This window comes from Erythrobacter sp., from assembly GCA_019739335.1.
Classification (GTDB): Bacteria; Pseudomonadota; Alphaproteobacteria; order Sphingomonadales; family Sphingomonadaceae; genus Alteraurantiacibacter.
The window spans coordinates 912,818-966,898 of the sequence record CP073261.1 but is presented as its reverse complement, the minus strand read 5'-3'; the positions used below and the strand labels follow the sequence as shown (position 1 = coordinate 966,898).

Genomic DNA, 54,081 nt, shown 5'->3' with positions numbered 1-54,081 from the left:
GGCGCAGGGTGCGGATGGTCTTTTCGCCGATCTTCATCGTCGACATGTTGAAGAACTTCAGCTTCTCCAGCGTTTCACCATTGAGCTTTTCGATCACGTCCCACGCGCGCGGGCCCTGAATCTGGAAGCGCCAGCTGATGCGCTGCACCGGCTTGCCCATCGGGCGGCTGGGCGAACGCGGATCGTTGATGACTTCCACGTTATAGCCGCCCTTTTCGGCGTGATACATCAGCCAGTTGGCGGCGGGTGCGCGGCCGACATAGACGAACTGCTCTTCCGCCAGCCGGAAGATGATCCCGTCACCGATCACGTGGCCGTAAGGCGTGGTGGGGACGTACTGCTTGGCCTTGTTCACTTCGAACCCGGCGGGCGAATTGATCATCGTGTCGGACAGCAGCTTGAGCGCGTCCGGGCCGTTGATGTAGAGATCGAACATGTGGTGCGACTGGTCGAACAGCACCGCGCCGTGCTGCCAGGCCCATTGCTCGTCACGCCAGTTGGAAAATTCCGGAGCAACCACGGGGTACACATAGGCCCCGATCTTGTTGTTGCGCAGCTGGCCGACGATGTCGCCGTTCGCTTTTGCCAGCACCTGTTCCAGATTGTCGGCCATTGTCTTTCCTCTCCATGTTTGTGAAAGAATCACATATACGAAATTGTATGTATCGCATACTATATTCGGCTAGAGAGGCAAGAGCCAAGGCGCGGCCTTAGACCGGGCAAGCGGGGCGGCGGGAGGATTTTCCATGCAGGTCGAAGCACTCGATCACGTCAACATCATCACCGACAAGCTGGACGAGAGCGCGCGCTGGTATGCCGACTTGCTCGATCTTGAACGCCGCGACGCCCCGCCGCCGCTGACCCCGCAAACCGCGCAATGGATGTATGATGCGGCGGGCCGGGCGATCATCCATATCAATTCGGTCGATTGCGTGCGGACCTATGACCGCGAGGTGGAACCCGGCGGTTTGACCGGGGCTTTGCACCACGTTGCGCTGCGTTTGCAGGGGTTCGAGGAAATGAAAACCCGGCTCGATGCGCGCGGTGCAGATTACCGTGAGAACCTCGTCGAAGCGATCGGGCTGCGGCAGATTTTCACGGCGGACCCGAACAACGTGCTGCTGGAGCTGAATTTCTTCGGGGAGTAATTGCGGCCTCGCCTCACTCCCCCCGCACCTCGCCCTTCTCGTGCGTCGCCGCCCAGACCATGCTGCCCGCGCTGAAGCCGTGGACGATGGTCGACAGCAGGATCGTGAACACCACGGTCGCCCAGAGCGCGCCTTCGTCCACCAGGTCGAGCATGCCGCCCGCATAGGCGAGGTAGTAGATCGAGCCGATCCCGCGCACGCCGAAGAAGGCGACCACGCCACGCTGGCGCCATGACAGGCTCGTTCCCGCCAGTGCCAGCATTCCGCTGACCGGGCGGATCACGAAAATCAGCGCGATCCCCAGCAGCGCGTGTTGCCAGTCGAGATAGGGAAGCAGGGCCGGAATGGCTCCGCCCAGCATCACCAGCAGGATCGCTGTCACGGCGTGTTCGAGTGCTTCGGAAAAGCTGTGCAGCCGTGCGTGGTATTCGTGCTCGGCTTCCTTGCGGCGCAGGGCCACTCCCATGGCGAAGGCGGCAATAAAGCCATAGCCTTCGATCAATTCGGTGAAGCCATAGGTCAGCAGCACGCCCGCAAAGGCGATCACTCCGGTGCCGGTTTCCGCGAGCGGGTTGCGATGCGGCAGGCTGAACAGGACGCGCCCCAGCAGCCAGCCTGCCCCGATCCCCGCGAGTGCCCCGACGCCGATCTTGTAAACCACATAAAGGCCGAACCATTCGCCCAGCCAAGTCGCGGCTCCGCCGGATGCGGCGGCCACGAAGATGGCGAGATAGACGAAGGGAAAGGCGAGCCCGTCGTTGAGGCCCGCCTCTGCTGTCAGGGCAAAGCGGACGGGATGTTCTCCGCCTTCGAGCGGCGGGCCGACCTGTACGTCGGCGGCCAGCACCGGATCGGTCGGGGCCAGCACAGCGGCCAGCAGGATCGCCCCCGCTATCGTCATCCCCGCAGCCATGCCGAGCACGGCCACCGCAAGGATGCACAGCGGCATGGCAATCGCCAGCAGCCGCACCGTCGGCGACCACAGGCCCTTGCCCCGGATCCGGTCGATCCGGATGCCGGTGCCGAACAGGGCGATGATGACGGCGAATTCGGAAGCGACTTCCCAGAAGCCGGGCCGGTCGATCGGGCTGAAGGCTTCCGGCACGCCGGGAAGCAGCCCGAACACCGCCATCCCGCCGAGGATCAGCAGTCCCGACGCCGCCGGCTCGCGCCCGGAAAAAAAGCGCGGCAGCCAATAGGCCGCCACGATCACCAGTCCGCACCCCGCCAGCAGGATATGGTAGGGAGCAAAACCGAAAAATGCGCTGTCCACGCGCTATAAAGCGCTGGCGGCGATAGCTGTTCCCCCGGGGGTTGTCCGCCAGGGCCCCTCGACTGACGGTGGCATGCCGGCAATTCGGCCTGTTGAAAGGTTATCTGGCCGAACGGACCGGCATACCGCACTTGTGCCACGCGCCGCCGTGCCCCACTTGGGGCGCGAAGTGAGAGATTTCGGAACCAGTACTGATACCAAGTCCGCCGCCAGCGATCGCGGCGATTGGGCAACCATGCGCCGCTTCCTGCCCTATCTGTGGCCCAAGGCGCGGCCCGACCTCAAAAAGCGCATTGTCGGCGCAGCCGTGCTGGTTTTGCTGGCGAAGGCGGTCGTGTTAACGCTGCCCTTCGCCTATGCGCGCGCGGTTGATACGATGGGGGCCGAGGGCGATCCCGCCGTGTGGGTCGCCATGGCACTGGTGATCGCCTATGCTGCCGGGCGGTTCGGCAATGTTCTGTTCGACCAGCTGCGCAATATCGTCTTCAACCGGGTCGGGCAGGATGCCGTTCTGGGTCTGACCGAGGATGTGTTCGCGCGCCTGCACCGCCTCTCTCTGCGCTTCCATCTCTCGCGCCGCACCGGCGAGATCACCCGCGTCATTGATCGCGGCACCAAGTCGATCAGCTCGATGCTTTACTTCCTGCTGTTCAACATCGCCCCCACGGTGATCGAACTGGTGGTGGTGAGCGCGATCTTCTGGGTGATCTTCGGCTGGGAACTGGTCGCCGCCACCTTCATCACCGTCGTCGTCTTCATCTGGACCACGCAGGCGATCACCGAATGGCGGGTGAAGCTGCGCAAGGACATGAACGATCTCGACGGGCAGGCGATGGCCCGCGCGGTGGACAGCCTGCTGAATTACGAGACGGTGAAGTATTTCAACGCGGAGGAGCGCGAGCGGAAGCGCTACTCCGGCTCGGCCACCGCCTATACCGAAGCCGCGATCAAGACCGAGAATTCATTGGGCCTGCTCAACATCGTGCAGGCGCTGATCCTCAACCTGATGATGGCCTTCGCGATGGCCTGGACGGTGTGGGGCTGGTCGCGCGGCACGTTGTCGCCGGGCGATCTGGTGCTGGTGAACACCTACCTGCTGCAACTGTTCCGCCCGCTCGACATGCTCGGCTGGGTCTATCGCACGATCCGGCAGGGGCTGATCGACATGGCGGACATGTTCCGCCTGCTCGATACCAAGGCCGAAGTCGAAGACGCTCCCGGCGCCCCCGCGCTGATCGTTCGCCGCCCGATGGTAACTTTCGAGAACGTCAGCTTCGGATACGACAAGGATCGCCAGATCCTCCACGGCCTCAGCTTCGAAGCCCCGGCAGGAGCGCATGTGGCACTGGTCGGGCCTTCGGGCGCAGGCAAGAGCACGATCGGGCGGCTGCTGTTCCGCTTCTACGATCCGTGGGAAGGGCGCATCTGCATCGACGGGCAGGATATCCGCGAGGTGACGCAGGAATCGCTGCGCCGCGCGATCGGCATCGTGCCGCAGGATACGGTGCTGTTCAACGACACCATCGGCTACAACATTGCCTACGGGCGGGACGATGCTGCGCACGAGCAGATCCGGCAGGCGGCGGCGGATGCGGCGATCCTGCCGTTTATTGTCGGTCTGCCGCAGGGCTTCGACACCGAAGTGGGCGAGCGCGGGCTGAAATTGTCGGGCGGAGAGAAGCAGCGCGTTGCCATCGCCCGCACACTGCTCAAAGACCCGCCGATCCTGCTGCTCGACGAAGCCACCAGCGCGCTCGATTCGCGCACCGAGCAGGAAATCCTCGCCACGCTGCGGCAGGTGACGGCGGAACGCACCACCCTCGCCATCGCTCACCGGCTTTCGACGATTGCCGATGCCGATTTGATCAATGTCATGGATGCGGGCCGGATTGTGGAGCAAGGCAGCCACAATGCGCTGTTGCGGCTGGGCGGGCTCTACGCCGAAATGTGGAACCGCCAGCAGAACGAGGACAGCGAAACGCGCGAAGCGGCGGAATAGGAGAACGGGGATGCGGGCACTGGCGATAGCAGGACTGGCACTGGTGGCAGCCTGCGCGACGGTACCAGCGGCCAACAGCTATTTCGTGCGCGAGGGCATGGTCGAGCACATCAACCCGCCGACCGAAGCGATCTGGAACCTCCAGGTCGAAGTGATGGACGACAACGGCAATTTCGATCCCGCGCTGATGGACGACGCGAAGTGGGCCACGCTGACCGCCAATGCCGCGCGGCTTGACGAGCAGGCCCAGCGCATGGCCGCTGCCGAGATTTTCGTGGCGGCCGATCCGGCGGGCGATCTGACCGATCCGCCCGAGGGCACCGATCTCGCCGCGATCCAGGCGCGGCTCGACGCCGAGCCGCAGGCCTACCGCGCTTTTGCGCAAGCAATGGCCGTGCACACCGGGCAGTTGCACCAAGCCGCGCTCGCCCGCGACGCGGCACGGGTCACAACACTGGTCAACGACCTGCAACCGGTGTGCAAGGCCTGCCACGACGTATTCTGGTATCCCGAGGAATACGCCGACTAGAGCACTTTCCGACCAATCCGGATCACGCGATCACGATGACCCGGATTGGTCGGAAAGTGCTCTAGCTTGCCTTGATCGCTCCTTTGGCATAGGTGGCCGCCCATCCGCTGGACCCGGCATGCCGGGTGGCTCGGCCCGGCGCCTATCCCCGGGATAACTATTCAGCACTTGCAGCGATTGCCAATACATCCACTTCCCCGCGACTGTCGCGGGCGGTGAGCTGGCCGCTGTGCTGCATCGTCCAACAGCCCAAAGGTTCAAAATGCCCAATCTGGAATCGCTCAAGCGCGACTGGCTCACCAATCCGCGCGCCGAAATTCTTGCCGGGATCGTCGTCGCCCTCGCGCTCATTCCCGAAGCCATCGGCTTTTCGATCATTGCCGGGGTCGATCCGCGCGTCGGCCTCTATGCCTCGATCTGTATCGCCATGGTCATCGCCTTCACCGGCGGGAGGCCGGGCATGATTTCCGCTGCTACTGCGGCCGTCGCGGTAGTCGTCATCCCGCTGGTGCGCGATCATGGGGTGGAATACCTGTTCGCCGCGACGATCCTGATGGGGATCTTCCAGCTCATCGCCGCCGCACTGCGGCTGGACCTGCTGATGCAATTCGTCTCGCGCAGCGTCATCACCGGCTTCGTCAATGCGCTGGCAATCCTGATTTTCATGGCACAATTGCCGCAGCTGATCGACGTGCCGTGGATTACCTATCCGCTGGTCGGGGGCGCGCTGGCGATCATTTACCTGCTGCCGCGCCTGACCACCGCCGTCCCCTCGCCGCTGGTCGCGATTATCGTGCTTGGCGCGCTTACCATCGGGCTGGGCATGGAGGTGAACACCGTGTCGGACATGGGCGAGCTGCCCGAAGGCCTGCCCTATTTCGTCTGGCCCGATGTGCCGTTGACCTGGGAAACGCTGGCGATCATCGCGCCCTATTCGGCAACGATGGCGGCGGTCGGACTGCTCGAAAGCCTGCTTACCGCGCAGATCGTGGACGACATGACCCACACCGATTCGAACAAGCAGCGCGAAAGCGGCGGCCAGGGCATTGCCAATGTGGTCGCGGCATTTTTCGGCGGCATGGGCGGCTGCGCGATGATCGGCCAGTCGGTGATCAACGTCACCAGCGGCGGGCGCGGGCGGCTCTCCACTTTCACCTCCGGCCTCACCCTGCTGATCCTGCTCGCCTCACTCGGCCCGGTTGTCGGGCAGATTCCGATGGCGGCGCTCGTGGCGGTGATGATCATGGTCAGCATCGGCACGTTCAGCTGGAACTCGATTCCGAACCTGCGCCATCATCCGTGGCAAAGCAGCGTGGTGATGGTGGCCACGGTGGTCGTCGTGGTCGGCACCCACAACCTGGCGCTTGGCGTTCTGGTGGGCGTGCTGCTGTCGGGCATCTTCTTCACCGGCAAGGTGCGCTCAATGTTCGGCGTAACCCGGCTGCGCGACGAGCAGACTGCCACCTACACCGTGACCGGGCAGATCTTCTTCGCCAGTGTCGATCGCTTCTCGAAAGCCTTCGGTCGAGAAAGCGAGCGGCCCGATCCGGCGGACCACGTGGTGATCGATGTCAGCCGCGCGCATTTCTGGGATATTTCAGGCGTGGACGTGCTCGACAAGGTGGTCGAAAGGATGCGCCGCAATGGCCGCAGCGTGCAGGTGGTTGGCCTCAACGAAGCCAGCGCCGACTTGGTCGATCGCTTCGCGCTGACGGACAAGACCGGGGTGGAAATCGGACTGGCCCCGCATCCCTGAGTTCCCGGATCAGATGCGAATGGATTTGCGTGGCATTTTCAGCTATGGAAAATGCCAAGAGCAAGAAACGGGCCGCGATCAGAAACTCCTTTCGAGAGGATTGTATCGTGACCGAAGGTCTTGTCTGCCCCCAGGAATTCGTCCCCGCGCCATCGATGATGGCCAGCTTTGCCGACTCCAGCCAGTTTCCCTGGATGCAGGTGGCCTTGCAGGAATTCCACACCCGCGAAACGCGCGGAGCGCGCCACACGCCGCGGATTCTCGAATATCATGCCACCTGCGCCGGGGGTACCCGCGATGACGAAACGGCTTGGTGTTCTGCATTCGCCAACTGGGTGATGGCGCAGATCGGCCTCGAAGGCACCGGGCGCGCAAATGCGCGATCTTGGCTGACCTGGGGCAATGCCGTGCCGACCAATTCCTATCACTACGGCGCCGTCACGGTATTGTGGCGCGTCAGCAAGCGCAGCTGGAAGGGCCATGTCGCCTTCCTCGCCGGGGTGGAAGGTGACAATCTGATCCTCCTCGGGGGTAACCAGGGCGATGCAGTGAGCCTGCGCCCCTACCCCAAGTCGCGGCTGCTCAGCTTCCGCTGGCCGGAGGCCTTTCCGCAGCCGAACATGTCGGTTGCGGTGTAGCGGTCGAGCGGGGAGCGATCAGAGGATATATTTGCTCAGATCGCTGTCCCCCGCCAGCGCGCTCAACCTTTCGCGGACATAGGCCGCGTCAACCGTCACGCTCGTTCCCTTGCGGTCCTCGGCTTCGAAGCTCAGTTCCTCGAACAGCTTTTCCATCACCGTCTGTAAGCGCCGCGCGCCGATATTTTCGACGCTTTCGTTCACCTGCGCGGCGATGCGGGCGACTTCCTTTACCGCCTCGTCATCCATTTCCACCGTCAGGTCCTCGGTTCCGAGCAGTGCCTTGTACTGGCTGACCAGATTGGCGCGGGTTTCGGAGAGGATACGGACGAAGTCTTCCTCGGTCAGGCTGCGCAGTTCGACGCGGATTGGCAGGCGGCCCTGCAATTCGGGGAGCATGTCGGAGGGCTTGGCGACGTGGAACGCCCCAGAGGCTATGAACAGCACGTGGTCGGTCTTCATCGGCCCGTACTTGGTCGCCACCGTGGTGCCTTCGATCAGCGGCAGCAGGTCGCGCTGCACGCCTTCGCGACTCACCGAACCGCCGCGCACGTCGGAGACGGCGATCTTGTCGATCTCATCAAGGAAGACGATCCCGTTGGTCTCGGCATTGGCGAGCGCCACGCGGGCGACATCGTCCTGGTCCATGCGCTTTTCGGCTTCTTCGTCCACCAGCCGGTCCCATGCCACCGGCACTTTCAGTTTCTGCTTTTTCTTGGGCGGACCGCCGAAGGCCTTGCCCATCATCTCCGACAGGTTGATCATGGTCGCGCCGCCGGGCATTCCGGGGATGTCCATCTGCATCCCCCCCGCTTCGGCAACTTCGATCTCGACCTCGGTCTCATTCATCGCGTTTTCGACCACCCGCTGACGGAAGCTCTCGCGCGTGGCGGCACTGGCGCTGGTGCCGACCAATGCATCGAGCAGCCGCTGCATCGCCGCCTCGCTCGCCGCTTCGCGCACTGCCTCGCGGCGGCGTTCCTTCTCCAGTCGGATCGCTTCCTCGACCAGATCGCGGGCAATCTGTTCGACATCGCGCCCGACATAGCCAACTTCCGTGAACTTGGTCGCTTCCACTTTCACGAACGGCGCTTCGGCCAGCCTCGCCAGCCGCCGGCTGATCTCGGTCTTGCCGCAGCCGGTCGGGCCGATCATCAGGATATTCTTGGGCGTTACCTCGTCGCGCAATTCGGGGCTGAGCCGCTGCCGCCGCCAGCGATTGCGCAGCGCCACCGCAACCGCGCGCTTGGCATCCTGCTGGCCGACAATGTGCTCGTCGAGCGCGGCGACGATGGCTTTGGGGGTGAGGTTGTCCATTTTTTCCTGTCTCTCCCCTCCTGCGAGCGGGACGGGGCTTTTCAAATTACACGCTTTCCAGCGTCACATTGCCATTGGTGAAGACACAGATATCGGCAGCTACTGCCATCGCCTTGCGCGCGATCACTTCCGCGTCTTCTTCATAATCCGCCAGCGCACGCGCGGCGGCGAGGGCATAGTTGCCTCCCGATCCGATCGCGGTAATCCCCGCGTCCGGCTCCAGTACGTCGCCATTGCCGGTCAGCACCAGCAGCACGTCCTTGTCGGCCACGATCATCAGCGCTTCGAGATTGCGGAGATATTTGTCGGTCCGCCAGTCCTTGGCCAGTTCCACCGCAGCGCGCAGCAATTGGCCGCGATACTGCTCCAGCTTCTTTTCCAGCCGTTCGAACAAGGTGAAGGCATCGGCGGTCGCGCCGGCGAAACCCGCGATCACCTTGCCCTCTTCACCCAGCCGGCGGACCTTGCGCGCGTTGGGCTTCATCACCGTGTTGCCCATCGAGACCTGGCCGTCACCCGCGATCACGGTCTTGCCGCCACGCTGGACACCGATGATGGTGGTTCCGTGCCACTGGATCAGGCCGTGGCTCGCCTTGCTGTCGCTCATTGGGGGAATATGGAGCGCACCCCGTTCGGCTTCAAGCGGTGTGGAAGTTAACCGCCCCCGCCGCCGCCAGCACCGCCGCCCGGCGCACCGCCGGTGCCGACCGTGCCGATGTTGCCGAACAGGTCTTCAAGGAAGCTGCGTTCGACCCCCAGCGTCGGCGTGGTCTCGCTTTCGGGATCGATGCGCGCCACCTGGTCCATCCCGCTCCGCTCTGTCGAGACGACGTTGCCCGCCGCATCGAAATGCACCGCCAGCACCGAATGCTGGTTGATCCGGGGCTGGCGGAACGGGGCCTGCTCGGTCCGGCTGGAAATGTAATACCACACCGGATCGCCGAACTGGCTGACCATCGATGGTTGGCCCAACGTGCCGCGCACCGATTGCTGGTTGTCCAGCCCCGGCTGCACCGAGGAGACCAGCGTTTCATCGACGATGTAGCCCCGGTGATTGGTGATCGAGGAGCATCCCGCCCCAGTGAAGGCAACGGCCAGGCCCAGGCCTGCCAGCGCTGCCATCCGCACGATCGAACCCATAGTCACTATCCTTGCCAAAACCATCAGGCACCAACTTCGGGGCAATTGCCTTGCCCATGGTCGGCCCTATATCAGCGGCAAGCCTTAGGGGAGCCTGCGCGCGGGTGCAACGCACAGCTGTGGGCGAACCATTGAACCACCGCTTAACAAGCCCGAAAGGCGCAAGTGTCCATGTCCTTTATCCAGCGCCTTCTCGGCAAAGACGGCCGCGACGAACTGCGCCCGCTATGGTACGCCGTGGTCGCCACCAGCCGCGAGGAGGAATGGTATGCGCAATGCGGAGTGGCAGACACTGTGGAAGGCCGTTTCGACATGATCTCGCTGGTGCTCAGCCTGGTGCTGCTGCGAATGGAAGACAGCGACACGCTTGGCCCCAAGACCGCGCTGCTCACCGAACTGTTCGTTGCCGACATGGATCGCCAGCTACGCGATTCGGGCGTCGGCGACCTGATGGTGGGCAAGAACATGGGCAAGCTGATGAGCGCGCTAGGGGGGCGGATCGGCAGCTTGCGCGAAAGCATGAGCGAAAGCGATGCGGCGCTGGCGGCGATTCTGCAGCGCAATGTGCGACTGGCGGACGAGGCGAAGAAGCCCTTCGCGCTCGCCGTGCGCACGCGGGCGCTTTCTGTCGACCTCAACAAGGTTGACGATGCAGTGCTGCTGGCGGGGCATTTGCGGCCATGAGCGACACACCCGAATTCTCCCGCCCCTTCGATCTACGCGGGATTACCATCAAGCCGGTGACGGTGACGGCAAACGAGGCTGAGCGGGCGGCGCTGGCCAGGCGTTTCGATATCGTATCGATTTCCAGCCTGTCTGCCGAGCTGTCGCTCGAAGCCAAGGGCGCGGACATCCATGCCAGGGGCACGCTCATCGCCGAAGTGGTGCAGAGTTGTGCGGTATCGGGCGAGGACCTGCCGCTCACCGTGCGCGAGGAAATCGACCTGCGATTCGTTCCCGCCGAGCGGCTGGAAGTGGCGCAGCCCGACACCGAGGTGGAACTGGCCGCCGACGAACTTGACGAAGTGGGCTATGCGGGCACCAGTATCGATCTGGGCGAGGCCGTGGCGCAAACGCTGGCACTGGCGATCGATCCCTACGTTGAAGGGCCCAATGCCGATGCTTTCCGCCGCGAACAGGGGCTGCTGGAGGCGGGCGCGGAAGGGCCGCTTGCGGCGGCGCTGAAGGGGCTGCTCAAGGGCTGAGCGGGTCGCGCCATTTCGGCCCTGATTCCGATTGTAAATTCATTCGATCCGAGTCATTCTTGGCGGGGATGAGATGCAGCAGGCGGGGGGAATGCCATGCTCGATATGCGGGATGCGCAAAGGGCGGTCGATCTGGTCCGTTCGACGTACAAGGGCCAGTATGCCGATGGCCTCGACGCGAACGGGGTGGACGAGATTTTCGAATTTCTCGAGCCCGACCAGTTCGCCATCAAATTCGCGCTGACCTATAACGCCTGCTTCAAGGCGGCGAACAATTTCACGCAGGAATCCGGCGACTTCGTCGGCTACGTCAACGCCTTCGTTGCTTCGGACTATCGCAATTTCAAGCGCAAGATCTACGTCAAGAAAAGCGAAAGCATCCTCTGGGGCACGCTGGTGCACGAATACCTGCACTACCTGACGCACCGGTTCCTCTATCCCACCTGCTATGAGCGCGGCGGGCAATGGCCGGACCTGATCGAAGGGGTGACAGAATATCTCACCCGCTACACCAGCGAGGAAGTGAGCCGCATCCGTACCAGCTACAAGATCCCGTTTGAACAGGTGAACAGCTACGTCGGCGGCGACAGAGGTCGCCACCAGGCGATTCTCGATTGCTGCTTCAAGGGTGAGACGTGGAAGCTGGGGGCCCTGTTCCCGAAGGTTTGATCAGCGCCCAAAAACCCGGATCAAAACGGAATATCGTCGTCCAGGTCGTCGTAGTTCGAACCGCCGCCCGAGCCGCCACCCATGCCACCGCCGGATCCACCCTTGGAGCCGCCGCCCTGGTCCCAGCCGCCCGAGGACTGGCCGCCGCCGCCGCCGCTGTAACCACCGCGCTGGCCTCCACCACCACCGCCGCCGCCTGAACCGCCGCCCGCACCGGGCGCTCCATCCAGCATGGTCATCACCGAGTTGGGGCCGCGCAGCACGACCTCGGTCGAGTAGCGGTCATTGCCCTGCTGGTCCTGCCACTTGCGGGTCTGCAACTGGCCTTCGAGATAGACCTTGCTGCCCTTCTTCAGGAACCGCTCGGCAACGCCGGCCAACCCTTCGTTGAAGATTGCCACGGTGTGCCACTCGGTGCGTTCCTGCCGCTCGCCGGTGTTCTTGTCCTTCCAGTTCTCACTGGTGGCGATGCGCAGGTTGCACACCTTGCCACCGTTCTGGAAGCTGCGGACTTCGGGATCGGCTCCGAGGTTGCCGATGAGCATGACTTTGTTGAGGCTGCCGGCCATTCGATTCGATTCCTCTCTGGTGTGGGCAAAAGGCTTAACGAAGCGTCCGGTGCTGCGCCACCCCTACGGGCCTGTACTGTCCACAATGGAGCAGACTAGCTGGGCTATAATCCCAACGAAACCGCGATCCAGTAGGTCAGCCCGGCAAAAATGTAGGCCAGCGCGAACAGGTAGGCCAGCATGAACAGCGGCCATTTCCAGCCGTTCGTCTCCCGCCGCGCCACCGCGATGGTGGAGAGGCACTGCGGCGCGAACACGAACCACGCAAGGAAGGCGAGGGCGGTCGGCAGGCTCCAGCGCAGGGCGATCTGGTCGCGCAGCGCCAGTTCGGTCTCCGCCTCGTCGCCCTGCTCCACCGCATAGGTCGTCGCCAGCGAGGATACCGCCACCTCGCGCGCTGCCATCGCTGGCACCAGCGCCAAGGTCATCTCGCGCTGGAAGCCGATCGGTGCGAAAGCGGGATGCATGGCATTGGCGATCTGTCCGGCAGCCGAAGCATCGAGCTGGCTTTCGCCCGGTTCGGCCTTGGGGAAGGTCAGCAGCAGCCACAGGATAACGGTGGCGGCAAAGATGATCGTGCCCGCGCGGCGCAGGAACACCCACGCGCGTTGCCACAGCCCGAGCAGCAGGTCGCGCATTGGGGGCCATTGGTACTTGGGCAGTTCCATAATGAAGCCCGAAGCGGTGCCCTTGGTCACCGTGCGCCGCAGCACCAGTGCCGCCGCCATCGCGCCGACAATCCCCGCCAGATAGAGCCCGAACAGAACCAGCCCCTGCAAGCCGATGCTCGGACCGACCGATCTGGCCGGAATCACCGCGCCGATAATCACCGCATAGACCGGCAGCCGCGCCGAACAGGTCATCAGCGGGGCGATCAGGATCGTGGTCAGCCGGTCCTTGGGATCGGCAATCGCACGGGTGGCCATGATGCCGGGAATGGCGCAGGCGAAGCTGGAGAGCAGCGGAATGAAACTGCGGCCCGAAAGGCCGACACCCGCCATCAGGCGGTCCATAATGAAGGCCGCGCGGGCCATGTAGCCCGATTGCTCCATCAGCAGGATGAAGGCGAACAGGATCACGATCTGCGGAAGGAACACCACCACCGAGCCGACCCCCGCGATCACGCCTTCGGTAATCAGGTCGCGCAGGAAACTTTCCGGCATGGCCCCGGTGACGACGCTGCTCGCGCCTTCGGCAAGTCCCTCAAGCGCCCCGATCAGCGGATCGGCCCAGGCGAACACCGCCTGGAACATCACGAACAGCAAGGCGAACAGCACCAGCGGGCCGAGCCAGCGGTGCAGCAGCACCTTGTCGAGATGGGTATGCAATCGGTGCGTCGCGCTTTCGGCCAGTGTCGCACCCTGCGCCATCGTGTGCGCTGCGAAGCGTCGCTCCGGCAGGGTCAGCGCGGCAACGCTGTGGCGGGCGGACAGGTCCTGCCCCTCGGCCCCGGCGATCGCTTCGCCCAGGGCTTCCAGCCCGCGCTTGCGCACCGCCACGGTCGGCACCACCGGCACGCCGAGCGCCATGGCCAGCGCATCGGGATCGAGCACCAGCCCGTCGCGCTCCGCCAGATCGACCATGTTGAGCGCCACCACCGTCGGGCGGCCGAGCGCGATCACTTCCTGCGCGAAGACCAGGTGCTGATCGAGATTGGCGGCATCGATCACCACCACCAGCGTTTCGGGCTGCACTTCACCCGGAAACTCGCCCAGCACCACTTGCCGCGTCACTTCCTCGTCCGGGCTGGCAGCATCGAGCGAATACGAACCCGGCAGGTCGATCAGTTCCACCGGCTCGCCCGATGGCAGCAGCATCCGCCCGCTCACTCGTTCCACGGTTACGCCGGGATAGTTGGCGATCTTCTGGCGCGCTCCGGTGAGCGCGTTGAACAGCGCGCTCTTGCCTGCATTGGGATTGCCGACCAGCGCGGCGGTGCGGAGACGAGTCATGGGCGCGTCACAGCTTGCGCACCGTCATGGCGCGGGCATGGACGCGGCGCACGGCCACCAGCGAACGACCTATCATCAGCGCAATCGGATCCTTGCCAAAGAACATCCCCCGATGGGCCACCGCCACCCGCGCGCCTTCATCAAGGCCGAGCGCGCGCAGCCGCTTGCCTTCGTCGGGCGCGAGCGCGGCCCAATCGACGCTGAGGATTTCTGCCCGCGCAAGCGGTGCAAGGTTATCAAGTGTGAGCTGTGGTTCCACCGGCAAGCCCGTGCCAGAGCCTCAAGCTAATTGCAACTGGTTCGCAATAGTATCGCTGCTAGGATTGCGGATAGCGGAGGCGGCCAAGAAACCGCGCCAGGTCGAAATGCTCGCGTTCCTTGCCCAGCAATTGCGCCTTGGCCTTTTCGAACTTCATCACCCCGTCGATCCGGCGGTCGAGAAAGGCACGGGTTTCGGCCTTGTCCTCGCTCTCATCGCTTTTCCACACCGCCAGCGTGGCGGCGTAGATCGAAGCGAGGATCGCTCGCTTGGTGTAGTGATTGTAATCGGTGGCCACATCGCCGGCCAGCCGCCACATCTTGTCCGCGCTGGACCAGCCCTGCTTCAGTGCGGCAGGGACATTCTGCGGCATTGCCTGCACCGTCATGGCGCGCGAGAGCGATTCCTCCAGCCCTTCGATGGCTTCGATCCGGAACCAGACAAGGCTGCGAATGCGCTCCCGGATGGGCATGTTGCCCAGCCGCCCGTCGGCAAAGTGCGCCTGCATTTTCGCATCGACCGAGGAAACCCATGCATCGATCATGTCCATCGGCCCGCCGGGAAAGGCCAGCCGCGCCACCGCCGGATCGACGCCCTGCCCTTCTGCCGCCGCCACCAGCGCCGCATCGCTCCAGCCGTCGAACATGGCGGCAAGCGCGATTTCAGGAGCGAGCGCAACCCGCAGTTCGTCGAGCGTCAGATCGTCCATCGCGGCCACCATGTCAGAACACCGGCCCATAGCTGCGCCCGCCGCCTTCGCTCTCATCGCGTTCGCTGGCTTCGATGGCGGCGAGGATGCGCGGGGGGACCCCGCGTTCCTGCGCATAGTCGCGGGCACTGCGTCCGGTGTTGTCGGTCCGGTCCGGATCGGCTCCGCCTTCGAGCAGGATCTCCATCAGCTCGACATTGCGCGTCAGCACTGCCGACATCAGCGGCGTGGTGCCGGTAGCGTTGGCGACATCGACTTGCGCCCCGCGCCGCAGCAGCGCCTCCACCCCTTCGAGGAAGCCGATTTCGGTGGCTGCGATCAGCGGCGTGCGGCCGCGATTGTCGGCGATATTGGGATTGGCACCTTCCTGCAGCAGCCAGCGGGTCCAGACGATATCCCGCCGGCTTACCACGATGTGCAGGCCCGTTTCACCGTTGCTGATATCGCGCGAGTTGATCACCGTACTGCCCGGCGTGTTGAGCATTTCGGTGGCTTCGGTCCCTTCGCGGTCCTTCACCGCTTCGAGGAATTCGTAGCCTTCCGAATAGAACTGTGCCGCGGCGGGCGTTGCCAGGGCAAGGCCTGCTCCGGCAGCGACAAGTGCGATGATGTTGCGAAGAGCGACGCTGGCCACCCGTTCCTCCTGTTGATCCGAATTCTGCGCAAAAAGCCCCTCGGGGATCGAATGCGCACCTTGCTTGCACGGCGTTAGCAGAGCATGAACGCTTCGTCATGCCCGCACATAGCCCGTTGTTCGCCAGCCTTGCCGCCCTGCTGCTTTTGAGCGGCTGCGGCGGGGCCGCTCCACCCGCCGCCGATCCGCCGCTCTATGGTTCTGCCGTCGTAGGCGGGTTCGATCTGGTCGACACCAGCGGCGCGCAGGTGACCGATGCGGATTTTGCGGGCAAGTACCAGATGGTCTATTTCGGCTATGCCTATTGCCCGGATGTCTGCCCCTTCGATGTGGCGCGAATGATGCAGGGTTATGAAGCTTTTGCACAAGACAATCCCGAAGTGGCCGCCGACGTGCAGCCGATCTTTATCACCATCGATCCCGAGCGTGATACGCCTGAAGTGGTCGGTGAATTCATCGGCAATTTCCCCGGAGGCCTGATCGGCCTGACGGGATCGCCGGAGCAGGTCGAGGCGGCAGCGGCCAATTACTTCGCCTACTATTCGAAGCTCGAACCCAATGCCGAAGGCGGCTATCTGATGGATCATTCCCGCTCAGGCTATCTGGTTGATCGCGAAGGCCAGCCGATGGCGCTGCTGCCGGTGGAACAATCGGGCGAAGCGGTGGCGGCGGAGCTCGAAAAATGGGTGCGATGAGGGAGCGGTTCTGGGAGCTGGAACTCGATGTCTTGACGCGCGAGGAGTGGGAAGCCCTGTGCGACGGCTGCGGCCGCTGCTGCCTGCACAAGCTGGAGGATGACGACACCGGGGCGATCTCGGAAACCAATGTCGCCTGCAAGCTGCTCGATACCGGCACCGCGCGCTGCATGGACTATCGCCACCGCAAGGCCTTCGTCCCCGACTGTTTGCGGCTGACGCCCCGGCTGGTGAAGGAAATCGCCTGGCTGCCAGGCTCCTGCGCCTATCGCCGACGGGCGGAAGACAAGCCGCTGCCCGACTGGCATTACCTGCTCACCGGCAGCCGCGATGCGATGGTCGAGGCCGGGGCCTGCGTGGCCGGACGCTGCATCAGCGAGACGCAGGCGGGGCCGCTCGAACATCACCTCGTCGATTGGGGCCAGGGATGAAGGCCTCCTGATGCTGGACTGGCTGCGCGGCGATCATCGCGATCCGGCGGTGGAAGTCGCAGGCCGCACCCTGCCCATCGCCATCCGCCGCCACCCCCGCTCGCGCCGCCTGACCATGCGGCTCGCGCCCGATGGCAGCGAATTGCGGGTGACGATGCCTGGCTGGGGACGGACTCTCGATGCACTGACTTTTGCCAGGGCGAGAGTCGACTGGATCGCGGCGCAACTGGAACGGGTGCCCGAATCGCGCGCCATCGGTGATGGATCGATGATTTTATTTCGCGGCGAAGGTCTGACGATTTGCTGGCAGGCCGATGGGCTGCGCAGGGTCCGGCTTGTTGGAAACGAACTGCACCTCGGTGGTCCGGCAGACCGACTGGCCGCGCGACTGCAGCGGTGGCTCGAAAGCGAAGCGTTGAACCTATTGTGCAGTGACCTCGCGTACTATTGCGACCGCGCGGGGCTCAATCCGCCGCAGCTGCGGCTCAGCCGGGCGCAGCGGCGGTGGGGCTCGTGTTCGGGCGAGCGGAGTACCGGGCGCTGCATCCGCATCAACTGGCGGCTGGTGATGGCACCCGATTATGTCCGTCAATCAGTGGTCGCGCACGAAGTCGCGCACCTCGTCCACTTCGATCATTCGCCCAGGTTCTACGCCTTGCTTGCAGGTGTATTCGACGGCGATCTCCCCGCCGCCGACCGCTGGCTTAAGGCGGAGGGCCGCTCGCTCTACACTCCGTTCGGCTAGACGCGCACTCAACCCCGCACTGGCGAATCCCCGCTGCTACGCCTATCTCCACGGGATGAAGCGATTTTTGCGCCTGATTTCCCCGCGCCGCGCGGTGCAGGATTTTGCCGGACAATGGCAGCAGCCTACCCCGCACCGCTGGCAGATTCTCGGCGTCGCCATTGCGGCGACCTTTGCGCTGTTCATGCTGTTCATCCCGGAACCTCAGCGCCAGGTGCCTGAACAACCCGATCTGATCTTCATCACCACGCTCGACGAGACCCGCACCGAAGGCGAGATCATCGCCGACAATTGCGCCAATGAAGTGCTGAAGGACGAACTACAGGCGCTGCTGGACGAGCGGGCAGAGCGGCGTAGGGAAATGTATCGAACGCTGGGGCGAGCGACCTTTGTCGATGTCGATGCGATGGAGGCAGAGGCGGAGGCTGAACGCGCTGCGGCAGGCGAACCCGAAGGGCCGAGCGAAGAAGAACTGGCGCTCTCGGTCGAGGAATATTGCGCGCGTGCCACCAGTTAGCCTGGGCCGGGAAGACGCACGCTGGCTCGCTGCCGCCTCTGCACTCGCAGAGCGAGCCAGACCGCTAAGCAGTCCTAACCCCGGTGTCGGCGCAATTGTTGTCAAAGATGGATTGGTGGTAGGTCGCGGGTGGACCCAACCGGGTGGCCGCCCTCACGCCGAAGCTATTGCCTTGGAGAAAGCTGGAGAATCCGCACATGGGGCAACGCTCTATGTGACGCTGGAACCATGTGCGCACGAATCGGCGCGCGGTCCGGCATGTGCCGATCTCGCCGCCGCCGCGGGGCTGGTGCGAGTGGTCGTCGGAATGGCCGACCCGGATCCGCGCACTGCGGGTTCGGGCGTGGCGCGGATCGCACAAAGCGGAGCCGAAGTGATCACTGCCGGATGGAGCGCAGAAGCATTAAGCCTGTCGGGCCATGTGGCCAGGACGAGGCTCGGCCGCCCGCACCTTACGCTCAAGCTCGCGCTCTCCCTCGATGGCTGCATCGCCACCGCCGAAGGCGAAAGCCGCTGGATCACCGGCGCGGTGGCGAGGGCGCACGCCCACCGGGAACGCGCCCGGGCGGATGCCATCCTTGTCGGCGGGGGAACCCTCCGCGCGGATGCTCCCCAACTCGATGTCCGGCTTCCCGGCTTGGAGCATCGGCATCCCCTGCGCTGCGTCCTGAGCCGCGGCGATGCACCGGTTGGCTGGCAGGCGATCGGGTCGCCCGACGCTATCGATGCGCTGGAGAATGTGCGTTACCTCTTCGTCGAAGGTGGCGCGGGCGCTGCCGCAGCCCTCCTTGCCGCAGACATGGTCGACCGCCTGTTGATTTATCGAGCGCCCATTGTGATAGGCGCTGGCCTTCCCGGCCTCAACGATATCGGCCTGACAGATCTCGCTTCGACCCACCATCGCTGGGCACTGGACGACACCCGCCAACTCGGCCACGACAGGCTCGAGATTTTTACCCGTACCCGCTAGGACCAGAGAATGTTCACCGGCATCGTCACCGCCATCGGAACTGTTTCCCACATCGACCAGCGTGGCGATCTGCGACTGCGCATCGATTGCCCTTACGATCCCGCCGATATCGCCATCGGCGCAAGTATCGCCTGTTCGGGGGTTTGCCTCACCGTTGTCGATCGTGGCGGTGGTGAAGGGGATGCGCATTTCACCGTCGATGTCAGCCGCGAAACCGTTTCGCGCACTGCCAGCGGCATGTGGAAACGGGATGCGCGGCTCAATCTCGAACGATCCTTGCGGGTGGGGGACGAAATCGGCGGCCACATTGTTACCGGTCATGTCGATGGCGTGGGCACGGTGGTGGATTGGCAACCGGTGGGCGATTCGATGCACGTCGTGATTGCAGCTCCGGCAGCGCTGGCGCCTTACATTGCCGAAAAAGGCTCGATCACTGTAGACGGTGTCTCGCTGACGGTGAACGCCATCAAGGACAAGCCCGACGGCAGCGTCCATTTCACGCTCAACATCATCCCGCACACAGAAGATGTCACGACGCTGGGTGAAATGCGGCAGGGTGGTGAAGTCAATCTGGAGATCGACACGCTAGCTCGCTATTTGCACCGAATGCAGAAGCTACGCGAAACGCATTAACCAAACATCCGCGCAAACCAGCCGCGCCCGCGTCGGCTGGGTCTGCTCTGGCCACAGATTTCAAACAAATAGTCCGCCAGTTGAGCCGCCTGATTGCGATCCATCATGTAAATGTGCGAGTGCACCTGTCCTTCACTATGCGGCGGTGGCGATGTTACGCTTTGAAGACGCAGGCTTAATCTGTCGTCGATGGAGGTTGAAACCCAACCGACAAGAGCGCCATGCTTTGGATATGGTGTCTGGCTCATCAAGCGCTCCCGGATTTTTTTCGCGGATTTGGAAATGCCGCGTTCATCTCGCGGCAGGATCGCCTAGCCGAACATCCGTGCCAGCCAACCGCGGTCTTTCTTGTCGGGGGATTGCGTTTCACCGATTTCAAACAGGTAGTTGGCCAACTGCATCGCCTGGTTGCGATCCATCAGGTAGATCTGCGATTCGACATCGTCTGACCGGTGCGGCGGCGGCTTGGTGACGCTTTGCAGATGCAGCGCAACGCGGTCCCCCATCCGGGTGGAGGTCCAGCCGACCAGTGCGCCGTAATCCTTCTTTTCCGAAGCCATGCGGACATCATCCCCTGTGAGCGGGGGACGTTACGCGATTTTACATATCCAGATCAATCGCCCCGCTCGCAACTGTGCCCTTAAGGGGCACCTATTGGGCAACAGCTGCCAGTGCGCCGACAAAGGCATCGATATTGTCGGTGGTCAGTCCGGCCACGTTGATCCGCCCCGATCCGGCCATGTAGATGCCGTGATCGTCCCGCAATCGCTGCACCTGATCCTTCGACACAGGCAGCATGGCAAACATGCCTTTCTGGCGGCCAAGCGGTTCCAGATTGACCCCGCCCGCATTGCTCGATGCGGCGAGTTTCGCGCGCACCCGGCCGATGCGACTGCGCATGTCGGCCAATTCTTCCAGCCATTGCGCAGTCAGGCTTTCGTCCTCCAGCACCAGACGTACAGCCGCGCCGCCGTGATCGGGCGGCATCGACCAGTTGGCGCGCGCGAGCGCTGCAGCGTTGGATACCGCCCGCGTGGTCGCAGCGGCATCGGCACTGATGACGTAGAACGCGCCGACACGGTCGCGATAGAGGCCGAAGTTCTTGTCGCAGCTGTAGGCCACCAGCACTTCGCTGACCGCGCGTACCACTGCGCGCATTCCATAGGCATCTTCGTCCATGCCGTCGCCCAGGCCTTGGTAGGCGAGATCAATGACCGGCAACACCGGGCTATGCGCCAGCAGCTCAGCGATCTCGTCCCAATGCGCGTTGGTGTAATCTACGCCAGTGGGGTTATGACAGCAGCCGTGGAGCAGCACTGCATCACCCTCTCTAGCGGCGCCAAGCGCCTGCCGAAGCGCTCCCATGTCGGCCTCGCCATCAGTGCCAGCGTGATTGAACTCCACCAGTTCCAGCCCGAGGTCGGCAAGGATCTGCGCGTGGTTGGGCCAGCTCGGCACACCCATCAGCACCCGAGTGACGCCAGCCTTCCTCGCGAGCGCCAAAGCCAGCCGTACCGCGCCCGTGCCGCCCGGTGTTTGCATTCCGTCTAGCCGGCCACCCTCCGGCGCGGCACTGCCGAACACGTGGGGCACCAGGGCGTGGACAAAGCCCATGTCGCCCTCTGGCCCGAGATAGGCCTTGGTCGGTTGCTCCGCCACCAGGCGGCGCTCTGCCCCCTTGATCGCGGCGAATACCGGGGTAGCGCCATCCGCAGTGCGGTAAACGCCCACGCCAAGGTCGATCTTGTCGTTACGCGGATCTGCGTTGTAGAGCTTGATGAGCGCCAGCAGCGCATCGGGGGCTTGTTGGTCGAGTCGGTCCAGCATGATGAGCGGCTCCATGCCGCCGCTCTGGCCTTACTGCAAGGTGCGAGCGCCCGGCGACGGTTCAGAAAGGCAGCCAGGTCTGCTCGCGGGTGAAGCGCATGTATCCGGCATTGACCCCAAGCCGCAGCCCGGCACCGACGCGGATCGGGATCATCACAACATCGCCACGGCGGACGTAGCTGGCGGTGAAGCCGCCGACAAAATAGGCTTGCCCCTCGCCCGCCGGGAACCGCTCGTAAAGGTCTTCCGAATCATAGAGGTTGTACACCAGCACGAAGGTATTTCCGGCGTTGGCCCCGGCATCGAAGCCGATCGAAGGCCCGGTCCAGTAAACCGGCATGTTGCCTTCCACCGCGTGAAACAGCGTGCCCGAGCCGTAGCGCACGCCAAGGATGAAGGCTCCGCCTGCCTCGCGACCGACAATGTAGGCGTTGGGCTCGCCTTGATCGGCAAGCACATCCTGGATCAGGCGCGCCAATCCCTCGGCGCCCTGCCCAAACAGACCCTCGGCCGCGCCGATCAAATCGTCCTCGGCATAAGTCGTGTCCGTCTGCTGCCGGGCCATTTGCGGCGGAACGCTATCGACGGTGCCTTGCGGTTCGCTGGCAGAGGCAGCCGGGTAATTCTCAGGCGGCAGATCCAGCACCGGGCGAGCCGCTTCGCTCGGGCTTTCGTAGCGCGGGGTCGCTTCCTCGTAAACGTAACCGTTGTCTAGGCCTCCGCCGCCGGTGTTCGATCCGGAGTTATCGAGCAAGTCGGCATCGATCACCGCGTCCGGATCGACGGTCTGCATCCCCTGCGCCCATGCCGGAGCGGCGAAGAGTGCGAGCGCTGGCGCAAAGAGAGCGAGCGCGGCGCGGCGGCAACTGGGGGCGAAACTGATATTCATGGCCATTTCCCTTGTGGGGCGCGGGCAAAATCCTGCCCGCCTAAAAGAATCCTTCACGCCTGAAGCGGCAATGAATAGGCGGCCAAACGAATCCATTTTACGGTGAACCGAATCCTTCCCGGCGTTGCAATGCGCGCTTGAAGCCTGGCCACCCCATCGTTATAGCGCGCCACTTGCCGCTGGGTCCGGAGACGTGGGTGAGTGGCTGAAACCAGTTCCCTGCTAAGGAACCATACCTCTATCGGGGTATCGAGGGTTCGAATCCCTCCGTCTCCGCCACCAGAAGCTTCCACGATCTGTCCCGCAGAACCTGGAAGCAGGAAAGTTTAGCGGCTCTGACCATCTCCATCGTTCCCATCGCGTGAATGCTAAGCCCGTTGATGGTTGATCCAAGGTGCCGCGCTTCCACCTCGTCAATTCCGCCGGGAACGATCTGCCGACAATCTTCGTAGTTCCTGCCGGAAGGAGTCACGAGATGGCCAATGCAACCGATACCGACGCCACGCATATTCTCAGCAGCGACCACCGGAAGGTCGAAGAGCTGTTCGAAAAGTTCGACGGTGCTTCCGGCACCGGCCGGAAGGCAGAGATTGCCCAGCAAATCTGTAACGAACTGAAAATCCACACCCTGATTGAGGAGGAGATTTTCTATCCGGCGCTCGAAGGCAAGATCGAAGATGATCTTTTGAAAGAGGCCTATGTCGAGCACGACGGTGCCAAGCTGCTGGTGAATGAAATCGCTGCAGGCGGGCCGGACGAGGAGTTCTACGACGCCAAGGTGACCGTGCTCAAGGAGCAGATCGAGCACCATGTGAAGGAAGAGGAAAAGCAGCGGGACAACATGTTCCAGCAGGCGCGTGCGGCCGATGTCGATCTGAACGCGCTCGGTAAGCGTATGCTCGAGCGCAAGGAAGAACTGTTGTCCATTGCCGAAAAGCAGGGCCTGCCGCCCGCGGAAATGCGCACCACCGGCTGAGCCAGACGATGGCGCGCGCCCCCGCAATTGAAGTCGACACGGACCGCGATTTCCAGGAGAGGTTCTGGATCGCAGTCCGTGTAGGGTGGGCCTTGATGCTCTGCCTGCTTATCGCAGCAGTGCTCGGTCTCACCGGAAGCGGCGGGTATTTCTCGTCGCAAAAATTGCAGGCTGGCCCGCACCAGATCGAACTGCCGGCCATCTCCCGCTGGGCGGCTGCCGATTCCATGACAATGACCGTCAACGCCCCGGCTGGCTCCACCGCTGTCCTGGTGCCTGCGCAGTTCGGAGATGTATTCTCCATCGAGTCCATCAGCCCGCAGCCAGCCTCGGTAGTCGGTACTGCGGAGGGAGACGAATTCACCTTCGATCTGCAACCGTCCAACGGCACTGTCACCATCGACTTCGCCCTTCGCGCCACAAACCCTGCTTGGCTTCGCCAGTTGGGAGAATTCCGGGTGAACGGCGCCGAGAGCGGGGCGGCGTCAGTGACGGTTCTACCCTAGCCAGGAGTCAGCCTATGGAAAGCGTATTGCGCGGCGCGGCGATCTATCTCGTTCTCCTGGTGATTGTCCGCCTCTCCGGACGCCGCACGATGGACCAGGCAACCCCGTTTGATTTCGTACTGCTGCTGATCGTCGCGGAAACGACCCAGCAGGCGCTGCTCGGCGATGATTTTTCAGTTACCAACGCAGTCATTCTCATCGTGACGCTGTTTCTAATGGATATCGGCCTATCGTACCTGACGCGCCGTTTTCCCCGCCTCGACAAGGTTATCGACGGCAGGCCCACCTTCCTGATGGTCGATGGAATTCCGGACGAGCGTGCCCTGCGCAAGACGCGCATGACCCCGAAAGACATCATGGTCGCGGCGCGCAAGCAGCACGGGCTCGAAACCATCGCGCAGGTGAAGCACGCGGTCCTGGAAAGCGATTCCGGCATCACCATTATTCCCCAGCCAGAAAGCCGCTGAGAGTGAGGATTTACGAATGACCGGGAACCGGGAACTGGAACTTGTATTGACAGGAAAGATCCGGGATCTGGCAAGCTGTGTGCTCGATCTCGCGGATGCGAAGGGTCTTCGCATCAGTTGCGCCGAAAGCTGCACCGGGGGATTGCTTGCAGCAGTGCTGACCGGCCTGCCGGGGAAAAGCCACAGCTTCGAAAGCGGGTTCATCGTCTATTCGGACGAGGCGAAGGTCAAGCTTCTGGATATCCCGGCAAAGACGATCGAGGTCCACGGTGCCGTGAGCAAGACCATCGCCATTTCAATGGCAGAACAGTGCCTGCGCCACGGGAGCGGGGATATAGCCTTGTCCATTACGGGCTTTGCGGGCCCTGCCGAAGACGACGAAGAAGAGGGGCTGGTGCACCTCGCGGTAGCGAGAAGCGGAATGGATGCTCTTCATCGCGAAGTTCACTTTGGCGCCATCGGACGCGATGCAGTTCGGCGTAAAGCATTGGAGACGGGGCTGGAAATGCTCACCCAGGCCATGGCCGCGTAATTCGCCGTGCGTTCGGCACGGCTCGTAGCAATAGTGGAACCTCCGCCAATTTACGGCGCTGCCAACGCATGGAGCGAGGTGCTCGCTGCAATGCAATAGCAAGGGCTGCCTCCGGACAGTTCCTTCCGCGCAACAGGAGTTATCATGAACCAGCATCGATCCAGCACGGTCGGCATTGCTGTCGGTCTCGGCCTGACAGCGGGCGGCGTCCTGCTTGCCTCACTGGCGCGCAGGCATAAGGGTGGGCGAGACAGCGCACCCGGATATACCGCAAGGCGGATCCCCGGCAAATTCGATGTGACCGGCAAGACCGTCACCATTCGCAAACCGCGTGCGGAGCTGTTCGCCTATTGGCGCGACTTCGCCAATCTCCCCGCAATAATGGAAAATCTGGAACACGTCGAAGTGATGGACAACCAGACCGGCCATTCGGCCTGGAGCATCAAGGCACCTGCCGGGAACACGGTGAGAATCGAAACGAAGATTGCGCGCGAAGTCGCCGACGAGCTCATTGCCTGGCGGTCGGTGGAGGGTTCCGAAATCGCAACAGAAGGTCGGGTGATGTTCAGCGATGCACCGGGGGATCGCGGTACGCAAGTGACGCTTATCATCGCGTACCAGCCCCCGGCGGGCGCGGTGGGCAAGGCGGTCGCCAAGCTCTTCATCCGCGAACCCGCCGTTCAGGCGCGGCACGATCTCAAGCGCTTCAAGATGCTGATGGAGACCGGAGAGATCGCCACCTCGGCAAACCGCAAGGATGAAACGCGCGCAGCGCAGCAGGAGAAGAAATCATGAAGGCGCTGACCTGGCACGGCACCAAGGATGTCCGCGTGGAAACGGTGGACGATCCCGAGATCATCAATCCGCGCGATGCGATCCTGAAAGTGACCTCGACCGCGATCTGCGGCTCCGATTTGCACCTTTACGACGGGGTCATTCCGGGGATGCAGGCAGGCGATATTCTCGGCCATGAATTCATGGGCGAAGCGGTCGAAGTAGGAAAGGATAGCACGCTGGAGAAGGGGCAGCGTGTGGTGGTTCCATTTACTATCAGCTGCGGCGGCTGTTTCCATTGCCAGGTGCAGCAATATTCCGCGTGCGAGAACTCCAATCCTGCTGAAAAGCAGGACATGTCGGCGTCGCTCTACGGGCATCCGATGTCCGGGCTGTTCGGTTACTCCCACCTGACCGGTGGCTATTCGGGCGGGCAGGCAGAATATGTGCGTGTACCGTTTTCCGATGTTGGCCCCATCGTGATCCCCGATCACCTTGAGGACGATAAGGTGCTGTTCCTGTCCGATATCCTTCCGACCGGCTGGATGGCGGCGGAGAATGCCGAGATCCAGCCGGATGACACGGTGGCGGTCTGGGGCTGCGGGCCGGTCGGCCTGTTTGCGATCCAATCCGCGATCGCGATGGGTGCGGCGAAGGTAATCGCCATCGATCACTATCCCCATCGGCTTGAACTCGCTCGGCAGCTTGGCGCTGAAGTGATCGATTTCCGCAAGACCGACGTGCGTGAAGCGCTCATGGAAATGTCCGGCGGAATCGGGGTGGACGCGGTGATCGACGCAGTTGGGATGGAGGCCCACGGCTTTGCAATCGACAACATGGTCGATGTCGTAAAGCAGAAGGTCGGCGTTGGTGCGGACCGCGCAAGCGTACTCAAGCAAGCATTGCTGGCCGTCCGCTTCGGCGGCAAGGTTTCAATCCCCGGCGTTTACGGCGGAATGACCGATAAGTTTCCTACCGGCGCGCTGATGGAGAAAGGTTTGCAAGTCCGCTCCGGCCAGACACATGTGCAGAAGTATACGAAGCCCCTGCTCGACAAGATCGAAGACGGTTCGCTCGATACCACTTTTCTCATCAGCCACCGTTTGCCGCTGGACGAGGCTGCCAAGGGCTATCGCAACTTCAAGGAAAAGCAGGATAGCTGGACCAAGGTGATCCTGAAGCCCGGGATGGCAGCAAAGTAAGAAGGGCGATCTGCCAGACGAAATCGGACCAGCTGGGCGCACCCAAGTTGGCAACCGATTTCTCAGCATCCCTGAAACACCGGCCTGTTCAGCGAGTGACCAAGCTGTCCGGGCAGCTGGATCAGGGTCGGATGCATAGAAGATCGAAACCGAACGGTTCCGGATAACTGCAATCAACCCAGAGCGATCATTTCGGATGTTCAAGCGCTAGGGCGTTGATCGCCATCTCGTGAGGCTCAAGCGCCGATAGCGGCGACGTATCGATCTTGAGATAACCCGGATTGAACTGGCCGCGTCGGGCAAGCTTTCCAGGATCGATAATTTCCACTTTAGAGGAACGGAAGACGCACAGGCCCTCTTCGCGCAATTGCCGCATGACGCGATTGACATGGACGTTGGTCAAACCACTGATTTCTGCAATATCGGTTTGTGTCAAATCCAGTCTGAATTCTTTGCCGTTGCTGAGGCCAATCGCTCCAAGTCGGACATTCGTTTCGCTCAGGAAATGCGCGATCCGGCCCATCGCGTCGAGCCGACCGAGACGAAACAGCCAAGCACGATGGATGGCGGCATCGATCAGGGTCGAAGTCCAGAACTTTCGGGCAAGGCCGGGAAACTCGCTGGTCATCGCACATAGCTCGCTATGCGGAACGCAGGCCACCACTGCCGACGAAATCGCTTCTATGCCATGATCGAGCACCTTGAGCGGGAAGGCATGCAAATCTACGAAATCGCCAGGGAAATGGATTGCGACCAACTGGCGCAGGCCCTTTCTGTCATCGATGTATCGTGACAATATGCCACTTACCAGAATGGTACTGTGATTGAGTTCAACGCCGGGCCGAACGACGGTGGAGCGCGGTGCCAGATCGCGAACTTCACTTATGGCGTCCTCAATCCGTGACCGTTCTGATGCGTCGAGCGTCGCTCCGCGCTTGTTGATCATCAATCGGCTCGTGAGCATGGCAGACAGTCACCCTTCGTGAAATTTGCTTCGGGCTGAACTCGGCAGCTTGCGATTCTCACCCGAAAGTGAAACGTTACCGGAGTAAAATCTTCGGGCGGTACTGAAGTTCCGTGCGGTCTGCTCGCCGGGTTCCGCGTTTGTCGGAGGGTGCCGGCCCAGGATAGCAAAATGCCCCGCCGGCGAGTGCGACGGGGCAAGGTTTTGCGGCCCTTCGGGCTCTGCTGCCAAGGCTCCGGTTCAGTCGCCGGGCTCTTGCGCCATCGCGTCAATGGCCTGCTGGATACGGGCGGCGAGTGCCGGGTCTTGTTGTGCCGAAGTGCCGATGGCCTGATAAGTAGCGGGATCGAGACCGTTTTCCGCCACGATGGCCTCTGCCTGAGCGCGCTTGCCGGCGTCGTCGAGCGTGGCATCGGCGCGAACTTCGCGCATTGCCAGTGCCGCTGCCGCGAAGGCAGCCACCTGTGTATCGGTGAATGCGGTTTGCGGGATGGGCGACGCTTCGGTGGTGCTGTGTGCGGGATCCGCAGGTTGGTCTGGCGGCACATCCTGCGTTTGGATCGGAGTAGAAGGCGGAGTGGCTGCAGGCGGGATGTCCTGTGTCTGGATCGGTTCGGGCACGGGAGGTGCGGCGGTTTCCGGGACATCCTGAGCCAGAGCGGTGCTGCCCGCGAGAAAGAATGCCGTTCCGGCAATAGTGGTCAGGAATTTCATTTTGCGCGTTCCTTCAAGGGTCTAATTGCGCCCCCGAAACGGGATTGTGCTGCATTTGCCAATGGCGCAATCGGTCGAAAGGCGAAACGCGCGAGCGAAACGACCGTCAGAGGAAGATGTTGCGATTGCACGACGAAACGATCGGCTTCGGCTTATAGTACCAAGCAACTTCAGAACCATCGGCGCATCACCGGCTGACGAACAGGACGCCGGGATGGGCCGACACGATCATAACTTGTCGGCGTAAAGTTCGAGTAAGTTTGCCCAGGCGCGCTCGGCTTCTGCTTGGTCGTAGACGGGGCTGTCGAGCACCGTCCAGCCATGATCCCCGGCGTAGACCTCCACCGTAACCTCCGCAGCGGCGGCTTCCCCGGCGGCGGCAAGGATCGCTTTCGCTGCTGCATCCTGTGCATCGTCGTCGCGCGAGATCGCGATCAGGGCACCGGCGTCGGCGGCCATTTCGTCGAGCAGGTTCGCGGGCACAAGGTCGCCGTCTCCGGTCAGCCCGCCACCGTGGAAGCTGGCGGCAGCCTTGATCCGTGCAGGCACGGCGGCGGCGGCAAGGATCGTCCAGCTACCGGTCATGCAGTAGCCCTGGTTGCCAATCCCGCGCGCCGAATCGACCGCGTCCTGTGCATCGAGCCAGGCGACCACGCTACGCGCCGTTGCCTGTACCGCTGCGGGGGTATTGGCGTCCCGCCAGGGCGTGACGCGGTTCCAGCCGTCGTTGTTACGCCAATCGTCGAAATCGGCAAATTGCTGGCCGCTGACCGAGCGATAGTAGGGATTTGCCACCAGCACCGCATAGCCCTGAGCCGCCAGCCGCCGCCCCATCTCGATCTTGGCCGGGCGCAGGCCCGCGATGTCAGGCCATAACACCACCGCCGGGTGCGCTCCGGACGTGGGGTGAATGAACACTCCGTCCATCGTTCCGCCGTCCGCAGCGAAGCTGACATTGGTCTGAGTCAGGCCGCCCGCCGCGCTGCCGGTTTCGATCGGGGCACAGGCGGCAATCGCTCCGGCAGCCCCGAGAACGCCAAACTGGCGGCGGCTGACCCGGCCCATTTCCGAAACGTGTTGCTGGTCACACATGGTCTTGCATCTCCTGCTGTCCCCTCAACAGGAGGGATAGCAGCAGGAAAGCCCGGGGCGCAAACGCTAGGTGCGGGATTTCCGATCCCCCGATCCGCTGCGGATTTTCCCGCGCCGGATGTCGCGCTCACGCCTGCGGTGGCGCTGCCAAAGCGCCAGTGCCGAAGCCAGCGCGATCAGAAGCAAGGCGATAAGGATGTAAGCGACAAGCTCACGCGTTGCCATGAAGTAACCCCTTCAAACCGGTTAGAGAGCGACCTCTTGTGCAGTGCAGCAAGTAGTATCACGGATCGCGACCATGGGAAGAAAAATTTTACAAATGTCATGATTCTGTTTACATTTGTCACAATTTTTCAGGTCAGATCGTCCATTTCTGTCCGAATGCCTGCCTCGGCATCGCGCATCGCCTTGCGGCGCAGATTCTCGATATGGGCGCGTCCCGGCGGGCATTCCTCCACCGGCAGGGCGCGGACCTGCTTCAGGTATTCCTCAGCAAAATCGACGCCGTGTTCGGGGTGGGTAAGAATCAGCCCGTCCTGCGCGGTCATCCCGGCAAGGATCTTGCTGCCGACCACGTAAGGATCCATCCCGAACTGCTCGAAAGCGGTGCCGAACTGCTCCAGCTCGCCTTCCTTCGGCGGCGCGAACCCGGCGTCGGCGAAGTCTTCGGGACGCTTGTGCGCGCTGGCCCAGGCATTGGTGCGGGTGAGCGCGGGGCAGCACAGCGAGCAGCCGATCCCGTGCGGGGCGAGATTGTAGCGCAGCGATTCGGTCAGCCCGCGCACGGCGAACTTGCTGGCGGTGTAGATGCCCGCCTGCGGGCCGGGGAGGAAGGCGGCCATGCTGGCAATATTGGTCACGTGCCGTCGCCCGCTCGCCGCCTTGATTTTCGGCAGGAAGCTGACGATCCCGTTGACGACGCCGCCGAAGTTCACCCCCATGATCCAGTCGAAATCGTCGTAGCTGGCCTCGTCCGTCGGGCCGAAAACGCTGACCCCGGCGTTGTTCACCAGTACGTGGACTTCGCCGAAATGGGCCACCACTTCGTCCGCAACTTCGGCAAAGCGGGCGCGGTCCATCACGTCGAGTTTGCAGAACAGTGGCTGTTCGTAGCCCTTGCTCGCGAACCATTCGGCAGTGGCGGCGCGGTCATCCTCGTTGCGGTAGGACAGCGCGAGTCGCATTCCCGCATCGGCAAAGGCTTGCGCCGTGCCAAGGCCGATCCCCGTGACTGCGCCGGTGATGAAGGCGACCCGGCCCCGCCATTCGTCGCCTGCTCCATTTGCCAGTTCGCTCATCGCCGATTTCCTCTCGCATCAATCGTATCGTTCGTTAGTATTGCATACAAACACAGACTGGGGAGAGTCGAGATGAGTGATGTGGAAACCCGCCTGGCCGCGTTGGAAAAGAGCGTCCACCGGCTGGAAGACGAGGCAGCGATCCAGCGGCTGCAAATGGCCTATGGCTATTACATCGATTACAACCGGCCCGAAGAAGTCGCCGGGCTGTTCGCCAAGGATGGCGCGGTGGTGTTCCTCTCGGGCGAGTATGTCGGCCACGAAGGGGTGATGCGGCTTTACGGGACGTGGTTCCAGAACCTGTTCACACGCGGCCGCCGTGGGCCGGTGCACGGCCTGCTGCTCGATCATTTCCAGTTCCAGCCGGTCATCACCGTGGCCGAGGACCGGATGACTGCCAAGGGCCGTTTTCGCGGGATGCTGGCGGGCGGCTGGCACGATGAAGCGATGAGCTGGAAGCCCGACGGCCCGCCGCAGCAGTTCTGGGAAGCGGGGCTCTACGAGAACGACTATGTGCGCGAACCGGGTCCCGACGGCGAGCTGGTGTGGAAGATCAAGCGGCTGAATTACCTGATGCAGTGGCAGGGCGATTACGAGACCGGATGGGCCAAGACCATTGCCCATCTCCAGCCCGCCGTGGTCGCCTATCCGGAAAACCCGCTCGGCCCCGATCGCATCCTGCCGGAAGAAGAATGGCGCACCACCTGGCCCAACCGCCACCCGGTGGAAATGAGCTTTGCGCACCCGGTGCTGGGGGAGGCCTTCAAGGTCGGTCACTTCACCAAGATGATGACCAAGGAAGAATTCGCGGGCTGATCGGTCAGGCGGCGAGTTCGGCGATGACTACCGGGTGCAACTGGCCGTAGAAGCGGATGGCGGCGCGTTTGCCGTCATGCCATAGCACCCGGCCATTGATGTCGATCCGTTCGGCAATCTTGAGGCGCAGGAAATCGCACTCGGCGCTCCATTCGCAGTCTGCTTCAGCAGAACACCCGTCACAGGAGATTTCCGAAATCGCCACCGGGAAGCGGGCGGGGCCGAGATCGCACAGGGCGCTTAGCCGGTTCGCATTGCTGGCCTCATTCGCGGCAGCATCGTGGCGCTCTGACATCGCAGCTCTCCATATCTCCCACAGGTGAAGCTGGCAGACACTGACTGAACAGAGAGTGGGCAGGCGGTTAAGCTGGGGTTTTGGCGCTTCCAAGCCGGATGGGAATCGCGAGCGTGGTGCGAGTGCCGACGCGCCACAGCCATTCGAGCGGGCCGTAGCGGAAATGGCGGAACCAAGGTGCAGCGAGCGCGATCTGGGCGGCGAAGGCGAGGAGTCCAAGCAGCACCAGTTCGGCATTCGAGAGCTGGTCCCATAGTGCCCAGCCAAAGCCGTAAATGATCGGCACGAACACCAGCGATTGCCCGACATAAAGTGTCAGTGTCATCCGCCCGGCCGGAACCAGCAGCGCCAGCAGACCGCGCACGGGCGTTTGCCAGAGCAGGACGAACAGCGCGACCTGAAACGCGGTTGCCCCGATGGCCCGATACTGCGCCAATGATGTGGTAAGTGATTCACCCGTCATCTGCGCGCCGTCCCACGGCAGGATCAGGCTCTCTGCTATCCTTGCCAAGGCCCAGATACCCAAGCCGCCAAACAGAATCGCCAGCCAGTGGCTGCGCCGTTTCGCCGCATCTGCAAACAACCGCTGGCGGTGGAGCACCATGCCCACGAGGAACAGGCCTGCTATCGCCAGCATCCGTCCGGTTTCCACGTAGAAAGACCACTTCCCGAACATCCCAGGCCCGGCATTCACCGCCAGCACTTCGGCCAGCGAGCCGCTGGCCAAAACGGCAAGCCCGCTATCGCCCCAGAACAACGGGGGAGCAGCGGCCCATGCCACCCCCTGCGCGGCCAGCCATGCACGCAGGAGCAGCGGAAACTGGAAGAACAGCAGGGCGGCGATTACCAACAGTGCCCGGTCCGAGCGCAGCCGCTCGAACGGGATCATCACCATCCCTACCAATGCCAGCACTTGCAGGATATCGCCGCGATAGATCAGAGCATGCACTGTGCCGATGACGAACAGCAGCATCAATCGCCAGCCGAAGCGCCAGGCAAAATCCTCACCCCGCGCCCGCGCATTCGCCATGATCGTGGCAAAGCCGAAGCCGAACAGCAGCGCGAAGATCGAGAACGCCTTGCCGCTGGAAATGGCGAAAACGGCATCGAACCAGGCATCGGGCTGCGGGTTGAGCCAGTAGAGCTCGAACCGCTCCACGCAATGCACGAGGAACAGGCCGAGCAGCGCGTAACCGCGCAGCCCGTCCACCAGTTCGATCCGTTCTTCCACCATCCACCACCCCTCCGGGGTGGTAGCGCTATAATGACCCGAAGTCGATCAGGTATGCATGCCGTGATTGCGCTGTGGAGCCGTGTGGGGAGGCGCGGTGTGCAGCAGGGGCTTTACCGCCCCTGCCAGCGATGCAACGCTGCCACGCGGCTCCACAGCGCAACCCCTCCGGGGCGGGCCGATTTTGCCCGGTGGGAGCGTTGCTCGTCGATCACGGTGCTCCGCATCGCTCACTCCTCACGCCTCCCCACGAACCAAAATCGGCTCCGTCGCGGCGTACATACTTGATCGACTCGGGTTTAACCCCAGACTTCTTCGGCAACTTCCACGCACAGGCGGATCTTGTCGGCCTGCTGGCGGTTGGTGATGTCATTGCCGTGGACGGTGCTGGCAAAGCCGCACTGCGGGCTCAGCGCGAGTTGCTCGATCGGCGCGAACTTGGCCGCTTCGTCGATCCGGCGCTTGATGTCGTCCTTGCTTTCCAGCTCGCCCAGCTTGGTGGTGACGAGGCCGAGCACCACGGTCTTGCCCTTGGGCAGATGCCGCAGCGGCGCGAAATCGCCCGAGCGCGGATCGTCGTATTCGAGGAAGAAGGCATCGATATCGAGCTCGTTGAGCATGATCTCGGCCACCGGTTCATAGCCGCCTTCAGCCGCCCAGCTCGAGCGGAAATTGCCCCGGCAGAGGTGGATCGCCTTGATCATGTCGGCAGGCGCGCTGGCGAAGCTTTCGTTGATCAGGCGGGCATACTGGCGGGTGGTCGCGTCCGGGTCCATCCCGCGCGCCCTGGCCGCTTCGCGCTGCTCGTCGTCGCACAGATAGGCGAGGTTCGTATCGTCCATCTGCACGTATCGGCACCCGGCATCGGCGAGCGAGGACACTTCCTGCCGGTAGGCCGAAGCGACATCGTTGTAGAAATCTTCCATCAGCGGATAGACGCTTTCGGGGATGCCCGAACGCCCGGCGCGGAAGTGCAGCATCGACGGGCTGGGGATCGCCACCTTGGCCGTGGCCCCGCGCGCGTTGACGTGCCTGGCGAGGAATTCGTAATCGGCGCGCTGGATTGGCTCCTTGTGCGTGATCTTGCCGTTCACCACCATCACCGGCGGGGCGAACTGCACGTCCTTGCCCGCGTCGTTCTTGAACGCCTTGGCCATGCCGCCGCGTTCTTCCACGCCCGCCAGTTGCAGCAGGAAATCGGTGTGGAAGAAATAGCGGCGGAATTCACCATCGGTGATCGCCTTGAGGCCGAGGCCCTGTTCCCAGGTGACCAGATCGGCAATCGCTTCGTCCTCGACCTGGCGCAGGCCTGCCTTGTCGAGCGTACCCGCGGCATGGGCGGCGCGCGCCTCGATCACCGATTGCGGGCGCAGGAAGGAGCCGACGTGATCGGCACGCGAAGGGAGCTTGAATGTCATGGTGATTGGTCCTGTCGTGGCGTTTGGCACAAAATGGTCCAGCGTCACGGCGCGGGCTCGCGCTCGACTGATGCCGCGCCCATAGTCTGGCCAAGTGCGCCTGCGCAACAGACATTCTGCGCCGATGTCCCAAAGCCCTCCTTGACCTGCCGCGTGGCCATTCTAACGATAGTTAGGATTGCGGCGAACCGTCCAAAGGCGGAGTCGCGCCGGATACGCTTTGGGAGAGGCGAAACTATGCATCTGTGGAAGCTGGCGGCATCGACTGCCCTGATCGTGGCCCTGCCATCGTGCCAGACGATGGAACCTGCCCCTGAATCGGAAGTGGTGGCTGGGGCGGCCACCGATGTAGGCACGGTAGACTCGTCCGATCTCCTTTCCGCCGCCGGAAACAATGCCAACTGGCTGACCTATGGCCGCGACTATTCGGAACAGCGCTACAGCCCGCTCGGCCAGATCAACCGCGCCAATGTCGGTGAGCTCGGCCTCGCGTGGTATGCCGACATGGACACCGCGCGCGGGCAGGAAGCGACGCCGCTGGTGATCGACGGGATGATCTACGTCTCCACCGCGTGGAGCAAGGTGAAGGCCTACGATGCGCGCACCGGCGCGCTGGCGTGGGAATACGATCCGCAGGTGCCGGGCCAGACCGCGGTCAACGCCTGTTGCGATGTGGTCAACCGCGGGCTCGCCGCCTGGGGAGAGCACCTGTTCCTCGGCACGCTCGACGGGCGGTTGGTCGCCTTGGACCGCGCCACCGGCGAGGAGGTCTGGTCCACCGTCACCGTCGACCAGTCCAAGCCCTACACGATCACCGGCGCGCCGCGCGTGATCGACGGCAAGGTGATCATCGGCAACGGCGGCGCGGAATACGGCGTGCGCGGCTATGTTTCCGCCTATGACGCAGCGGATGGCGAGATGCTGTGGCGGTTCTACACCGTGCCCGGCGATCCGAGCGAAGCGGGCAGCGAACCGCAGCACCTGCAGGACGCGCGCGAGACGTGGAACGGGGAATTCTGGGACCTCGGCGGCGGCGGCACCGTGTGGGACGCAATGGCCTTCGATGCGGAGCTTGACCTGCTCTATATCGGCGTTGGCAACGGCAGCCCGTGGAATCAGGCCTACCGCAGCCCCGGCGGCGGGGACAATCTCTACCTTTCCTCCATCGTTGCGCTGCGCCCATCGACCGGCGAATATGTCTGGCATTACCAGACCACGCCGGGAGAAACGTGGGATTTCACCGCAACCCAGCACATCATGCTCGCCGATATCGAAATCGACGGGCGGGAGCGGCAGGTGCTGATGCAGGCACCCAAGAACGGCTTCTTCTACGTGCTCGATCGCGCCACCGGCGAATTGATCGATGCCGATCCCTATACCACGGTCAACTGGGCTACCGGCGTCGATCCAGCCACCGGCCGCCCGATCGAGGTGCCCGCCGCCCGCTATGACCGGACCGGCCAGCCGTTCTTCTCGCAGCCCGGCGCGGGCGGAGCGCACAACTGGCACCCGATGGCCTTCCATCCCGGTGAAGGGCTGGTCTACATTCCGGTGATCGACGCCGCCTTCCCCTATTTCCCGGAAAGCAACTGGGAGCCAGACCGGGCGCGCGGCTTCAATGTCGGAATCGACCAGTCGGGCGGGGCCATGCCGCCGATTGTTGAAGTGCGCGAACAACTGGCCGGATCGGTCAAGGGCGCGCTCGTGGCATGGGATCCGGCTACCAACAGCCAGCGGTGGCGGGTGGAGTTTCCGGGGCCGTGGAACGGCGGCCTGCTGGCGACCGGCGGGGGCCTCGTTTTCCAGGGCCTCGCCAGCGGCAACATGGCCGCTTTCGATGCCGCCGATGGCACCGAACTGTGGCGCTATCCGGTGCAGACCGGGGTGGTCGCGCCGCCGATCACCTATGAGCTTGATGGCGAGCAGTATGTCGCAGTCATGGCTGGATGGGGCGGCATCTGGGCGCTGGCGCCCGGCGGCATCCTCAACGAAACCTCCGGCCCGGTGCCCAATATCAGCCGCCTGCTGGTGTTCAGGCTGGGTGGGACCGCGCAGCTGCCGCCGGCCCCGCCGCTGATCCGCCGCCCGATCGATCCGCCCGCGCTGACGGTCAGCGCGGAGGAGGCAGCGGCGGGCAGTTACAATTTCGCCCGCTATTGCAGCGGCTGCCACGGCGATGCCGCCATCGGCTCTACCGTGCTGCCCGACCTGCGCCGTTCGGCCACGCTCGGCAGCGAGCAGGTCTGGCAGCAGATCGTCCACGACGGGGTGCTGCAATCGCGCGGCATGGTCGGCTTCCAGCCGAGCCTGACGCGCGAGGAAATCGAGGGGCTGCGGCAATATGTGATTCACCGCGCGCAGCAGGACCGCGCGCTGGGCGGGCGGGGGAGTTAGAAGAACACCTTTCGTCACCCCGGACTTGATCCGGGGTCCCGCTTTTGATGCGCGAGTAATCAAGGCAAGCGGGACCCCGGCTCGGGAGCCGGGGTGACGAAGGGGGGCTATCGGGGCTGGCGCAGTCCACCAGATTGTTATAGTTTACAACAAACGAGGGATTCGTTTCGGAGAAGGATTTGAGCCATGAATGACATGACCACCATCGAACGCGTGCAACCCGAATACTCCGCCGCCGTAAAGGCCGCGCTGGCGCGCAAGCCGCAGCTCTACATCAACGGCGAATGGGTCGATTCCTCGGGCGGGGCGACCATCGACGTGGAAGACCCCTCCACCGGCAAGATCATCTCCAGCTTTGTCGAAGCAAGCGACAAGGATACCGACCGCGCCATCGCCGCCGCGCGCACCGCGTTTGACGATGGCCGCTGGCGCAACCTGCCGCCGATCGTGCGCGAAAAGACCATGCACGCCATCGCCGACCTGATCGATGCGCACGCCGACGAACTGGCCGAGCTCGAAGCCATCGACGTCGGCAAGCCCAAGGGCATGGCGCACGCGGTGGACGTGCCGGGTGCCGCCGCGCACTTCCGCTACATGGCGGGCTGGGCTGGCAAGATCGGCGGCGAGGTGCAGGCTCCCTATGCGATGCCCAATGGCATGATGTTTGGCTACACCCTGAAGGAGCCGGTCGGCGTCTGCGCGCAGATCGTGCCGTGGAATTTCCCGCTGCTGATGGCCTGCCTCAAGCTCGCCCCGGTGCTCGCATCGGGCTGCACCTCTGTGCTCAAGCCTGCCGAACAGACCAGCCTCACCGCGCTGCGGCTGGCCGATCTGATCCACCAGGCGGGCGTGCCTGCGGGCGTGATCAACATCATCACCGGCTACGGCCACACCGTGGGTGACCGGATGGTGAAGCACCCCGATGTCGACAAGGTGGCCTTCACCGGCTCCACCGAGATCGGCAAGCTGATCAATCGCAACGCCACCGAAACCCTGAAGCACGTGACGCTCGAACTGGGCGGCAAGTCGCCGGTGGTGGTGATGCCCGATGTCGATGTCGCCGAAACCGCGCCGGGCGTGGCGGGGGCGATCTTTTTCAATTCGGGGCAGGTCTGCGTCGCCGGATCGCGGCTCTATGCGCACAAGTCGGTGTTCGACAAGGTCGTCGAAGGCATGGCCGAAACCGCCGCCTTCTGGGCCCCGCGCCCCTCGCTCGATCCCGCCGCGCACATGGGCCCGGTGGTCTCGTCCGAGCAGTTCGAACGGGTGATGGGCTACATCGACGCCGGCAAGCGGGATGGCGCAACCGTGCTGATGGGCGGCGACAGCCCCTCGTCCGACGGCGGCTACTACGTCAACCCGACGATCCTGACCGACGTGAACCCGCAAATGAGCGTGGTGCGCGAGGAAATCTTCGGCCCCGTGGTGGTCGCCCAGCGGTTCGAGGATCTCGACGAAGTGGTAAAGGAAGCCAACGACACGCAATATGGCCTTGCTGCGGGCGTCTGGACCAAGGACGTCTCCGCCGCACACAAGATCGCCGCGCGGCTGAAGGCGGGCACGGTGTGGGTCAACTGCCACGCGATGATCGACCCGGCGCTGCCGTTCGGCGGCTACAAGGAAAGCGGCATCGGACACGAGCAGGGACGGCTCGGGCTGGAAGCTTACCTTGAGACGAAGACGGTGCTGATGAAGTTGTAAGCGAGTGGCCGGAGCCGGTTCGATCGACGCATTCCTGGTCGCGCTGGCTCCAGCTCAGCGCGCCACGGTCGACCGGCTGCGGGCACTGGTCAAGGCGTCTGCACCCGGTTTGGAAGAACGCATCAAGTGGAACGCGCCGAGTTTTGCCAAGGACGACATTGATCGGATTACGCTCGGACTAGAGCGCGATGGTTGCATTCGCGTAGTCATCCATCGGGGTGCGAAGGCGAAGGATGTGGCTGGGTTCGCTTTCGAGGCTCCGAGCGACCTGGTGCGCTGGGCGGCCCTTGATCGCGGGGTGATGCGATTTGCCTCGGTTGCCGAAGTGGCATCGCGCGAAAACGAGATCAGCGACCTCGTTCGTCGCTGGATGGAGATAGACTGAGTGCCCATAGACCTCACCAAAATCCGCGCCATCGACGTTCACGTCCACGCGGAAATCTCGTGCCACGATCCCGAGGACCCGGTGATGGGCCGGTTTTTCGATGCCGCCAGCGCCTATTTCAAGGCTCCGCGCGAACGGCCGAAGATGCCCGAGATCATCGAGCTCTACCGCGAAACCCAGATCGCCTTCTGCATGTTCACCGTCGATTGCGAGAGCGGCATGGGCGCCAAACGCGTCTCCAATTACGAAGTCGCCGCTATCGCCAACAAGAACGACGATATCTGCATCCCCTTCGCCTCGATCGATCCGCACAAGGGCAAGTATGGCGCGCGCGAGGCGCTCGACCTGATCGAGAACCACGGGGTCAAGGGCTTCAAGTTCCACGGCATCGCCCAGAACGCCCACCCGGCGGACCGCATGGGCTATCCGATCTACGAAGTGATCAACGAGTACAAGCTGCCCGCGATCTTCCACACCGGCCATTCGGGCATGGGCACCGGAATGCGCGGCGGCGGCGGGATGCGGCTGAAGTATGGCGAGCCGATGCTGGTGGACGATGTGGCGGTGGATTTCCCCGACATGAAGATCATCCTCGCCCACCCGAGCTGGCCGTGGGTGGACCAGAGCCTTTCGATGGCGCTGCACAAGGACAATGTCTTCATCGACCTGAGCGGCTGGAGCCCGAAGTACTTTCCCGAACAGGTGATCCGCTATGCGAACACCCAGTTGAAGCACAAGATGCTGTTCGGCAGCGATTTCCCACTGATCCACCCGGACAAGTGGATTGCTGCGGCGAAGGATGTCGGTTTCCGCGATGAAGTGATGCCGGGGATCATGAAGGACAATGCGGCGCGGGTGCTGGGTCTCGCCTGACGCAAAAAGGGGAGAGAGAGAAGCGGATGAATTTCACCGGCAAACACGTGGTCGTCACTGGCGCTTCCACTGGCATCGGGCGGGCGACGGCGGAAAAGGTGCTCGCGCTCGGCGGACGGGTGACGGTGATTGCGCGCTCGGCGGACAAGCTTACCGCGCTCGCCGAAGCGCATGGGGACGCGGTGCACGTTGCCGCTGCCGATGTCGCCGATCCAGTTGCGCAGATCGCCGCGCTCAATGCCGCCGCTGCCTTCGCGCCGATCGACGGTCTGTTCTGCAACGCTGGAACCGGGGGCACCTTTGCCCCGCTCGAACACTACTCGGACGCAAACTACGAAAGCCTGATGGCGGTCAACCAGCACGCCCATTTCCGCGCCGTGCGGCACGTGTTCGCAGCCATGAAGGCGCGGGGCAAGGGCTCGATCGTCATCACCGGATCGCTCGCCAGCGAACGCGGGATGGCGATGAATGTCGCCTATGTGATGAGCAAGCATGCGATGCTCGGCCTTGCCCGCGCCACCGCGCTCGAAGGTGCGGCGCATGGTGTGCGCGCCAATTGCATCGTGCCCGGTTTCATCGATACGCCGCTGATGGACGGTATCCCGCCCGAGCAATTGACCCATCTGGCGGGCAACGTGCCGCAGGGCCGTCTCGGGTCGAGCGAGGAGACCGCCAACGTGGTCGCGTTCCTGCTCAGCGACGAGGCGAGCCATGTCACCGGGCAGAGCTGGGCGGTCGATGGCGGCGTGCTCGGCACGCTAGCAGTAAGATAACAGGAGAAGAAAACAATGCGTGCCTGGTTGATGCCCGTCGGCTGCGACAGCTTCGAAAAGCTCTATCTGGGCGAGCTGCCCGATCCTACCCCCGGCCCCGGCGAAGTGGTGATCGCGCCCAAGGCCTGGTCGATCAATTACCGCGATTTCGCCGTGGCAATGGGCAAGTATTTCGGCGGCGCGATTACCGAGCCTTCGGTGCCGCTCAGCGACGGCGCGGGGGAAGTGATCGCGGTGGGCGAGGGTGTCACGGACGTGAAGGTGGGCGACAAGGTCCAGTCCACCTTCTTCCAGGGCTGGATCGACGGCCCGCCGCAATTCGTCCCCGCCCTGGGCGACGGAAAGGCGCCGGGGATGCTCGCCGAGCAGGTGCTGCTGCGCGCCGATGGCGTGGTGCCGATCGCCGAGAGCCTCGGCTATGCGCAGGCTGCTTGCCTGCCCTGCGCCGGCGTTACCGCGTGGAACGCGCTGTTCGAAGGCGGGCAACCGCTCAAGGCTGGGCAGAAGGTGCTGGTGATGGGCAGTGGTGGGGTTTCGCTGATCGCGCTCAAGCTGGCCAAGGCGGCGGGCGCAGAAGTGATCGCCACAAGCTCGTCCGATGCCAAGCTGGAGCAGGTGAAGGCGCTCGGCGCGGATCACACTGTCAATTATCGCGACATTCCCGATTGGGGCGCGCATGTGAAGGCGCAGTTCGGCGGGGCGGACAAGATCGTCGAAGTCGGCGGCACCGGCACGCTCGAACAGAGCATGGCCGCCTGCGCGATGCTCGCCGAAATCGCGCTGATCGGGGTGCTGGCCGATGGCCCGCCGCCGAACCCGCGCGGGCTGATGTTCACTGGAGCGAGTCTGCGCGGCATTTTCGTCGGCTCGGCCCGGATGGCGCGCGATCTCAATGCGTTCATCGACCAGCACGGGCTGACATTCCCGATCGGCGGCAGCTATGGCTTCGATGATGCCAAGGCGGCTTATGCCCATGCCTGGGGGCCGGACAGCTTCGGCAAGACGGTGATTACGTTGTGACATTAACTTCGTCATTGCGAGCGAAGCGAAGCAATCCAGTCCCTAGGTGGCGTATGTTCGCAAAGGGAAGGACTGGATTGCCGCGTCGCTTCGCTCCTCGCAATGACGAGAAGAGAGGATAGGTCCAATGTGGGAAGTGCGCGTCGCCCCCTGCGGCGATTTCGACAATCATCCGTTCCGCTCGAACCATTTCGGGGTCGAACCACTGGGCGCGGCGATGGGGGCGGAGATAACTGGCGTGCGCCTGCCAGACCTGTCGGACGAGGGGATCGAAAGCCTGAAACTGGCGCTGTGGAAACACAAGATGGTATTCCTGCGCGATCAGCACCTCAGCCACGCCGAACACGAGGCGTTCGCCGCCCGCCTCGGACCCTTCGCGGTCGATGCCTATACGCAAGGGGTTGAAGGGCACCGCGACGTGCATCCGATCATCAAGGAAGCCGATGTCGTCACGCCCAGCCTGTTCGGCGGCGGTTGGCACACCGACAGCCCGTTCCTGCCCGAACCGCCGAGCGTTACCACGCTGCGGCAGGTGGAGGGGCCTCCCTATGGCGGCGATACCGTGTGGACCAATACCGCGCTCGCCTTCCGCCATCTCAGCCCGGTCTATCAGGACATGCTCCGTCCGCTGCGCGTCCACATGAGCGCCGCAAACAACTTTGCCACCCAGAACAAGCTGCGCGGTGAAGCGATCGGGTTCGGTGACGCGAGCAAGCAGGAGCAGGGTTTGAAGGGCAGCTTCCATCCCCTCGTGCGCAAGCATCCGGTGACGGGCGAGGAAGCGCTGTACATCTGCGATACCTATGCCGTGGGGATCAAGGGCATGACAACGCATGAGGCGCGGCCGATCATCGAATTCCTGGTGGCGCACACCACCCAGCACGGTTTCACGTGTCGCCTACGCTGGCAACCGGGCATGGTCTGCATGTGGGACAATGCCGCGACGATGCACCTCGGCCCCAACGATTACGACGGCTTCCGGCGGGAAATGTATCGCACCACGACGGCGGGGGGCGTGCCGGTCTAGCGGAAGCCTGACGCGCTTCAGTTCTTCGGCGGGGCCAGCAAATTCTGCCCCTGTTGCCTGATCGCGCCTTCGACGATCGGCTTGATGAAGCCCAAGGCGGGCGGCAGTTCCATGTGGAAGATCACCTTGTCGTCGGCAATGTCGACGTGGCCGGTGAGCATCTGTCCCAGCGCGCTGACCGCCATTGCCATGCGGTCCTCGCTCGGCCAACTGGTCGTAACCTGCGCCATGCCGCCGGGGATATTGTCGCCGATGCGGTGGCTGTTCTCGCTCAGCCGCCGACGAACTTCCTCGCGGCCGAGATTGTGGGGGATTTCGACTTCCATCAGTTGTCCTTGCCGACGGCGCTCTTCTCGCGGTTGAAGTCGGGCAGGGGCACACCAGAATCGTTCTTGGCGCCCTCATGGTTGGGTCGGATCGCCTCCGCGTCGCCGTAGCGGTAATCGAGATAGCGGCTCTTGATCGCAAGATCGTCGAGCGAGCCTTCGGCCAGTTGCCGGGTCACCGAATCGATCTCGCGCCCGATCTTGCCGAGGCCTTCGACCAGTTGCGCATCGGGAGTGGACCCGGCGCGTGTCTCGCGGCGAAGGTGATCGGGGATGCGGCGATAGCTGTCGATCATTTCGGGCAGGTGCTCGCCTACCAGCTTGCGCACTTCGGCGGCGGCGGGGTGTGCAGGATCGATATGTTCGAGCTGCCGCCCCAGCGCATCGAGCTGGACGCCCAGACTGTCCACCAGCGTTACAGCCGGAGCGGGCAGAGCAGGGCGCTGGCTTTCGAGCCACAGCTCGGTCCGCGCCACCAGTTGCCGCGCGTCCTGCGTACGGGTGAGATCGGCACGTTTGGGTACTTTCACCTTGGGGTAGTTGGCGAAGATGAAGGCCGCCGCGACTACCGCGAAAGCGGCCATCATCACCCCGGTAAAGCCGATGCCGTTGAGGACGATCCCCGCCACCGTCATCGCTGCAAGGATCGCCAGCACCACCGCGCCGAACATTCCTGCCCGGCGCAGCAGGTTCTTCGTTTTCACTTGCTGCGAACCCTTGCCGATTGAACGCGCCGCCAGCCGGTGCCGCCCGCCCGCCTGGTTGTCGCGCAGCACCGACCGGCTGTCAGCCAGGATGCGATCGCTCTGCCGGGTAAGGTCTTCCGCCATCAGCTCAGGCTCAGCAATCCGCTGTCATTGACCTGCTTCGCGGCCTGCGCCTGCCCTTCGGCACGGGCGATGTAGCCCTTGGACTTTTCCACCTCGACCGAGAGCACATCGACCGTCTGCTTCATCGAATCGAGCGCGCGCAGCTTGAACTGGTCGACCTCGTCCATCGTGTCGTAGATGTTCTGGAACGCGCGTTGCAGTGTTTCCATCGGGATCGTGGAGCTCGCCGCCTGTTCGTGGATCCGGGCGGTGTTCTCACGCAGCAGTTGCCCGGTGGAATCGATGATGCCCGCTGTTGTCTCGTTCAAGGCGGTAATTTGCCCCAGCACCAGCCGCTGATTGGTCATCGCTTGCGCCACCGTCACCGCCGTGCGCAGCGCGCCGACGGTGGTGGTGCTGGCGCGATCGACGCCCTTCACCAGTTCGACATTGTTCTTCTTGACCAAGTCGAGCGCGAGGTAGCCCTGCACCGATACGGCCATCTGGGTGAGCAGGTCCTGCGTGCGCTGGCGGACGTAGAACAGCGCCGTTTCGCGGATCGCCTTGGCCTTCTGCGGGTCGCTCGAATCGAGTTCCAGCGCCTTCTGCTCCAGTTCCCCGTCCAGCGCCTTGGCGATGTGGATCATCTGTTCGAGCTGGCCCATCGCTTCCCACAGCTTCTGCCGTTCGACATCGATGGCGGCATTGTCCATCAGCAGCTCGTCCTTGCCGCTGGAAAGCCGCGCGAGGATCGCCTGGATGTGCCCCTGCGCGGAGGTGTAGCTGTCGAAATAGTTTTTCAGCTTGTTGCCGAAGGGGATGATCCCGAAAAGCTTGCGGCCCGCCATCTTGCCCTTGCGGCCGGGATCGAGATCCTCGACCGTGCGGCGCAGTTCAGCCAGATCGGTGCCGACCCCGCTTTCCTGGTCCATCGCCCGCACCGGACGATCGAGGAAACGGTTGGACATCTGGCTGGCAGCCATGATTTCCTTGCGGCCCATATTGGTGATCTGGTCCACCTTCTTGCCGAAATCGGGCGAATTGGCATCCAGCGCGATCAGTTCGTTGACGAAGCCATCGACCTTTTCCTGAAGCGCGCTTTTCTTTTCTTCGCTCACGGGCACGAGACCTGCTGCGCGCTCGGGCGCAACAACCGGAACCGGATCGGGCGGGGTCAATTGCAAATCCGAAACGGTCTGCGTGGTGGTCTGGTTCGTCGTAGCCATCGCGGCGAATTTCCTTCCTGCCTCTGGTCACTGTATTAGGCGTACAAGACACGTGTTTCAACCTTCACGCGCCCGTTTTTCATGCCTCTCTTTGTGCTGGCGAGTTTCCGCGATAATAGCCGCCAATGCAAACACCAAACACGAGCGCGGCGAGCGAGGCGATCGAGCCTGCCCCACGGGGTTTCCACGAAGTGATGGCTAGCCTCACCGGCTGGTGGCGCAAGGATGTGATGGGCACGGTGGATCAGGTCGCCGTAATCGAAAAGCGCCGCGCCGAATGCAGCCTTTCGGCCCGCTACCTGCTGATGATTTCCATGTCGGCGGGCATTGCTGTGCTCGGGCTGTTGCAGGGTTCGGCAGCGGTGGTGATCGGGGCGATGCTGCTGTCGCCGCTGATGGACCCGATCATGGGCGTGGGCTTCGCACTGGCGGTGGGTGATTACAAATGGTTGCGGCAATCGGCCCGTTCCCTGGCCATCGGCACCGGGTTTGCAGTGCTGTTTTGTGCGCTGCTGGTGTTCCTTTCCCCTTTGCAAACGATCACTTCGGAAATCGCCGCGCGCACCCGGCCCAGCCTGCTCGATCTGGGGGTAGCCTTCTTCTCCTCGGTAGCGGGCGCCTATGCGATGATTCGCGGGCGCGAGGGAACGATCGTGGGTGTGGCGATCGCTACCGCGCTGATGCCGCCACTGGCGGTGGTGGGCTTCGGCCTTGCCACGCTGAACGCGACGATCTTTTGGGGCGCGTTGTTCCTGTTCATCACCAACCTGATGGTGATCGCGCTCACGGCAACCGGGATGGCCCGCCTGTACGGCTTTTCCACCAGCCTTTCTGACAAGCACACAAGGATGCAGACTTTCCTGATTTTCAGCGCTTTCGTGGTGCTGGCAATTCCGCTGTTCCTGTCGCTGCGGCAGATCGTGTGGGAATCGCAGGCGACGCGGCAGTTCAACACGGTGATTGTCGATACGTTCGACGGCCAGGCAACCGTCTCCCAATTGACGACCAACTACGAAAGCAGCCCGATCCGGGTTTCGGCCAACGTCTTCACACCCCAGATCATCGTCGATGCCGAGGCGAGGGCCGAAGCCACATTAACCCGGCGGCTGGGCCGCGAAATCGAGGTCACGCTGACGCAGGTGCGGGTCGGTGCCGGATCGCAGGCGCAAGAGATGGCGCAGCTTTCCGCCGCGCGTGAGGAAGAGGCGGAGGCGCGGGCGCGGGCCAACGATATCGCCGAGCGGCTGGCAATGCTCGCGGGCGTGCCTGCGGAGGATGTGACGGTGGACCGCGAACGCCGCCGTGCCCTCGTCTCTGCCCGTCCGCTCGACGGCGCAAGTTTGGCTGCCTATCGCGAGCTGGAACGGCGGATTGCGGCGACCGAACCCTCATGGGACATCCGTTTCGCCCCGCCGCTGCGCCCGCTGCCCGAGATAGTTTTCGATGGCGAGGAACTAACCGCAGAAGGCCGCCGTGCGCTGGTGCTGGCGACGTGGGCGCAGGACCGCGTCGGTGTGCCGGTGCGACTGGAGGGTCCGGAAGCCTCGATAGCGGCACTACGCGCGATTCTGGCCGAAGACGACAACTCGATGCTGGCGGAGGTCAGCGGCACCGGATACGGCCCCGTCACCGCCAGCTGGGCCACCGGAGAATAGCCATGATGCCCACCGAACTCACCGCCCTCGCGCTCGCCGGGGTACTGCTGCTTGTGCACATCTTCGTTGCGATCCATATGACTACCCAGCAATACGGCAGGGACTGGAATATGGGCGCGCGCGACGAGGCGCTGCCGCCGCTCAATCCGGTCGCTGGGCGCCTCGACCGGGCGCGCGGCAATTTCCTCGAGACACTGCCGCTGGCGATTATCGCGCTGGGCGGGGTGGTGCTGGCGGATAAGGCGGACGAATGGACCGCGCTTGCCGCATGGGTGTGGCTGGGCGCGCGGGTAGTCTATCTGCCGCTCTACTGGACGGGCGTGCGGAAAGTTCGCACGTACGTGTGGGGCGTGGCGCTGCTGGCGCTGGTCTATGTGCTGGGAGTGCTGTTACTGGGATAGGCTAGACCCGCTCCCGTCCCGATTGCGCCAGCCGCTGGCGTGACGTGTTTCCGGGCACCGCAACATGAACCGAAGGATCGTATTCCACGCCAACCGCTGCGCTGCCTTCCTCGACCCACACTTCGGTTTCGGTGTGGCTGTAGCCGCTGGGGAAATAGCGAATGCGGTAGCCGTCCGGGTGGTCGCTCCAGCGCCCGCTTGGCACCGTGCGGCTGCCTTCTCCCAGCGGCACATCCCCGGTCAGCACGGCGATCCGTTCGAGCTCGCCGAAGTTCGCTCCGCTGGTCAGCCCCCGCCGCAGGTCGGCTTCGGCCTGGAAGGCGGCGCGCAAAGGAGCGGGGATTTCTCCCATGACACGCCCCATCGCACGACGGGGAACGAGGTCCATGGCTGAACGATTGAGCCGGGCGAGCTGGTTGCGGCTAAGCAACCGGGCCGCCACGACTTGCAGGTTGCGATTCAGATCCTCGAACTTGGCGCGCGAAAGCACCGCCCAGATCAGCGACTGGACGTCGGTCTGCGCGATATCGGGGTGCTGCACCGAATTGCGCAGGATGTCCCGCACCACTTCATCTTGTGAACCGCGAATCGGTGCGTAGAGATACCCGTCCCCACCGCCGGGGCCGTGGGTGCCGGCGTGCAGGCAATAGCTCTGAGTGGAGAATTGCCAGTAGCCCGGCTGGAGGATGAAGCCTCCGCGTTCGGTGCGGGCGAGATCGGTCATGCGCGAGGGCGCGATAGGGGGGGTGGTTGCATCCAGCGCCGCGTTACCCCAAACCGCGTCTTCCAGCTTGGTGGAGATTGGCGCTTCGCCGTTCAGCCAGCGATCGACGCCGAGATTGCCGAGCAAATCGCCCACTCCCCCAAGCAGGCCACCAAGGTCCTGCGCCTTGGCCGAGCCCGCAGCCAGCGTGCCACAAGCCAATGCCCCGGCAGCAAAGCCCCGCCGTGTCATCGTGGAATCGAAAGTCATCGCGCATCCCCCTCAATCTGCGAAGGTGGAAGCCTAACGCATTTCGGCGACGAGGAAAACCGCTGTCAGGCTGCCAGTTGCAGCGGAATAATCTCGCCCGACAAGTACATCTTGCGCGCCTTGGCCCGGCTGAGCTTGCCCGACGAGGTGCGCGGCAGGGTGCGAGGGGGGACCAGTTCGACTACGCAGGCCATGCCGGTCACGGCGCGGACCTTGTCAGCGATCTGGTTGCGCAAGCGGACTCGCTCGTCTGGATCGGACACGCGGCAATGCACCAGCACGGCGGCGGATTCCTCACCGCTCTCGGTCTCGATCGCGAAGGCGGCGATGTCGCCGTGGTTGAAGCCCGGCAATTGCTCCACCGCCCATTCGATATCCTGCGGCCAGTGATTCTTGCCGTTGATGATGATCATGTCCTTCGCCCGACCGACGATGAACAAATAACCATCGGCAAGATAGCCCATGTCCCCGGTATCGAGCCAGGCCCCCTTGCCATCCTCACTCGGGACGAGGCAGTCCTGCGTCGCCGCCTCATCACGGAAGTAGGAATGCATAACGCTGGGGCCGCGGCACCAGACCTTGCCGATCTGGTGATCGCCGCGCACATCGCCGTTCTCGCCGCGAATCTCGACTTCCATGTCGGGCAGTGGCTTGCCGCAATTGACGATGGCGCGATAGCGCGCGGGGCGAGAGAGATTGCGGGGAGAGCCGGAAAGGCGTTCCTCCTCCACCAGTTCCACCCGAATCCCTTCGCCCGGCGGCATCACCGTGACCGCCAGCGTCGCTTCGGCCAACCCGTAGGAGGGCGTGAAAGCGCTCGCCTTGAACCCGGCATCGGCAAAGGCGTTGACGAACTGTTGCATCACGTCAGGCCGGATCATGTCCGCGCCATTGCCTGCCAGCCGCCAGCGCGAAAGGTCGAAGCGGTCGGCCACATGGCTCTGACTGGAAATCCGCCGCGCACAAATGTCGTAACCGAAGGTCGGCGAATAGCTCATCGACTGGCCCTGGTTGCGGCTGATCAGTTCGAGCCAGGCGAGCGGGCGGCGGGCGAAATGCTCGGTCTTGAGATAGTCGGCGCTGACCTGATTGCCGATCATCGAGAGGAAGCAGCCGACCAGCCCCATGTCGTGATAAAAAGGCAGCCAGCTCACCCCGCGATCGCCTTGGCCGATGTTCATGCTGGTAGCATGACCATAGAGATTGTGCAGCAGCGCGCGATGGGTGACGGCGACTCCAGTAGGGAAACGGGTCGAGCCGCTGGAATATTGAAGGTAACAGATGTCGTCCGGCTTGGCTTCGGGCAGCGAAACATCGCGCGCATCAAGCGCCGCGAATTCCACCCAGTTCATGCCCGTGCAGCCCTGCTTGGCCGCCGCCTGCGCCGCCATTTCGCCGATTTCGCCCGGATAGAGCAGCAGCTTGGGATCGCTGCTGGCGAGTTGCACGCCGAGCTGTTCGATATAGCTTTCCTTGCCGCCAAAGGTGGTCGGCAGCGGCAGCGGCACTGGCCATGCCCCGGCATAGACGCAGGCGCAGAACATCGCGGTGAATTCGGGGCTGGTCTCGGCGATCAGCGCCACCCGATCGCCTTTGGCGATGCCCATTGCGGCGAGTCTACGGGCATAGGCCAGAGCGTCCTCGCGCAGTTCGCGGAACGGATAGGCGCGTTCCAGCGTGGCGCGCGGATCGTAGAAATTGAGGCCCTTCTCGCTACGCGCGGCGTAGTCGATCGCTTCGTTGAAGGTGGCGAAGTCCGACCGGCGGCGCGGTAGCGGGCAATCGTTCGGTGTCGGGGCGTTCGATGTCGGGGTGAGTTCGGCCATACGAGCTTTTCGCTAACCCTTGTGCTGCGCGCTCTTGTGGCGCGTCATGAAATAAAAAAGCGGCGTCGAATTCTGCCCGACACCGCTACAATCTTTCCCATTTGAAGGGAAGTGTGGCACGATTATGGCCAAAGGAGCGCGATAGCAGGGCCGATGAAGGGCGCAAAGCAGTATCAGAGGCGCGAGAAGCGCGCTCCCAAGCCGCTGACTTCGGCCTCGCTGCATGAACTGGCGCTGACCTACGTCGCGCGGTTTGCGACCAGTGCGGCAAAGCTGGAGCGCTATCTGGCGCGCAAATTGCGCGAGCGCGGTTGGGCGGAAGAGGAGCAGGCCGACTTGCCCGCACTGGTCACGCGCTTCGTCGACCTCGGCTATATCGACGATGCCGTCTATGCCCGCGCTAAGTCGGGTGACCTACTCAGGCGCGGCTTCGGTGCGAACCGGGTTAACCAGGCGCTGGGGCAGGCAGGCATTGCGGAATCTGTGCGCGCCGATGTTGCTCCGGGCGAGGCAACCCGCCGCCGCGCGGCGCTGCATCTGGCGCGCAAGCGCGGCTTCGGCCCTTTCGCGCTTCAGGCTGTGGACAGGGAAAAGCGCGAAAAAGCGATTGCAGCCATGCTGCGCGCGGGCCACAGCTTCGATCACGCCCGCGCGGTGATCGATGCCGAGAGCGAAGCGCAGGCGGACGAATGGCTGGCCGAAGCGGAGGCCGAAGCGGAGGAATGGGACGATGACGGGTTTGCGTGAATGTGTGTTGGTGGCGATGGCGCTGCCTCTCCTTGCCTGTTCGCCGCAGGCTGCCGAGCAGGTGCCCGAAGCCTCCGGTTCCGCCGTGGCTACCGCCAATACTCACCCGGTTTCAGGGCTGGAGGTGATTCCCGTCACGGTCACCACTGCCAGCGGTGCCCATATCATCCAGGCCGAATTGGCCGCCAGCCGCGAGGCGCAGCGGCAGGGTTTGATGTTCCGCACCGAAATGGGCCCGGACGAGGGGATGCTGTTTCCCTATGACGAGCCCGAAATGATGGGCTTCTGGATGCGCAACACGGTGATTCCGCTCGACATTATCTTCATCGATGAGGAAGGCACGATCATCAATATTGAGCCCGGCGTTCCCTATAACGAGGAAAGCGTCGAGTCCGAACGGCCCGGCATTGCCGTGCTCGAACTCGTTGGCGGGCGTGCGGAAGAACTGGGGATTGCTCCCGGCGACAAGGTCGAGTGGTAAAGCCCTCGCTAAGGCTTGGCCTGCCAGCCCGAATCCGCTAACCGCCCGGTCCATGAGCTTTCTCGGCAAGATCTTCACCTGGTGGGACGGGGCCACCTTCGGCACGCAACTGTGGTCGGCGCGCAATGGCGAGCACATCGGCACCGATGCGCAGGGCAACAGGTATTTCCGCTCGAAGAAGGTGAAGCAAGGTCAGCGTGAACGGCGCTGGGTGATCTACAACGGCGCCAACGATGCGAGCAGGGTGCCCGCCGAATGGCACGGCTGGCTGCATGGCTCCTACGACGCGCTGCCCGAAAGCCACCTGCCGCCGCCTAAGATCTGGGAAGTTGATTACACCCCAAACGCCACCGGTACCGATTCGCGCTACCTGCCCGCAGGCGCGCTGGACCGGGGTGGCCGTCGTGCGGCCGCGACCGGCGATTACGAAGCATGGTCGCCCGACGCGTGATGGCCCCGCGCGCGGTCGTTTTCGGCGCGGCGCTGCTTGTGCCCGTATTGGTTCTGGCTGCCTGCGATAGTGCTCCGCCCGCGCCGCAGGCCGAACAGACCGAGGTTCCGGAGGAGTTCCAGACTGCCGAGCGCCCGCCGCAACCCGAGACCACGGCAGGCATCGGCACGCCGATGGATGAACGGTTGGCCACAATCGGCCTCGTCAACAAGCGCAACAACATCAGCCGCGATATCGAAATGTATCCCGGCGAATCGCGGCGGATCGACGATGTCATCATCCGCCTGTCCGCCTGCGAGCGAACCGCGCCGTGGGAAGACCCGCAGCAGACCGGTGCCTTCGTCCAGGTCTTCGTCAACGAGCGTAGCGACAACGATGCGGAACTGCGCTGGAACCCGGTGTTTTCCGGCTGGATGTTCAAGGAATCGCCCAGCCTCAACGTAGTCGAGCACCCGATCTACGATGTCTGGCTGAAAGACTGCGCGATGAGCTTCCCCGGCGAGGAGGAAGCGGTATCCGAGGGCGAAGACGAAGATAGCTGACGCAGTTCGGCGATAGCTTCGGGCAGGGAGCAGCGCGGCTGTTGCACCGCCGCCTGCGCCAGCAGTTCCTGATAGCGATCGCGCGGTATCTCGACCGCTCCCAGCGAGGCGAGATGTTCGGTCATGAACTGGCAGTCGAGCAGGACATATCCCGCGCGCCGCATCAGTGCCACCAGCCAGGCCAGCGCCACCTTGCTGGCATTGGGCACGCGGCTGAACATGCTTTCGCCGCAAAACACCCGATCGAAGGCGACGCCGTAAAGCCCGCCGACCAGTTCGCCGCCCAGCCAGCATTCCACCGAATGGGCATGGCCGTGACGATGCAGGTTGCGGTAGCTGGCATCGACCACATGGCTGATCCAGGTTTCGGGATAATCTGTGCGGGGCTGGGCGCAGGCATCGATCACCGCGCCGAAATCGCCGTCCACCGTAACCGTGAATCGGTCCTGCTTCAGCAGCTTGGCTAGCGATTGCGAACAGCGGAACCCATCGAGCGGCAGGATCGCCCGGTTGCGCGGCTCGACCCAGAACACTTCGCTGTCGTCGCGCGAATCGGCCATCGGGAACACCCCGCTGCGATAGGCGAGCAGCAAGGTCTCCGGCGGGATCAATTTGGGCGCGGGGGAGTGCATCGCCCTCCTGTAACACCAAGCGCGCACGTCGTCGCTTGCCATCGCGCGCGGCCCGATATAGAGGCGCGCTTCCCTGCAGGGGTGTAGCTCAGCTGGTAGAGCATCGGTCTCCAAAACCGAGGGTCGTAGGTTCGAATCCTATCGCCCCTGCCATTTCATTCGATTTGTGTGTCATGCTCCCACGTCCGTGGGAGCGTCCTCCCGGCTGTTCCCTCCGCTTCGCTGCGGGGCCGGTCCGGGCGGCCGTTCGGCCTTGCGGTCGCAAGAGCGACCGTGCGCTAACTCAAATCCTCCCCGGGACGGGGAGGGGGACCGCCCGAAGGGTGGTGGAGGGGTCCGCCCAGCCAGGCAAACTTGGCCACAGCAATCCCAATCCCAAATTAACCATATCACCCCTAAAGCGGCAGCGATGACCGCGCGCCTGCTCCACCATGTCCGCAATGCCGATTGGCTCACCACTGAGCGCGTGCGCGGTTACGCGGTAATCCTTGGCCTTGCCTCGCTGGCGCTGCTGGCCAATTCCTACATCAAGGCGATGGGCGTGGACGGGACCGATTTCCTCGCCTTCTGGGGCGCAGGGCACGTGACCGTGGCGGGCGATCCGGCTGCGGCCTACGATCTGGCGGTGCAGGAACGTGTGCAGACCTCCACCGGTAGCAGCGGCTGGTTCGCCTTCGTCAATCCGCCGCCATTCCTGTTCGCCGCTGCGCTGTTCGGGGCCTTGCCGTTCCCGCTCGCATGGCTTGCCTGGGTGTTGGTGACCTTTGCTTTGTGGGCCTGGGCGACGTTCCGGGCCTTCCCGCGCTTGTGGCCGCTGGTGCTGGTCTACCCCGGCGCGCTGCTGGCGGCAGGTCACGCGCAGACGGGTCTGCTGACCGGGGCCTTGCTGGTGGGAGGGGTGGCTCTGCTCGGAAAGCGCCCAATGCTGGCCGGTGCCCTGCTCGGCGCGCTCATCATCAAGCCCCATCTGGCGCTGCTGGCCCCGTTCTGGCTGGCCGGCGCTGGCCAGTGGCGCGCCTTCATCGCTGCCGGAGCCAGCGCGACCGGGCT

Annotated in this window: 63 protein-coding genes and 2 tRNA genes (2 of these 65 only partly in view); 37 read left to right on the top strand and 28 right to left on the bottom strand. The window is 63.5% G+C overall.

Going from position 1 to position 54,081, the window contains the following annotated elements; translation table 11 throughout:
* Positions 1-613, bottom strand: partial view of an aminomethyltransferase family protein gene (locus JY451_04715; GenBank protein ID QZH75892.1) — the 5' end (the start) only. The gene continues 797 nt to the left of window position 1, outside the view; the window shows 613 of its 1,410 coding nt (coding positions 1-613); the start codon lies at positions 611-613; its stop codon lies off the left edge, out of view.
* A gap of 133 nt (positions 614-746) precedes the next feature.
* Between JY451_04715 and JY451_04710 the strand changes: the two genes are divergently transcribed.
* The gene (locus JY451_04710; GenBank protein ID QZH75891.1) at positions 747-1,148 is read left to right on the top strand and encodes a VOC family protein; all 402 of its coding nucleotides are present in this window, start codon (positions 747-749) and stop codon (positions 1,146-1,148) included.
* Positions 1,149-1,161: 13 nt separating this feature from the next.
* On the opposite strand, the gene JY451_04705 is transcribed toward JY451_04710, so the two are convergent.
* Positions 1,162-2,421: a cation:proton antiporter gene (locus tag JY451_04705; protein ID QZH75890.1), complete on the bottom strand. Its 1,260-nt coding sequence runs from the start codon at positions 2,419-2,421 to the stop codon at positions 1,162-1,164.
* A 73-nt stretch (positions 2,422-2,494) separates the two neighbouring features.
* On the opposite strand from JY451_04705, the gene JY451_04700 reads away from it, so the two are divergent.
* The 4 genes from JY451_04700 to JY451_04685 all read left to right on the top strand — a co-directional run bounded on the left by JY451_04700 (position 2,495) and on the right by JY451_04685 (position 7,343).
* Positions 2,495-4,420, top strand: coding sequence for an ABC transporter ATP-binding protein/permease (locus JY451_04700; GenBank protein ID QZH75889.1), 1,926 nt, complete (start codon positions 2,495-2,497; stop codon positions 4,418-4,420).
* 10 nt (positions 4,421-4,430) lie between these two features.
* Entirely contained in the window at positions 4,431-4,949 is a 519-nt protein-coding gene (locus JY451_04695) for a cytochrome c (GenBank protein ID QZH75888.1), read from the top strand.
* Positions 4,950-5,211: 262 nt separating this feature from the next.
* Positions 5,212-6,705 (top strand): SulP family inorganic anion transporter, encoded by a 1,494-nt coding sequence (locus tag JY451_04690; protein ID QZH75887.1) that lies wholly within the window; start codon positions 5,212-5,214, stop codon positions 6,703-6,705.
* A gap of 107 nt (positions 6,706-6,812) precedes the next feature.
* On the top strand, positions 6,813-7,343 hold the full coding sequence (locus tag JY451_04685; GenBank protein QZH75886.1) for a TIGR02594 family protein: 531 nt from the start codon (positions 6,813-6,815) through the stop codon (positions 7,341-7,343).
* Between the two features lie 18 nt (positions 7,344-7,361).
* Here JY451_04685 and hslU read toward each other — a convergent pair whose 3' ends face one another.
* The 3 genes from hslU to JY451_04670 all read right to left on the bottom strand — a co-directional run bounded on the left by hslU (position 7,362) and on the right by JY451_04670 (position 9,800).
* A complete protein-coding gene (hslU, locus tag JY451_04680) occupies positions 7,362-8,660 on the bottom strand; it encodes an ATP-dependent protease ATPase subunit HslU (GenBank protein QZH75885.1) in 1,299 nt (432 codons plus the stop codon).
* Positions 8,661-8,706: 46 nt separating this feature from the next.
* Complete coding sequence (gene hslV / locus JY451_04675) at positions 8,707-9,240, bottom strand: ATP-dependent protease subunit HslV (protein QZH76559.1); 534 nt, start codon at positions 9,238-9,240, stop codon at positions 8,707-8,709.
* A 74-nt stretch (positions 9,241-9,314) separates the two neighbouring features.
* Complete coding sequence (locus tag JY451_04670; protein QZH75884.1) at positions 9,315-9,800, bottom strand: outer membrane protein assembly factor BamE; 486 nt, start codon at positions 9,798-9,800, stop codon at positions 9,315-9,317.
* 171 nt (positions 9,801-9,971) lie between these two features.
* Between JY451_04670 and JY451_04665 the strand changes: the two genes are divergently transcribed.
* From JY451_04665 to JY451_04655, 3 genes are all read left to right on the top strand, one after another.
* Positions 9,972-10,484: a ubiquinol-cytochrome C chaperone family protein gene (locus JY451_04665; protein QZH75883.1), complete on the top strand. Its 513-nt coding sequence runs from the start codon at positions 9,972-9,974 to the stop codon at positions 10,482-10,484.
* Positions 10,481-11,005 carry a DUF177 domain-containing protein gene (locus JY451_04660; GenBank protein QZH75882.1) on the top strand — a complete coding sequence of 175 codons (525 nt, stop codon included), beginning with the start codon at positions 10,481-10,483 and terminating at the stop codon, positions 11,003-11,005. Before JY451_04665 ends, JY451_04660 begins: the two co-directional genes overlap by 4 nt.
* A gap of 96 nt (positions 11,006-11,101) precedes the next feature.
* On the top strand, positions 11,102-11,674 hold the full coding sequence (locus tag JY451_04655; protein QZH75881.1) for a hypothetical protein: 573 nt from the start codon (positions 11,102-11,104) through the stop codon (positions 11,672-11,674).
* Positions 11,675-11,694: 20 nt separating this feature from the next.
* Here the strand turns inward: JY451_04655 and ssb are convergent, their stop codons facing one another.
* The 5 genes from ssb to JY451_04630 form a co-directional block, all read right to left on the bottom strand.
* Positions 11,695-12,243: a single-stranded DNA-binding protein gene (ssb, locus tag JY451_04650; protein ID QZH75880.1), complete on the bottom strand. Its 549-nt coding sequence runs from the start codon at positions 12,241-12,243 to the stop codon at positions 11,695-11,697.
* 104 nt (positions 12,244-12,347) lie between these two features.
* The gene (locus tag JY451_04645; GenBank protein ID QZH75879.1) at positions 12,348-14,195 is read right to left on the bottom strand and encodes a ferrous iron transporter B; all 1,848 of its coding nucleotides are present in this window, start codon (positions 14,193-14,195) and stop codon (positions 12,348-12,350) included.
* Positions 14,196-14,202: 7 nt separating this feature from the next.
* On the bottom strand, positions 14,203-14,454 hold the full coding sequence (locus JY451_04640; protein QZH75878.1) for a ferrous iron transport protein A: 252 nt from the start codon (positions 14,452-14,454) through the stop codon (positions 14,203-14,205).
* A gap of 58 nt (positions 14,455-14,512) precedes the next feature.
* On the bottom strand, positions 14,513-15,175 hold the full coding sequence (locus JY451_04635) for a COQ9 family protein (GenBank protein QZH76558.1): 663 nt from the start codon (positions 15,173-15,175) through the stop codon (positions 14,513-14,515).
* A gap of 1 nt (position 15,176) precedes the next feature.
* Positions 15,177-15,797: an ankyrin repeat domain-containing protein gene (locus JY451_04630; protein QZH75877.1), complete on the bottom strand. Its 621-nt coding sequence runs from the start codon at positions 15,795-15,797 to the stop codon at positions 15,177-15,179.
* Between the two features lie 98 nt (positions 15,798-15,895).
* Here JY451_04630 and JY451_04625 point away from each other — a divergent pair, with 98 nt between their 5' ends.
* From JY451_04625 to JY451_04600, 6 genes are read left to right on the top strand one after another with little or no spacing between them, the layout of a single operon-like run.
* Positions 15,896-16,492, top strand: coding sequence for an SCO family protein (locus JY451_04625; protein ID QZH75876.1), 597 nt, complete (start codon positions 15,896-15,898; stop codon positions 16,490-16,492).
* Positions 16,480-16,923 (top strand): YcgN family cysteine cluster protein, encoded by a 444-nt coding sequence (locus JY451_04620; GenBank protein ID QZH75875.1) that lies wholly within the window; start codon positions 16,480-16,482, stop codon positions 16,921-16,923. The genes JY451_04625 and JY451_04620 overlap by 13 nt, the downstream gene beginning before the upstream one ends.
* 10 nt (positions 16,924-16,933) lie before the next feature.
* The gene (locus tag JY451_04615; GenBank protein QZH75874.1) at positions 16,934-17,668 is read left to right on the top strand and encodes a M48 family metallopeptidase; all 735 of its coding nucleotides are present in this window, start codon (positions 16,934-16,936) and stop codon (positions 17,666-17,668) included.
* 55 nt (positions 17,669-17,723) lie between these two features.
* Complete coding sequence (locus tag JY451_04610) at positions 17,724-18,185, top strand: hypothetical protein (protein QZH75873.1); 462 nt, start codon at positions 17,724-17,726, stop codon at positions 18,183-18,185.
* Positions 18,070-19,155, top strand: coding sequence for a bifunctional diaminohydroxyphosphoribosylaminopyrimidine deaminase/5-amino-6-(5-phosphoribosylamino)uracil reductase RibD (ribD, locus tag JY451_04605; protein ID QZH76557.1), 1,086 nt, complete (start codon positions 18,070-18,072; stop codon positions 19,153-19,155). The genes JY451_04610 and ribD overlap by 116 nt, the downstream gene beginning before the upstream one ends.
* A 9-nt stretch (positions 19,156-19,164) precedes the next feature.
* On the top strand, positions 19,165-19,788 hold the full coding sequence (locus JY451_04600) for a riboflavin synthase (GenBank protein ID QZH75872.1): 624 nt from the start codon (positions 19,165-19,167) through the stop codon (positions 19,786-19,788).
* Here JY451_04600 and JY451_04595 read toward each other — a convergent pair.
* The 4 genes from JY451_04595 to JY451_04580 form a co-directional block, all read right to left on the bottom strand.
* On the bottom strand, positions 19,785-20,036 hold the full coding sequence (locus JY451_04595; GenBank protein QZH75871.1) for a hypothetical protein: 252 nt from the start codon (positions 20,034-20,036) through the stop codon (positions 19,785-19,787). The two genes, JY451_04600 and JY451_04595, sit on opposite strands and share 4 nt — an antisense overlap.
* Positions 20,037-20,099: 63 nt before the next feature.
* A complete protein-coding gene (locus tag JY451_04590) occupies positions 20,100-20,348 on the bottom strand; it encodes a hypothetical protein (protein QZH75870.1) in 249 nt (82 codons plus the stop codon).
* A 91-nt stretch (positions 20,349-20,439) separates the two neighbouring features.
* On the bottom strand, positions 20,440-21,615 hold the full coding sequence (locus JY451_04585) for an aspartate/tyrosine/aromatic aminotransferase (GenBank protein ID QZH75869.1): 1,176 nt from the start codon (positions 21,613-21,615) through the stop codon (positions 20,440-20,442).
* Between the two features lie 61 nt (positions 21,616-21,676).
* Positions 21,677-22,510 (bottom strand): DUF1134 domain-containing protein, encoded by an 834-nt coding sequence (locus tag JY451_04580; GenBank protein QZH75868.1) that lies wholly within the window; start codon positions 22,508-22,510, stop codon positions 21,677-21,679.
* Positions 22,511-22,691: 181 nt separating this feature from the next.
* Here JY451_04580 and JY451_04575 point away from each other — a divergent pair.
* The 7 genes from JY451_04575 to JY451_04545 all read left to right on the top strand — a co-directional run bounded on the left by JY451_04575 (position 22,692) and on the right by JY451_04545 (position 26,961).
* Positions 22,692-22,783, top strand: a tRNA-Ser gene (locus tag JY451_04575).
* Between the two features lie 196 nt (positions 22,784-22,979).
* The gene (locus JY451_04570) at positions 22,980-23,480 is read left to right on the top strand and encodes a hemerythrin domain-containing protein (protein QZH75867.1); all 501 of its coding nucleotides are present in this window, start codon (positions 22,980-22,982) and stop codon (positions 23,478-23,480) included.
* Positions 23,481-23,575: 95 nt separating this feature from the next.
* Positions 23,576-23,986 carry a hypothetical protein gene (locus JY451_04565; protein ID QZH75866.1) on the top strand — a complete coding sequence of 137 codons (411 nt, stop codon included), beginning with the start codon at positions 23,576-23,578 and terminating at the stop codon, positions 23,984-23,986.
* 14 nt (positions 23,987-24,000) lie between these two features.
* The gene (locus JY451_04560) at positions 24,001-24,453 is read left to right on the top strand and encodes a DUF421 domain-containing protein (GenBank protein ID QZH75865.1); all 453 of its coding nucleotides are present in this window, start codon (positions 24,001-24,003) and stop codon (positions 24,451-24,453) included.
* 16 nt (positions 24,454-24,469) lie between these two features.
* On the top strand, positions 24,470-24,985 hold the full coding sequence (locus JY451_04555; protein ID QZH75864.1) for a CinA family protein: 516 nt from the start codon (positions 24,470-24,472) through the stop codon (positions 24,983-24,985).
* A gap of 144 nt (positions 24,986-25,129) precedes the next feature.
* Entirely contained in the window at positions 25,130-25,780 is a 651-nt protein-coding gene (locus JY451_04550; protein QZH75863.1) for an SRPBCC family protein, read from the top strand.
* Positions 25,777-26,961, top strand: a complete 1,185-nt coding sequence (locus JY451_04545; protein QZH75862.1) for a glutathione-dependent formaldehyde dehydrogenase — start codon at positions 25,777-25,779, stop codon at positions 26,959-26,961. Before JY451_04550 ends, JY451_04545 begins: the two co-directional genes overlap by 4 nt.
* 187 nt (positions 26,962-27,148) lie before the next feature.
* On the opposite strand, the gene JY451_04540 is transcribed toward JY451_04545, so the two are convergent.
* The 5 genes from JY451_04540 to JY451_04520 form a co-directional block, all read right to left on the bottom strand.
* Positions 27,149-27,925, bottom strand: a complete 777-nt coding sequence (locus tag JY451_04540; GenBank protein QZH75861.1) for a Crp/Fnr family transcriptional regulator — start codon at positions 27,923-27,925, stop codon at positions 27,149-27,151.
* Positions 27,926-28,165: 240 nt separating this feature from the next.
* The gene (locus JY451_04535) at positions 28,166-28,639 is read right to left on the bottom strand and encodes a DUF4168 domain-containing protein (GenBank protein ID QZH75860.1); all 474 of its coding nucleotides are present in this window, start codon (positions 28,637-28,639) and stop codon (positions 28,166-28,168) included.
* A gap of 228 nt (positions 28,640-28,867) precedes the next feature.
* Positions 28,868-29,731 carry a dienelactone hydrolase family protein gene (locus JY451_04530; GenBank protein ID QZH75859.1) on the bottom strand — a complete coding sequence of 288 codons (864 nt, stop codon included), beginning with the start codon at positions 29,729-29,731 and terminating at the stop codon, positions 28,868-28,870.
* Positions 29,732-29,797: 66 nt separating this feature from the next.
* Positions 29,798-29,956, bottom strand: a complete 159-nt coding sequence (locus JY451_04525; protein QZH75858.1) for a hypothetical protein — start codon at positions 29,954-29,956, stop codon at positions 29,798-29,800.
* Between the two features lie 128 nt (positions 29,957-30,084).
* Positions 30,085-31,029, bottom strand: coding sequence for an SDR family oxidoreductase (locus JY451_04520; GenBank protein QZH75857.1), 945 nt, complete (start codon positions 31,027-31,029; stop codon positions 30,085-30,087).
* A 72-nt stretch (positions 31,030-31,101) separates the two neighbouring features.
* On the opposite strand from JY451_04520, the gene JY451_04515 reads away from it, so the two are divergent.
* The gene (locus JY451_04515) at positions 31,102-31,845 is read left to right on the top strand and encodes a nuclear transport factor 2 family protein (protein QZH75856.1); all 744 of its coding nucleotides are present in this window, start codon (positions 31,102-31,104) and stop codon (positions 31,843-31,845) included.
* A 4-nt stretch (positions 31,846-31,849) separates the two neighbouring features.
* On the opposite strand, the gene JY451_04510 is transcribed toward JY451_04515, so the two are convergent.
* The 3 genes from JY451_04510 to JY451_04500 form a co-directional block, all read right to left on the bottom strand.
* Positions 31,850-32,140: a hypothetical protein gene (locus tag JY451_04510; GenBank protein ID QZH75855.1), complete on the bottom strand. Its 291-nt coding sequence runs from the start codon at positions 32,138-32,140 to the stop codon at positions 31,850-31,852.
* Positions 32,141-32,207: 67 nt separating this feature from the next.
* Entirely contained in the window at positions 32,208-33,374 is a 1,167-nt protein-coding gene (locus tag JY451_04505; protein ID QZH75854.1) for a DUF418 domain-containing protein, read from the bottom strand.
* Between the two features lie 296 nt (positions 33,375-33,670).
* Entirely contained in the window at positions 33,671-34,789 is a 1,119-nt protein-coding gene (locus JY451_04500) for a 5-methyltetrahydropteroyltriglutamate--homocysteine S-methyltransferase (GenBank protein QZH75853.1), read from the bottom strand.
* A gap of 300 nt (positions 34,790-35,089) precedes the next feature.
* Between JY451_04500 and JY451_04495 the strand changes: the two genes are divergently transcribed.
* From JY451_04495 to JY451_04465, 7 genes are all read left to right on the top strand, one after another.
* Complete coding sequence (locus tag JY451_04495) at positions 35,090-37,183, top strand: PQQ-dependent dehydrogenase, methanol/ethanol family (GenBank protein QZH76556.1); 2,094 nt, start codon at positions 35,090-35,092, stop codon at positions 37,181-37,183.
* A gap of 186 nt (positions 37,184-37,369) precedes the next feature.
* Positions 37,370-38,884, top strand: coding sequence for an aldehyde dehydrogenase family protein (locus JY451_04490; GenBank protein ID QZH75852.1), 1,515 nt, complete (start codon positions 37,370-37,372; stop codon positions 38,882-38,884).
* Positions 38,885-38,888: 4 nt separating this feature from the next.
* Positions 38,889-39,269, top strand: coding sequence for a DUF1801 domain-containing protein (locus JY451_04485; GenBank protein QZH75851.1), 381 nt, complete (start codon positions 38,889-38,891; stop codon positions 39,267-39,269).
* A 6-nt stretch (positions 39,270-39,275) separates the two neighbouring features.
* Positions 39,276-40,142, top strand: coding sequence for an amidohydrolase (locus tag JY451_04480; protein ID QZH76555.1), 867 nt, complete (start codon positions 39,276-39,278; stop codon positions 40,140-40,142).
* A 26-nt stretch (positions 40,143-40,168) separates the two neighbouring features.
* Positions 40,169-40,915: an SDR family oxidoreductase gene (locus tag JY451_04475; protein QZH75850.1), complete on the top strand. Its 747-nt coding sequence runs from the start codon at positions 40,169-40,171 to the stop codon at positions 40,913-40,915.
* A 15-nt stretch (positions 40,916-40,930) separates the two neighbouring features.
* Positions 40,931-41,935 (top strand): NAD(P)-dependent alcohol dehydrogenase, encoded by a 1,005-nt coding sequence (locus JY451_04470; GenBank protein ID QZH75849.1) that lies wholly within the window; start codon positions 40,931-40,933, stop codon positions 41,933-41,935.
* 127 nt (positions 41,936-42,062) lie between these two features.
* Positions 42,063-42,962, top strand: a complete 900-nt coding sequence (locus JY451_04465) for a TauD/TfdA family dioxygenase (GenBank protein ID QZH75848.1) — start codon at positions 42,063-42,065, stop codon at positions 42,960-42,962.
* Between the two features lie 17 nt (positions 42,963-42,979).
* On the opposite strand, the gene JY451_04460 is transcribed toward JY451_04465, so the two are convergent.
* The 3 genes from JY451_04460 to JY451_04450 are packed head-to-tail and all read right to left on the bottom strand — an operon-like array spanning position 42,980 to position 45,323.
* Entirely contained in the window at positions 42,980-43,288 is a 309-nt protein-coding gene (locus JY451_04460; protein ID QZH75847.1) for a polyhydroxyalkanoic acid system family protein, read from the bottom strand.
* A complete protein-coding gene (locus JY451_04455; protein QZH75846.1) occupies positions 43,288-44,118 on the bottom strand; it encodes a hypothetical protein in 831 nt (276 codons plus the stop codon). The genes JY451_04460 and JY451_04455 overlap by 1 nt, the downstream gene beginning before the upstream one ends.
* Entirely contained in the window at positions 44,118-45,323 is a 1,206-nt protein-coding gene (locus JY451_04450; GenBank protein QZH75845.1) for a toxic anion resistance protein, read from the bottom strand. The genes JY451_04455 and JY451_04450 overlap by 1 nt, the downstream gene beginning before the upstream one ends.
* 125 nt (positions 45,324-45,448) lie before the next feature.
* Between JY451_04450 and JY451_04445 the strand changes: the two genes are divergently transcribed.
* Together JY451_04445 and JY451_04440 are read left to right on the top strand one after the other, a co-directional pair.
* Entirely contained in the window at positions 45,449-46,978 is a 1,530-nt protein-coding gene (locus JY451_04445) for a TIGR00341 family protein (protein QZH75844.1), read from the top strand.
* Positions 46,979-46,983: 5 nt separating this feature from the next.
* Complete coding sequence (locus JY451_04440; protein QZH76554.1) at positions 46,984-47,379, top strand: MAPEG family protein; 396 nt, start codon at positions 46,984-46,986, stop codon at positions 47,377-47,379.
* A gap of 1 nt (position 47,380) precedes the next feature.
* Here the strand turns inward: JY451_04440 and JY451_04435 are convergent, their stop codons facing one another.
* Together JY451_04435 and JY451_04430 are read right to left on the bottom strand one after the other, a co-directional pair.
* Positions 47,381-48,352: a hypothetical protein gene (locus JY451_04435; GenBank protein ID QZH75843.1), complete on the bottom strand. Its 972-nt coding sequence runs from the start codon at positions 48,350-48,352 to the stop codon at positions 47,381-47,383.
* Between the two features lie 65 nt (positions 48,353-48,417).
* Complete coding sequence (locus JY451_04430; GenBank protein QZH75842.1) at positions 48,418-50,178, bottom strand: fatty acyl-AMP ligase; 1,761 nt, start codon at positions 50,176-50,178, stop codon at positions 48,418-48,420.
* A 153-nt stretch (positions 50,179-50,331) separates the two neighbouring features.
* On the opposite strand from JY451_04430, the gene JY451_04425 reads away from it, so the two are divergent.
* From JY451_04425 to JY451_04410, 4 genes are read left to right on the top strand one after another with little or no spacing between them, the layout of a single operon-like run.
* Positions 50,332-50,925 carry a RecX family transcriptional regulator gene (locus tag JY451_04425; protein ID QZH75841.1) on the top strand — a complete coding sequence of 198 codons (594 nt, stop codon included), beginning with the start codon at positions 50,332-50,334 and terminating at the stop codon, positions 50,923-50,925.
* Positions 50,909-51,406, top strand: coding sequence for a DUF192 domain-containing protein (locus tag JY451_04420; GenBank protein QZH75840.1), 498 nt, complete (start codon positions 50,909-50,911; stop codon positions 51,404-51,406). Before JY451_04425 ends, JY451_04420 begins: the two co-directional genes overlap by 17 nt.
* A gap of 52 nt (positions 51,407-51,458) precedes the next feature.
* Positions 51,459-51,857 (top strand): NADH:ubiquinone oxidoreductase subunit NDUFA12, encoded by a 399-nt coding sequence (locus JY451_04415; protein ID QZH75839.1) that lies wholly within the window; start codon positions 51,459-51,461, stop codon positions 51,855-51,857.
* Positions 51,839-52,399, top strand: coding sequence for a DUF2155 domain-containing protein (locus JY451_04410; GenBank protein QZH75838.1), 561 nt, complete (start codon positions 51,839-51,841; stop codon positions 52,397-52,399). Before JY451_04415 ends, JY451_04410 begins: the two co-directional genes overlap by 19 nt.
* Here JY451_04410 and JY451_04405 read toward each other — a convergent pair.
* Positions 52,315-53,031: a leucyl/phenylalanyl-tRNA--protein transferase gene (locus tag JY451_04405; protein ID QZH75837.1), complete on the bottom strand. Its 717-nt coding sequence runs from the start codon at positions 53,029-53,031 to the stop codon at positions 52,315-52,317. The genes JY451_04410 and JY451_04405 overlap by 85 nt on opposite strands.
* 77 nt (positions 53,032-53,108) lie before the next feature.
* Between JY451_04405 and JY451_04400 the strand changes: the two genes are divergently transcribed.
* Both JY451_04400 and JY451_04395 read left to right on the top strand, forming a co-directional pair.
* Positions 53,109-53,184: transfer RNA gene (locus tag JY451_04400), tRNA-Trp, on the top strand.
* A 256-nt stretch (positions 53,185-53,440) separates the two neighbouring features.
* A protein-coding gene (locus JY451_04395) for a DUF2029 domain-containing protein (protein QZH75836.1) crosses the window boundary here: on the top strand, positions 53,441-54,081 show its 5' portion. The gene runs 523 nt beyond the window's last position; the window shows 641 of its 1,164 coding nt (coding positions 1-641); its start codon is at positions 53,441-53,443; its stop codon lies beyond the right edge, outside the window.

Excerpts from the sequence above, each read along its gene's own strand:
- JY451_04710 (QZH75891.1), top strand. The coding sequence starts at position 747 with ATGCAGGTCGAAGCACTCGATCACGTCAACATCATCACCGACAAGCTG.
- JY451_04700 (QZH75889.1), top strand. The coding sequence starts at position 2,495 with ATGCCGGCAATTCGGCCTGTTGAAAGGTTATCTGGCCGAACGGACCGG.
- JY451_04695 (QZH75888.1), top strand. The coding sequence starts at position 4,431 with ATGCGGGCACTGGCGATAGCAGGACTGGCACTGGTGGCAGCCTGCGCG.
- JY451_04690 (QZH75887.1), top strand. The coding sequence starts at position 5,212 with ATGCCCAATCTGGAATCGCTCAAGCGCGACTGGCTCACCAATCCGCGC.
- hslU (QZH75885.1), bottom strand. The coding sequence starts at position 8,660 with ATGGACAACCTCACCCCCAAAGCCATCGTCGCCGCGCTCGACGAGCAC.
- JY451_04670 (QZH75884.1), bottom strand. The coding sequence starts at position 9,800 with ATGGGTTCGATCGTGCGGATGGCAGCGCTGGCAGGCCTGGGCCTGGCC.
- JY451_04665 (QZH75883.1), top strand. The coding sequence starts at position 9,972 with ATGTCCTTTATCCAGCGCCTTCTCGGCAAAGACGGCCGCGACGAACTG.
- JY451_04660 (QZH75882.1), top strand. The coding sequence starts at position 10,481 with ATGAGCGACACACCCGAATTCTCCCGCCCCTTCGATCTACGCGGGATT.
- JY451_04655 (QZH75881.1), top strand. The coding sequence starts at position 11,102 with ATGCTCGATATGCGGGATGCGCAAAGGGCGGTCGATCTGGTCCGTTCG.
- ssb (QZH75880.1), bottom strand. The coding sequence starts at position 12,243 with ATGGCCGGCAGCCTCAACAAAGTCATGCTCATCGGCAACCTCGGAGCC.
- JY451_04645 (QZH75879.1), bottom strand. The coding sequence starts at position 14,195 with ATGACTCGTCTCCGCACCGCCGCGCTGGTCGGCAATCCCAATGCAGGC.
- JY451_04635 (QZH76558.1), bottom strand. The coding sequence starts at position 15,175 with ATGGTGGCCGCGATGGACGATCTGACGCTCGACGAACTGCGGGTTGCG.
- JY451_04625 (QZH75876.1), top strand. The coding sequence starts at position 15,896 with ATGCCCGCACATAGCCCGTTGTTCGCCAGCCTTGCCGCCCTGCTGCTT.
- JY451_04620 (QZH75875.1), top strand. The coding sequence starts at position 16,480 with ATGGGTGCGATGAGGGAGCGGTTCTGGGAGCTGGAACTCGATGTCTTG.
- JY451_04615 (QZH75874.1), top strand. The coding sequence starts at position 16,934 with ATGCTGGACTGGCTGCGCGGCGATCATCGCGATCCGGCGGTGGAAGTC.
- JY451_04610 (QZH75873.1), top strand. The coding sequence starts at position 17,724 with ATGAAGCGATTTTTGCGCCTGATTTCCCCGCGCCGCGCGGTGCAGGAT.
- ribD (QZH76557.1), top strand. The coding sequence starts at position 18,070 with ATGCGATGGAGGCAGAGGCGGAGGCTGAACGCGCTGCGGCAGGCGAAC.
- JY451_04600 (QZH75872.1), top strand. The coding sequence starts at position 19,165 with ATGTTCACCGGCATCGTCACCGCCATCGGAACTGTTTCCCACATCGAC.
- JY451_04595 (QZH75871.1), bottom strand. The coding sequence starts at position 20,036 with ATGAGCCAGACACCATATCCAAAGCATGGCGCTCTTGTCGGTTGGGTT.
- JY451_04590 (QZH75870.1), bottom strand. The coding sequence starts at position 20,348 with ATGGCTTCGGAAAAGAAGGATTACGGCGCACTGGTCGGCTGGACCTCC.
- JY451_04585 (QZH75869.1), bottom strand. The coding sequence starts at position 21,615 with ATGCTGGACCGACTCGACCAACAAGCCCCCGATGCGCTGCTGGCGCTC.
- JY451_04580 (QZH75868.1), bottom strand. The coding sequence starts at position 22,510 with ATGGCCATGAATATCAGTTTCGCCCCCAGTTGCCGCCGCGCCGCGCTC.
- JY451_04570 (QZH75867.1), top strand. The coding sequence starts at position 22,980 with ATGGCCAATGCAACCGATACCGACGCCACGCATATTCTCAGCAGCGAC.
- JY451_04565 (QZH75866.1), top strand. The coding sequence starts at position 23,576 with ATGCTCTGCCTGCTTATCGCAGCAGTGCTCGGTCTCACCGGAAGCGGC.
- JY451_04560 (QZH75865.1), top strand. The coding sequence starts at position 24,001 with ATGGAAAGCGTATTGCGCGGCGCGGCGATCTATCTCGTTCTCCTGGTG.
- JY451_04555 (QZH75864.1), top strand. The coding sequence starts at position 24,470 with ATGACCGGGAACCGGGAACTGGAACTTGTATTGACAGGAAAGATCCGG.
- JY451_04550 (QZH75863.1), top strand. The coding sequence starts at position 25,130 with ATGAACCAGCATCGATCCAGCACGGTCGGCATTGCTGTCGGTCTCGGC.
- JY451_04545 (QZH75862.1), top strand. The coding sequence starts at position 25,777 with ATGAAGGCGCTGACCTGGCACGGCACCAAGGATGTCCGCGTGGAAACG.
- JY451_04540 (QZH75861.1), bottom strand. The coding sequence starts at position 27,925 with ATGCTCACGAGCCGATTGATGATCAACAAGCGCGGAGCGACGCTCGAC.
- JY451_04535 (QZH75860.1), bottom strand. The coding sequence starts at position 28,639 with ATGAAATTCCTGACCACTATTGCCGGAACGGCATTCTTTCTCGCGGGC.
- JY451_04530 (QZH75859.1), bottom strand. The coding sequence starts at position 29,731 with ATGTGTGACCAGCAACACGTTTCGGAAATGGGCCGGGTCAGCCGCCGC.
- JY451_04525 (QZH75858.1), bottom strand. The coding sequence starts at position 29,956 with ATGGCAACGCGTGAGCTTGTCGCTTACATCCTTATCGCCTTGCTTCTG.
- JY451_04520 (QZH75857.1), bottom strand. The coding sequence starts at position 31,029 with ATGAGCGAACTGGCAAATGGAGCAGGCGACGAATGGCGGGGCCGGGTC.
- JY451_04515 (QZH75856.1), top strand. The coding sequence starts at position 31,102 with ATGAGTGATGTGGAAACCCGCCTGGCCGCGTTGGAAAAGAGCGTCCAC.
- JY451_04510 (QZH75855.1), bottom strand. The coding sequence starts at position 32,140 with ATGTCAGAGCGCCACGATGCTGCCGCGAATGAGGCCAGCAATGCGAAC.
- JY451_04505 (QZH75854.1), bottom strand. The coding sequence starts at position 33,374 with ATGGTGGAAGAACGGATCGAACTGGTGGACGGGCTGCGCGGTTACGCG.
- JY451_04500 (QZH75853.1), bottom strand. The coding sequence starts at position 34,789 with ATGACATTCAAGCTCCCTTCGCGTGCCGATCACGTCGGCTCCTTCCTG.
- JY451_04495 (QZH76556.1), top strand. The coding sequence starts at position 35,090 with ATGGAACCTGCCCCTGAATCGGAAGTGGTGGCTGGGGCGGCCACCGAT.
- JY451_04490 (QZH75852.1), top strand. The coding sequence starts at position 37,370 with ATGAATGACATGACCACCATCGAACGCGTGCAACCCGAATACTCCGCC.
- JY451_04475 (QZH75850.1), top strand. The coding sequence starts at position 40,169 with ATGAATTTCACCGGCAAACACGTGGTCGTCACTGGCGCTTCCACTGGC.
- JY451_04470 (QZH75849.1), top strand. The coding sequence starts at position 40,931 with ATGCGTGCCTGGTTGATGCCCGTCGGCTGCGACAGCTTCGAAAAGCTC.
- JY451_04465 (QZH75848.1), top strand. The coding sequence starts at position 42,063 with ATGTGGGAAGTGCGCGTCGCCCCCTGCGGCGATTTCGACAATCATCCG.
- JY451_04460 (QZH75847.1), bottom strand. The coding sequence starts at position 43,288 with ATGGAAGTCGAAATCCCCCACAATCTCGGCCGCGAGGAAGTTCGTCGG.
- JY451_04455 (QZH75846.1), bottom strand. The coding sequence starts at position 44,118 with ATGGCGGAAGACCTTACCCGGCAGAGCGATCGCATCCTGGCTGACAGC.
- JY451_04450 (QZH75845.1), bottom strand. The coding sequence starts at position 45,323 with ATGGCTACGACGAACCAGACCACCACGCAGACCGTTTCGGATTTGCAA.
- JY451_04445 (QZH75844.1), top strand. The coding sequence starts at position 45,449 with ATGCAAACACCAAACACGAGCGCGGCGAGCGAGGCGATCGAGCCTGCC.
- JY451_04440 (QZH76554.1), top strand. The coding sequence starts at position 46,984 with ATGCCCACCGAACTCACCGCCCTCGCGCTCGCCGGGGTACTGCTGCTT.
- JY451_04435 (QZH75843.1), bottom strand. The coding sequence starts at position 48,352 with ATGACTTTCGATTCCACGATGACACGGCGGGGCTTTGCTGCCGGGGCA.
- JY451_04430 (QZH75842.1), bottom strand. The coding sequence starts at position 50,178 with ATGGCCGAACTCACCCCGACATCGAACGCCCCGACACCGAACGATTGC.
- JY451_04425 (QZH75841.1), top strand. The coding sequence starts at position 50,332 with ATGAAGGGCGCAAAGCAGTATCAGAGGCGCGAGAAGCGCGCTCCCAAG.
- JY451_04420 (QZH75840.1), top strand. The coding sequence starts at position 50,909 with ATGACGGGTTTGCGTGAATGTGTGTTGGTGGCGATGGCGCTGCCTCTC.
- JY451_04415 (QZH75839.1), top strand. The coding sequence starts at position 51,459 with ATGAGCTTTCTCGGCAAGATCTTCACCTGGTGGGACGGGGCCACCTTC.
- JY451_04410 (QZH75838.1), top strand. The coding sequence starts at position 51,839 with ATGGTCGCCCGACGCGTGATGGCCCCGCGCGCGGTCGTTTTCGGCGCG.
- JY451_04405 (QZH75837.1), bottom strand. The coding sequence starts at position 53,031 with ATGCACTCCCCCGCGCCCAAATTGATCCCGCCGGAGACCTTGCTGCTC.